General features: G+C 68.8%; 48 protein-coding genes. 25 read left to right on the top strand and 23 right to left on the bottom strand.

All coding sequences use genetic code 11. The features are described 5' to 3' along the window. The coding region (locus tag ASJ79_RS04850) for a glycerate kinase (protein WP_197420072.1) at nt 1-337 on the top strand (337 nt) is incomplete at its 5' end. 77 nt (nt 338-414) lie between these two features. After that, a complete protein-coding gene (locus ASJ79_RS04845) occupies nt 415-792 on the top strand; it encodes an iron-sulfur cluster assembly accessory protein (RefSeq protein ID WP_067953605.1) in 378 nt (125 codons plus the stop codon). A gap of 12 nt (nt 793-804) precedes the next feature. On the opposite strand, the gene ASJ79_RS04840 is transcribed toward ASJ79_RS04845, so the two are convergent. From ASJ79_RS04840 to ASJ79_RS04780, 13 genes are all read right to left on the bottom strand, one after another. Then, the gene (locus tag ASJ79_RS04840) at nt 805-1320 is read right to left on the bottom strand and encodes a hypothetical protein (protein WP_067953604.1); all 516 of its coding nucleotides are present in this window, start codon (nt 1318-1320) and stop codon (nt 805-807) included. Between the two features lie 84 nt (nt 1321-1404). Continuing rightward, on the bottom strand, nt 1405-2280 hold the full coding sequence (locus ASJ79_RS04835) for an ATP-binding cassette domain-containing protein (RefSeq protein WP_067953613.1): 876 nt from the start codon (nt 2278-2280) through the stop codon (nt 1405-1407). Further along, entirely contained in the window at nt 2277-3155 is an 879-nt protein-coding gene (locus ASJ79_RS04830; protein WP_067953603.1) for an alpha-D-ribose 1-methylphosphonate 5-phosphate C-P-lyase PhnJ, read from the bottom strand. Before ASJ79_RS04830 ends, ASJ79_RS04835 begins: the two co-directional genes overlap by 4 nt. Then, nucleotides 3152-4174, bottom strand: a complete 1023-nt coding sequence (locus ASJ79_RS04825) for a carbon-phosphorus lyase complex subunit PhnI (protein WP_067953602.1) — start codon at nt 4172-4174, stop codon at nt 3152-3154. The genes ASJ79_RS04830 and ASJ79_RS04825 overlap by 4 nt, the downstream gene beginning before the upstream one ends. Then, a complete protein-coding gene (locus ASJ79_RS04820; RefSeq protein ID WP_067953601.1) occupies nt 4174-4737 on the bottom strand; it encodes a phosphonate C-P lyase system protein PhnH in 564 nt (187 codons plus the stop codon). The genes ASJ79_RS04825 and ASJ79_RS04820 overlap by 1 nt, the downstream gene beginning before the upstream one ends. Further along, nucleotides 4734-5150 carry a phosphonate C-P lyase system protein PhnG gene (locus ASJ79_RS04815; protein WP_067953600.1) on the bottom strand — a complete coding sequence of 139 codons (417 nt, stop codon included), beginning with the start codon at nt 5148-5150 and terminating at the stop codon, nt 4734-4736. The genes ASJ79_RS04820 and ASJ79_RS04815 overlap by 4 nt, the downstream gene beginning before the upstream one ends. Continuing rightward, nucleotides 5147-5884, bottom strand: a complete 738-nt coding sequence (locus ASJ79_RS04810) for a GntR family transcriptional regulator (RefSeq protein ID WP_067953599.1) — start codon at nt 5882-5884, stop codon at nt 5147-5149. The genes ASJ79_RS04815 and ASJ79_RS04810 overlap by 4 nt, the downstream gene beginning before the upstream one ends. After that, nucleotides 5881-6720, bottom strand: a complete 840-nt coding sequence (gene phnE, locus ASJ79_RS04805) for a phosphonate ABC transporter, permease protein PhnE (RefSeq protein WP_231750724.1) — start codon at nt 6718-6720, stop codon at nt 5881-5883. The genes ASJ79_RS04810 and phnE overlap by 4 nt, the downstream gene beginning before the upstream one ends. Further along, complete coding sequence (gene phnC, locus ASJ79_RS04800) at nt 6717-7520, bottom strand: phosphonate ABC transporter ATP-binding protein (protein WP_067953598.1); 804 nt, start codon at nt 7518-7520, stop codon at nt 6717-6719. The genes phnE and phnC overlap by 4 nt, the downstream gene beginning before the upstream one ends. A 1-nt stretch (nt 7521) precedes the next feature. Further along, complete coding sequence (locus ASJ79_RS04795) at nt 7522-8412, bottom strand: phosphate/phosphite/phosphonate ABC transporter substrate-binding protein (protein WP_067953611.1); 891 nt, start codon at nt 8410-8412, stop codon at nt 7522-7524. 127 nt (nt 8413-8539) lie between these two features. Further along, nucleotides 8540-10246 (bottom strand): metallophosphoesterase, encoded by a 1707-nt coding sequence (locus ASJ79_RS04790; RefSeq protein ID WP_067953597.1) that lies wholly within the window; start codon nt 10244-10246, stop codon nt 8540-8542. Between the two features lie 33 nt (nt 10247-10279). Beyond that, the gene (locus ASJ79_RS04785) at nt 10280-11266 is read right to left on the bottom strand and encodes an SDR family NAD(P)-dependent oxidoreductase (protein ID WP_067953596.1); all 987 of its coding nucleotides are present in this window, start codon (nt 11264-11266) and stop codon (nt 10280-10282) included. A gap of 18 nt (nt 11267-11284) precedes the next feature. Beyond that, a complete protein-coding gene (locus ASJ79_RS04780; RefSeq protein ID WP_067953610.1) occupies nt 11285-12271 on the bottom strand; it encodes an aldo/keto reductase in 987 nt (328 codons plus the stop codon). Nucleotides 12272-12377: 106 nt separating this feature from the next. Here ASJ79_RS04780 and ASJ79_RS04775 point away from each other — a divergent pair, with 106 nt between their 5' ends. Further along, nucleotides 12378-13220 (top strand): helix-turn-helix transcriptional regulator, encoded by an 843-nt coding sequence (locus tag ASJ79_RS04775; protein ID WP_067953595.1) that lies wholly within the window; start codon nt 12378-12380, stop codon nt 13218-13220. Nucleotides 13221-13305: 85 nt separating this feature from the next. After that, nucleotides 13306-14517, top strand: a complete 1212-nt coding sequence (locus ASJ79_RS04770) for an FAD-dependent monooxygenase (protein ID WP_067953594.1) — start codon at nt 13306-13308, stop codon at nt 14515-14517. Nucleotides 14518-14528: 11 nt separating this feature from the next. Here the strand turns inward: ASJ79_RS04770 and ASJ79_RS04765 are convergent, their stop codons facing one another. Then, on the bottom strand, nt 14529-15050 hold the full coding sequence (locus ASJ79_RS04765; RefSeq protein WP_067953593.1) for a gamma carbonic anhydrase family protein: 522 nt from the start codon (nt 15048-15050) through the stop codon (nt 14529-14531). Nucleotides 15051-15094: 44 nt separating this feature from the next. Beyond that, nucleotides 15095-16423: a GAF domain-containing protein gene (locus tag ASJ79_RS04760; protein WP_369803609.1), complete on the bottom strand. Its 1329-nt coding sequence runs from the start codon at nt 16421-16423 to the stop codon at nt 15095-15097. A gap of 142 nt (nt 16424-16565) precedes the next feature. On the opposite strand from ASJ79_RS04760, the gene ASJ79_RS04755 reads away from it, so the two are divergent. From ASJ79_RS04755 to ASJ79_RS04740, 4 genes are all read left to right on the top strand, one after another. Further along, on the top strand, nt 16566-18080 hold the full coding sequence (locus ASJ79_RS04755; protein WP_231750723.1) for an aldehyde dehydrogenase: 1515 nt from the start codon (nt 16566-16568) through the stop codon (nt 18078-18080). Nucleotides 18081-18136: 56 nt separating this feature from the next. Continuing rightward, the gene (locus ASJ79_RS04750; protein WP_067953591.1) at nt 18137-18802 is read left to right on the top strand and encodes a gluconate 2-dehydrogenase subunit 3 family protein; all 666 of its coding nucleotides are present in this window, start codon (nt 18137-18139) and stop codon (nt 18800-18802) included. Further along, complete coding sequence (locus ASJ79_RS04745) at nt 18799-20454, top strand: GMC family oxidoreductase (RefSeq protein ID WP_067953590.1); 1656 nt, start codon at nt 18799-18801, stop codon at nt 20452-20454. Before ASJ79_RS04750 ends, ASJ79_RS04745 begins: the two co-directional genes overlap by 4 nt. A 169-nt stretch (nt 20455-20623) precedes the next feature. Beyond that, entirely contained in the window at nt 20624-21499 is an 876-nt protein-coding gene (locus tag ASJ79_RS04740; protein ID WP_067953589.1) for a 3-hydroxybutyryl-CoA dehydrogenase, read from the top strand. On the opposite strand, the gene ASJ79_RS04735 is transcribed toward ASJ79_RS04740, so the two are convergent. From ASJ79_RS04735 to ASJ79_RS04720, 4 genes are all read right to left on the bottom strand, one after another. Beyond that, nucleotides 21472-21792: an AzlD domain-containing protein gene (locus ASJ79_RS04735; protein WP_067953588.1), complete on the bottom strand. Its 321-nt coding sequence runs from the start codon at nt 21790-21792 to the stop codon at nt 21472-21474. The two genes, ASJ79_RS04740 and ASJ79_RS04735, sit on opposite strands and share 28 nt — an antisense overlap. Next, nucleotides 21789-22520: an AzlC family ABC transporter permease gene (locus tag ASJ79_RS04730; RefSeq protein WP_082753668.1), complete on the bottom strand. Its 732-nt coding sequence runs from the start codon at nt 22518-22520 to the stop codon at nt 21789-21791. The genes ASJ79_RS04735 and ASJ79_RS04730 overlap by 4 nt, the downstream gene beginning before the upstream one ends. A gap of 101 nt (nt 22521-22621) precedes the next feature. Further along, nucleotides 22622-23350 carry a GntR family transcriptional regulator gene (locus ASJ79_RS04725; protein WP_067953586.1) on the bottom strand — a complete coding sequence of 243 codons (729 nt, stop codon included), beginning with the start codon at nt 23348-23350 and terminating at the stop codon, nt 22622-22624. A 79-nt stretch (nt 23351-23429) separates the two neighbouring features. After that, nucleotides 23430-25145: a thiamine pyrophosphate-binding protein gene (locus tag ASJ79_RS04720; protein WP_067953585.1), complete on the bottom strand. Its 1716-nt coding sequence runs from the start codon at nt 25143-25145 to the stop codon at nt 23430-23432. Nucleotides 25146-25269: 124 nt separating this feature from the next. On the opposite strand from ASJ79_RS04720, the gene ASJ79_RS04715 reads away from it, so the two are divergent. The 15 genes from ASJ79_RS04715 (at nt 25270) to ASJ79_RS04645 (ending at nt 39878) form a co-directional block, all read left to right on the top strand. Further along, on the top strand, nt 25270-26910 hold the full coding sequence (locus tag ASJ79_RS04715; protein ID WP_067953584.1) for a methylmalonyl-CoA mutase: 1641 nt from the start codon (nt 25270-25272) through the stop codon (nt 26908-26910). A gap of 33 nt (nt 26911-26943) precedes the next feature. Continuing rightward, nucleotides 26944-27357: a cobalamin B12-binding domain-containing protein gene (locus tag ASJ79_RS04710; RefSeq protein ID WP_067953583.1), complete on the top strand. Its 414-nt coding sequence runs from the start codon at nt 26944-26946 to the stop codon at nt 27355-27357. Next, a complete protein-coding gene (locus ASJ79_RS04705; protein WP_067953582.1) occupies nt 27354-29021 on the top strand; it encodes an AMP-binding protein in 1668 nt (555 codons plus the stop codon). Before ASJ79_RS04710 ends, ASJ79_RS04705 begins: the two co-directional genes overlap by 4 nt. Next, nucleotides 29018-29779 (top strand): SDR family NAD(P)-dependent oxidoreductase, encoded by a 762-nt coding sequence (locus ASJ79_RS04700; protein ID WP_067953581.1) that lies wholly within the window; start codon nt 29018-29020, stop codon nt 29777-29779. The genes ASJ79_RS04705 and ASJ79_RS04700 overlap by 4 nt, the downstream gene beginning before the upstream one ends. A 27-nt stretch (nt 29780-29806) precedes the next feature. Beyond that, nucleotides 29807-30772 carry a methylmalonyl Co-A mutase-associated GTPase MeaB gene (gene meaB / locus ASJ79_RS04695; RefSeq protein ID WP_067953580.1) on the top strand — a complete coding sequence of 322 codons (966 nt, stop codon included), beginning with the start codon at nt 29807-29809 and terminating at the stop codon, nt 30770-30772. 108 nt (nt 30773-30880) lie between these two features. Continuing rightward, nucleotides 30881-31303 carry a cobalamin B12-binding domain-containing protein gene (locus ASJ79_RS04690; RefSeq protein WP_067953579.1) on the top strand — a complete coding sequence of 141 codons (423 nt, stop codon included), beginning with the start codon at nt 30881-30883 and terminating at the stop codon, nt 31301-31303. Continuing rightward, a complete protein-coding gene (locus ASJ79_RS04685; protein WP_197420071.1) occupies nt 31303-32721 on the top strand; it encodes a phenylacetate--CoA ligase family protein in 1419 nt (472 codons plus the stop codon). The genes ASJ79_RS04690 and ASJ79_RS04685 overlap by 1 nt, the downstream gene beginning before the upstream one ends. After that, nucleotides 32718-33710: a methylmalonyl Co-A mutase-associated GTPase MeaB gene (gene meaB / locus ASJ79_RS04680; RefSeq protein WP_067953577.1), complete on the top strand. Its 993-nt coding sequence runs from the start codon at nt 32718-32720 to the stop codon at nt 33708-33710. The genes ASJ79_RS04685 and meaB (ASJ79_RS04680) overlap by 4 nt, the downstream gene beginning before the upstream one ends. Next, nucleotides 33710-35425, top strand: coding sequence for a methylmalonyl-CoA mutase family protein (locus ASJ79_RS04675; protein WP_082753666.1), 1716 nt, complete (start codon nt 33710-33712; stop codon nt 35423-35425). Before meaB (ASJ79_RS04680) ends, ASJ79_RS04675 begins: the two co-directional genes overlap by 1 nt. Before the next feature lie 98 nt (nt 35426-35523). Next, nucleotides 35524-36270, top strand: coding sequence for a FadR/GntR family transcriptional regulator (locus ASJ79_RS04670; protein ID WP_197420070.1), 747 nt, complete (start codon nt 35524-35526; stop codon nt 36268-36270). Between the two features lie 99 nt (nt 36271-36369). Then, nucleotides 36370-37050 carry an energy-coupling factor ABC transporter permease gene (locus ASJ79_RS04665; protein ID WP_067953575.1) on the top strand — a complete coding sequence of 227 codons (681 nt, stop codon included), beginning with the start codon at nt 36370-36372 and terminating at the stop codon, nt 37048-37050. Beyond that, nucleotides 37043-37396, top strand: a complete 354-nt coding sequence (locus ASJ79_RS04660) for an energy-coupling factor ABC transporter substrate-binding protein (protein WP_067953574.1) — start codon at nt 37043-37045, stop codon at nt 37394-37396. Before ASJ79_RS04665 ends, ASJ79_RS04660 begins: the two co-directional genes overlap by 8 nt. Continuing rightward, nucleotides 37393-38136: a cobalt ECF transporter T component CbiQ gene (cbiQ, locus tag ASJ79_RS04655; protein WP_082753664.1), complete on the top strand. Its 744-nt coding sequence runs from the start codon at nt 37393-37395 to the stop codon at nt 38134-38136. Before ASJ79_RS04660 ends, cbiQ begins: the two co-directional genes overlap by 4 nt. A 10-nt stretch (nt 38137-38146) precedes the next feature. Continuing rightward, entirely contained in the window at nt 38147-38989 is an 843-nt protein-coding gene (locus ASJ79_RS04650) for an energy-coupling factor ABC transporter ATP-binding protein (protein ID WP_067953572.1), read from the top strand. Between the two features lie 79 nt (nt 38990-39068). Then, nucleotides 39069-39878: a FadR/GntR family transcriptional regulator gene (locus tag ASJ79_RS04645; RefSeq protein WP_067953571.1), complete on the top strand. Its 810-nt coding sequence runs from the start codon at nt 39069-39071 to the stop codon at nt 39876-39878. Here the strand turns inward: ASJ79_RS04645 and ASJ79_RS04640 are convergent. Continuing rightward, complete coding sequence (locus tag ASJ79_RS04640; RefSeq protein ID WP_156448274.1) at nt 39853-40236, bottom strand: hypothetical protein; 384 nt, start codon at nt 40234-40236, stop codon at nt 39853-39855. The genes ASJ79_RS04645 and ASJ79_RS04640 overlap by 26 nt on opposite strands. Before the next feature lie 56 nt (nt 40237-40292). Then, entirely contained in the window at nt 40293-41324 is a 1032-nt protein-coding gene (gene ilvC, locus ASJ79_RS04635) for a ketol-acid reductoisomerase (RefSeq protein WP_231750722.1), read from the bottom strand. 188 nt (nt 41325-41512) lie between these two features. On the opposite strand from ilvC, the gene ASJ79_RS04630 reads away from it, so the two are divergent. Further along, nucleotides 41513-42907, top strand: coding sequence for an MFS transporter (locus ASJ79_RS04630; protein WP_067953569.1), 1395 nt, complete (start codon nt 41513-41515; stop codon nt 42905-42907). A 103-nt stretch (nt 42908-43010) separates the two neighbouring features. Continuing rightward, entirely contained in the window at nt 43011-44030 is a 1020-nt protein-coding gene (locus ASJ79_RS04625) for an enoyl-CoA hydratase/isomerase family protein (RefSeq protein ID WP_067953568.1), read from the top strand. A 66-nt stretch (nt 44031-44096) separates the two neighbouring features. Here the strand turns inward: ASJ79_RS04625 and ASJ79_RS04620 are convergent, their stop codons facing one another. Both ASJ79_RS04620 and ASJ79_RS04615 read right to left on the bottom strand, forming a co-directional pair. Beyond that, on the bottom strand, nt 44097-44288 hold the full coding sequence (locus ASJ79_RS04620; RefSeq protein WP_067953567.1) for a ferredoxin: 192 nt from the start codon (nt 44286-44288) through the stop codon (nt 44097-44099). Further along, nucleotides 44288-45438 (bottom strand): cytochrome P450 (locus ASJ79_RS04615; protein ID WP_067953566.1); only part of this gene is annotated, 1151 nt, incomplete at its 5' end. The genes ASJ79_RS04620 and ASJ79_RS04615, both read right to left, overlap by 1 nt.

Here is a 45438-nt window from a genome sequence, read left to right as displayed (position 1 = left end):
CCTACCCGCTCGACCTGTGCCTGAGCAGTCCCAACGGCGACCACAACCACGCCGGCCTCGTCGCCACCGCCGCCCGGGTGGTCAACGCGATACCGGCGGTGATCGACGCTGCGCCCGGGCCCACCGGATCCCGGTGCTCGTCCTCGCCGGGCAGGTCACGCTGGACCGGGCGGCGCTCGACGACGCGGGCATCGCGTCGGCCCACTCGGTCGCCGAGTACGCCGGATCCGTCCAGCGTGCGATCGAGGACGCGGCCCACCAGCTCACCGGCCTGGCCGCCGACGTCGCAGGAAGCTGGGGACAGATGGGGAATACCGCCACAACGGGGTACCGTTGAGGCAGTGGGGCCAGACGGCGTATGGCCAACTCGGCCAAACTCGGGCCCCGTCCACGTACATCCACACGGGAGAATCCATGACTGTTCAGGACGAGTCGGCAGTGCAGGCAGGTCAGGCCACCGACGCCCAACACGGCGTGATCCTGACGGATGCCGCGGCCGCCAAGGCGAAGGCTCTGCTCGACCAGGAGGGCCGCGACGACCTGGCGCTGCGGATCGCCGTTCAGCCGGGCGGGTGCGCCGGCCTGCGCTACAACCTGTTCTTCGACGACCGCACCCTCGACGGTGACCTGACCGTCGACTTCAACGGTGTCGAACTCACCGTCGACCGGATGAGCGCCCCGTACGTGCAGGGCGCCACCATCGACTTCGTCGACACGATCGAGAAGCAGGGATTCACCATCGACAACCCGAACGCCACCGGTTCGTGCGCGTGCGGCGACTCGTTCAACTGAGCCGGTAGCGGGTCAGTACTGACCCGCCGTCCGGGGCAGGTAGGAGCACACCAGCACCTCGTCGTCGATGGACAGCAACTGGGCGACGGCCTGTTCGTCGGCCTCCTGCGGCTGCGTGCGTGACGAGCCGTCGGCCGGCACCACCCGCATCGTGAACAGCACCTGCGCCTGCGTCGGCGAGGACAGCACCATCTTGTCGATCGAGGTGACCTCGGCGCTGTCGTACTGCTTGCGGAACGCGTCACTGGACAGCCCGGCCAGCGCCAGATCGGACCGGCGCTCCTTGACCGCGTCGAACAGGCCGCACAGGGTGTGTCGCGCGACCGCTTCGTCGTCGCCGTTGGTCAGCGCATCCAGGTAGTCCTGGATCGCGGCCCTGGCCGTGTCATCGGTGAGCCCACCGGCTGCGGCGGCACCGTCGCGTCCCCCGGTGAACGCGACCGCGGTGATCGCGCCGACCACTGCGATGGCCGCCACCACCGCTACGCCGGCGATGATCCACGGTCGCTTGCGCTTCGGATACTGCACCGGCGGCCGTCAGCTCCGCGCCGTCGAGCACATCGGTCCCGTGGCCGAACCGCTTCGACAGCCCGGTGGTGGCGATGGCGGCGGTCATGTCAGCCTCGAAGACACGAGCAGTTGGGTGTAGGGATGCTGTGGATCCTCGAGTACCTGCTCGGTGATCCCCTGTTCGACGATGCGGCCGTGGTGCAGCACGAGGACCCGTGAGGCCAGGATCCGGACGGCGGCCAGGTCGTGGGACACGACGACGGTCGCCGACCCCAGCGTGTCGGCGACCCGGGCCACGGCACCGAGCAGATCGGCCTGCACCGACGGGTCGAGCCCGGTCGTCGGTTCGTCGAGGAGCAGCAGGTGGGGTGGGTCGACGAGGGCGCGGGCGAGCTGGACCCGTTGCTGCATACCGCCGGAGAAGGTCATCAGCGGGTCGTGGTGCCGTTCCGGTCGCAGGCCGAGCTCGCCGAGCAGTTCGCCGGCCCTGGTGTGAATGTCGGTGAACCGCCGGGCGCCGCCACCGAGTAGCCGCTCGGCGACGTTGGAGGATGCCGCCAGCCGGGGGTAAAGCCCTGCGGCCAAAGCGTTCTGGTGCACCATCACCACGGCGGACCGCTTGAGCTCCGAGGCAGGTCCGGCATGACGGAACAGGTCGCCGTGACCGTCGACCACCATGGAACCGGTGTCCGGCACCAGGTCGAGGTGCAGGCATCGCAGCAGCGTCGTCTTACCCGATCCGGACTCGCCGACCACACCGACGACCTCGTGCGGACCCACCTCGAACGACGCGTCGTGCACGGCGACGACGGTTCCGCAGTCACGGCACCGGTTGGTGCCGGCTTCCTCACCCGTCTGCTCGACGCACCGGCCGCAGCCTGGTCCGAAACGGTGGGACACCCCGCGCACCGACACCACGGGCGGTGGCGGCTGCAGCGCGGGTTCCGCTGCGGCCGTAGTGATCACGTCGGCGGTCATGTCGCGGGCTCCGTGCGCCTGCGGCATGCGTCGACGTCGCTGCAACACCACACCAGTTCCCCTCCGCCACCTTCGGTGGACACCCGGTAGGACGTGGTGCTGCCGCAGTGCAGGCAGGCGCCTCCCGCCTTCTCGGGGTCCAGGGCGATGTCCTCGAAAGCCAGTGGCTGCACGGATGTGTAGGGCGGCAGCGCGGTGAGCCGTGCCCGTCGGCCGGCGCCGAGCAGGATGGGATGGGGCCGACGGTGCAGTCGCAGCACATCGTGGCGCGGGATGGGACTCGGGCTCATCAGACGGGTGCCGTCGACCAGCACGGGATGGTCGGCGCCGGTGCGGGGCCCGCCCAGGCGGGCCTGCGCGTCGTACAGATCCAGCCAGGCCGGTGTGTAGTCACGTTCGGCGTGACACGCCCGCGCGGTGAGGTCGTCGGGCACCACGCGGCGCAGCGGTTCGGGATGCGGAACCTGCAGCACCAGAAGCTGATCGGGCCGCAGCTCGGTCTCCGGGATGCGGTGCCGGCTCTGGATGATGCTGGCCTCGGTGGTGCTGGTGGTCTCCGCACACCGGGCCGAGGTGCTGATCAGCTTGCGCATGCCGACCGCGTTGACCGACATGTCGTCGCCCTGGTCGATCACCTTGACGGTGTCGGAGGGACCGACCACCGACAACGTCACCTGCAGACCGCCGCTGCCCCAGCCGCGGGCGACGGGCATCTCCCTGGAGGCGAACGGCACCTGCCACCCCGGGATGGCGAGCGCCTTGAGGATCGCCCGGCGCACATTGCGTTTGGTGTCCTCGTCCAGGTAAGCGTACGCCTCACGGCGGCCGTGCCGGGCGGCCAGCTCGGCCACCGTAGCGGCCTGATCGGTGGTCATTTTCGCTCCTTGTCGGCGGCTTGCGCGAGGTAGGCGGTGAAGCCGGCGTAGTGCGGCAGTCGCAGGTGCTCGACGAAGCCGGTGGTGGCGGGGCCGTCGGTGGCCGCGATCACGGTCTGCTCGTCGAGTGTCAACGGCTCCGCCAGATCACCATCGGCCAGCATCGCCGCGTCCAGCAGGGCCAGCGCGATGGCGCGCCGTTCGACGGTGCCCAGCGTCGCGCCCCACCCCAGCGCGAGTCCGGGCCGGCCGTCGACGTCGGCGTCGAGCACGACTTCCACCTCGGTGATCGGAACCTGCGCCACCGTTACCGGAATTCCGGTGCGCGGATGGGGAATTCGCACCCAGGCCGCTCCGGCGGTCAGCTCGACCAGCACCGCTTCCTGTCGGCGGCCCAGGATCATCGCCGACAGCGAGACCAGGGCGCCGGTCTCGCCGCGGGCGAGCAGCGCCAGCCGGTTGGGTCTGCTGTGCGGCGGCACCAGCACCGCGCGGGCCGGGTCGTCCCCGGGTCCGTCGTCGCGCGGTGTCACCGTCGGGGTGTTCTCGATGAGGTCCCGTACCCGCATGGTGTCCGCGCGCCGGGGCGCATCGGGGACGTCGCCGGTCCCCGCGGCAGGCCGCGGTTGCGAGGTGGGAACGTCATCCGGCCGGGTTTCCGGGGACCAATCAAGCTGCCGGGCAATGAGATCCGGGGCGAACCCGAGCCATTGGCCGCCCGGGATCTGCGGGTAGGCCGACGACAGTCGCCGGGTCAACACCATGTCCTCCGGTTGCACCGTCAGCGCGTCGAGGTGCGGCTGCGCCGCCGCCCAGACCCGCAGGATGGACACCGCGTGAGCCGGATCTCCGTGCGACTGATCCAGTGCACGGCGCGCCGCCGCGGGTTCCCACAGCCCGGCCTCGGCGCAGACCTGTTCTTCGAGGATGGCGGTGCTGACGGTGTCGCCGCGACCTCTGGATCGCGCGATGGACCGTGCGGCGTCGAGTGCGCCGTTCTCGTGCATGCTCGCGTACATCAGGCCACCGCCTGGATCGTGACGCTGCGCGGTAACCCGATCAGGCACTCCGGCGTGACGATCAGCACGTCGACACCCGTCGGCGGGTTCGCGTTCGCCGCGGTCAGCGCATGCAACGCCAGCGCGTCGATCGGGATGAAAGACTTTGTCGGGCAGGGCAAGCCCGGCCCGGACAGCAGAAGCGGCCGGGCTTCGCCGGCGGTGGCGATCACCAGGGTCGCCCCGGTCTCCGGGGTCAGCCGGGTACCGCGCCGCGCCTGCGTGATCGCGGTGGCGGCCGGACCGTGGACCAGCACCCAGTCGGCGGTGTCCAGGTCGGCCGCGTTGGCGCCGGTCTGCGCGCGGACCGTGTCCGCGACCCGGTGGGCCGCGTCGCCGCCGGAGACACCGAGCCCCAGGCCCCGGTCGAGCAGTGCGAGCAGCACCGCGGCGGCGCGGTCGAGTTCGGCGTGCTCGCACACCGCGGGCGCGCAGGACAACTCGATCGGTGTCCCGGGTGAGCACAGCGCCCACATGCACGCCGAGAAGGCCGTCCTGCTGTCGTGCACGGCATCCCAGGTCATGACTGCTCCATCCGCGTCCTGGTGACCAGGTCGGCGCGTGCCCGGCCCCGTTCGGCCCGGGCCTGCAACGCGTCCCGGCACAGCGCGTCGACCTGCTGCGCGTGCGGGCCGCGACGTTCGCACTCGGCGTCGCAGATCGCCGCTGCCACCGCACCGCGCAGGTCATAGCCGGCACGCATCCCGTCGCCGCGGACACCGGCCAGCTCGACGGTGCACCGGGTGAGCGCCACGTGGCCGAGGACCACGGTGGCGTCGCCGGAGCCGGGAACCGGCACCCGGACCGGCGCGCTCACCGATTCCGGCCCGGTGGTCACCGACACCGCCACATCGGTGGCCAGGATGTCGTCGGCCAGCCGTTCCAGCGCGTGGGCGTCGGCGTCCCCCAGCGCTTCGAAGCGTGCTTCCGGCCTCATGAGAGGTCCACCGTGAACTGCACGTGGTCCCCGCGGAACCGGTGCCGCACGGCGGCGATCGGCGCACCGTCCTGGCCGACGTTCAGGCCCCGCATCTCCAGGATCGCCGAACCGACCCTGATGCGGAGATGTTCGGCTTCAACCGGTTCGGCCAGGCTCGCGGCGAACGTCCGTGACGCGCGTTGCATGCGCACTCCGTGGTTTTCGAGGAGGTAGTCGAACAACGAGGTGTCGCCTGCCCACTGCTGGGCCAGCCGCGGGAAACGGTCGGTCGGGATCGAGGTCGTCGACACCGACCACGGCTCGTCGTCGACGAGCCGGAGCGTGGTGCACACGAAAAGCGGTTCCTGCGTGCGTAATGCGGCACCGGCCTCGTCGCTCTCGGCGATGTCCGTCGAGAGGACCTCGATCGCGACACGGTGACCGGCTTCGAGCATGGTGCGGGTGAAGCTGGCGTCGCGGCCGGCCGACATGTCGTAACGCATCCGCGGTGTGGCCACGAAAGAGCCCTTGCCGCGCACGGTTTCGATGAGGCCCCGTTGGTTGAGCTCGTCCAGCGCCCGCCGTACCGTCAACCGGTTGACGTCGAACTCCTGTGACAGTTCGGCCTCGCTGGGCAGTTTGTCACCGGGTTTGGCCCGGTGTGTCAAGCGCATCTGGAGGACATCGCTGAGCTGGCGGTACAGCGGCTGACCGGAGTACCTGTTGATGGATTCCAGACGGTGACCCGTCATCGGCCGGTCCCTCCCAGGATGCGCCGGCGAATCGCCGCCGACACCCGTTCGAACGCGACGACGACCGCCAGGATGGCCAGGATGATGGTGGCCGCTTCGTCGTAGCGCAGCAGCGTCATAGAGGTGGCGAGCTCGATACCGATACCGCCGGCACCCACCAGGCCCAGCACGACCGACGAGCGCGCCGACGATTCCAGCGCGAACATCGACGTGGTGACGAACGACGGGACACACGCCGGGAGCACACCGCCGGCCAGGATGCCGAATCGTGGCGCACCGAGCGCCTGCAACCCTTCGATGCGGCCGGGGTCGATGTCCTCGATGCTCTCGGCGAAGAACCGCCCGCAGAAGCCCATCACATCGACGGCGATGGCCAGCACCCCGGCTTCGGGCCCGAGCCCGACGGCGATGACGAAGATCAGACCCCAGACCAGGTCGGGGATGGTCCTGCTGACGGTGATCACGGCGCGGCTGAGGGCGTACAGCGAGCGGTGGGGCGAGGTGTTGCGCGCGGCGAGGACCGCCAGCGGCACGCTCAGGATCACGCCGATGATCGTGCCCAGCAGGGCCATCTCGACCGTGACGAGCAACGCTTTGAGGATGGGTCCGACACGGTTGGTGTCCGGTGGCACGGCCTGGGACAGGAAGTCGCCGAGCCGGAACACCCCGGTGGCCAGTGAGTCGGGCCGCACGGCGACGCCCTGGGTCCACCCGTGCGCCAGCAACCCGCCCACGACGAGCACGATGACCAGCGTCATCAGGCTGGGTCGCCGGAACCGGGGTGGCGCCCCGGGGCTGCCGGTGGTCGAGGGCAGCGGGTTCGTCGTCGGGCTCACGAGGCACCGTCGGCGAAGATCGGTGCGAGCTGCGCTGCGTCGCATTCGGCGGCCGGACGGTCAAACTGCACTGTGCCGCCGCTCAATCCGACCACACGGTCGGCGTAGCGCAACGCCAGGTCCATCTGGTGCAGCGCCATGACGACGGTGACCCGGCGCTCGGCGGCGATCGAGGACAGCAGTTCCATCACCGCGGTCGCCGACGCGGGGTCCAGGCTGGCCACCGGCTCGTCGGCGAGGATGATGCCGGGTCGCTGCATGAGCATCCTGGCGATCGCCACCCGCTGCTGCTGCCCGCCGGACAGCGTGTCCACCCGGCGCTCGGCGAGGCCGGCCAGACCCACCCGCTCCAGACTCTCCATCGCTTCCCGGCGTACCGCGGCAGGGCTGGTCAGCGGCCATGCGCAGCGTGTCCCGTGCCGGCCCATCGCGCCGTGGATCACGTTGTGCAGTACCGAGATCCGCGGAATCAGGTGGAAGCGCTGGAAGACGAATCCGATGTCGCGGCGGATGCCGCGCAACGCACGCCTGGAGGCCGAGGTGACGTCGGCCCCGCCCAGGGAAACGGTGCCGCCGGTGGGCTCGGCCAGTCGCACCAGGCACCGCAGCAGCGTCGACTTGCCCGCCCCGTTGGTGCCGATCAGCGCGACCTTCTCACCGTGGGCCACCCGTAGGTTCACCCCGTTGAGGACATGCCTCTCGGCGCGCCGGTAGCGCAGCCGCAGGTCCTCGACGTGGATCGCAGCATCGCTACCGGTGCGGGCCTGCGGCGGGCCGGCGAACCGGGTCGGAACCGCCATGTCAATCACCGAGGAAGTCGGAGAAGTCGTCGACACCGACGGCCTGGTACATCGAACGGACGGTGTCGTAGTCGGGATCGGTCACCTCGACCATCCGGGCGTTGGCGTATTTCGCGTTGTCCTTGCCTTCGAGCATGGCGGTCAGCAACTCGTCGAAGTGGTCCCTGAACGTGGCCTGAATGGTCGTGACCGTCTGCGGGTCGAGGCCTTCCCGGCCGACCAGGAGGTCCGGTGGCAGCACGGGGCCTTCCTCGATCAGCACGTACTGCGACGCGTCGTCCTCGGCCATGAACTCCTCGTAGTCGTGGCATCCGATGCCGACCGCGTCGACGTCACCACGCTTGAGGGATTCGTGCACCGTATCGCCGACGGTGAGCACCTCGACCTCTGTGCTGGGATCGACGCCGGCGTCCTTGATGATCTGCGACGGGCCGAGATGCCCACTGGTCGAGCCGATGTCCGACATCGCGACCTTCTTGCCGCGTAGCTCTTCCACACTCTTGACCCCGGAGTCCGCCCGGGTGTAGATGCAGGAACGGTAGCCGTCACGTTCGATCGCCACGATGGGCTCGGCACCGGTCCGCTCGTGGATCACCACGTACTCGGCGGGGCCGGTGAACACGACGTCGACCCGGTCTGCCTGCAGCGCCGCCGCCGCCGCGGTGCGGTCGTTGACCGCGAAGAACTCGATGCCCAGTCCCGAGCGCTCCTCGAAAGTTGTTTCAAACGCCCCGTATTCGCGCTGCAGCTCTTCGAGTCCCTGGAGGTCGGTGACGGCCAGCCGGATGGTGCCGGAGCTGTCTTCCTCGGAGGGCTGGCTGCTGCACCCGGCGGCGAGCGCGGCCGCGGACAATAACGCGACAGTGCCTGTGACGATCCTGCGTCCGGACATCGGTTGTTCCCATCTGTTGCTCACCGGCATTTGCTGTGTACATGTCTAGACAGCGTCGGCGACGTGCGGGTTAACGGAAGTCGACGCGTGGCGCAACGTCGCGCAGCCATCGAGGTGCGCGGTGCGGTCAGTGGCGACGCAGCGGGAACTCGTCGAATTTGACTGCAGTCGTTGGTGTCTCGTTCATGTCGACATACCAGCTGGTGACGGTGCCCGTGCCGGTGTGCAGAGCCTGGAACACCACCAGGTTGTCGTCGGCGATGTAGGGCAGCGGCCTGCCCCGGTCATCGCGCACGGGCGCGATGGTCGGCACCACCGGGGCCAGTCCGCCGGGGTTGCCCTGCACCGGCGTGTCTTCGGCGCGCCACGGTGCCGGAGGCGCCGGTCTGCTGCGCCCCGAGATGTCCAGGAAGGCGCCGAAACTGTTCCCGGTGTTGGACGCTTCCAGATAGTGCACGCCCGCCGGTGAGGTGAACCGGTTCCACAGGTGGTTGTGCCCGCTGTAGACGAGATCGACGCCTGCGCTCTCCAGCAGCGGCGCCACATCACGCAACAGCATGTTCTCGGCCGCCGGGTAGTCGTACCGGATCCCGACGAGCTCACCGTGGTCGTCGCGCTCCTCCACTCTCCGTGGCGGGGTGAACGCCGGCACCACGTTCTCCCCCAGGCTGTGCGGGCCTTCGTGGAGCATGACCACGGTGTACTTCGCGGCCCGGAACGCCGGGGAGGCCAATTCCCGTCGCAGCCAGTCGTACTGAGGGGAGCCGACGCCGAGTGATTCGAAGATGAACGCGCCGTGGCCTTGCCGTGAAGGTTCGGTGAGGTGGTCACGGCGCTCCTGGAAACGGGTGTTGGCCGTGCGGGTCTCCGGATCGGGATCAGCCCGGTCGGGACGCCACACCCGGGTCGCGAACAGTGCGATCAACCGGATGTCACCGACGGTGGTGGCGTAGTACCGTTTGCCGCCGGGACCGGATCGCGGCGGCGAGAAGATCTCCTCGTAGGTGGTCACCGAGAACGAATGGTCGGCCGGGCCGGCGACCGCCCGCGGCACCGCGTCGTTGAAGGAGTCGTCGAGCGACGTGTGCCCGGCGCGGCGACCCTGTACCTCGTGATTGCCGATCGCCGGGTAGAGCGGGGCGGACTGGATGATCGGGGCACCGCGGTAGCTGTTGCCGTCCGAGGCGACGGCCGCGGCGCATCCCTGCATGACCGGGAAGAACGCGCTGCCGCGCTGGTCGTCGAACCATTCCGAGGCCCGATCCGGCACGTTGACCAGGTCTCCGGGCATGAACACGGCGTCGATGGGGCCGAGCTGTTCGGTGATGGTGCGCGCCGCGAACTCGATGTTGGCCGCGACGTTCGGCAGCAGTTGGTGGTCGGAGGTCAGCATGACGACGGCGGCCTCGCCGGCTCGGAGAGGTCCCCGGATCGGGAACGGTGCCGACACGGCCCGCGCGTCGCCCAGCGTGCTCACCACGCGGTACCGCTCCCGAGCGCCCGGTCGAAGCGGTATCGCGGCATGGTGGCGGTAGACCTCGCGTCCGGCGATGCCCGTCGCCGGCTTCCGGTCGGCGGGCAGCCGCGAGTCCGGATCCTCGGCGACCCGGGTGAGGCGGACCGTCTGGGCGGCGACGACCCGGACCTCCGGCCAGACACCTCGTGAAACCGCCTCGGCGAGCGCGGTTTCGGACATGCCGTCGACGCTGTCGCCGATCAGGACATGGTGCGAGTCACCGGCGAACTCGGTGAACCAGGCCACCTCGGTGAAGTCGGGTTCCGGACGTTGCACGAACGGATCGGTGAGCAGCGCGGGTCGCGGTGCGGTGGCCACCCGGCCACCTTAGCCGCGGTACCGGTGGCGGCGTCATACCGTCAGCAGGCGCTCGCTCAGGTCCCAGAGCCGTGCCGCCGAATCGGGATCGACCGCGTGCGGCGCGACACCGCGCGAGACGATCGGTTCGGTCCCGAACACGACCGCCGGGGTGTCGCCGTTGAGCGGCGCGATGTCGTTGTCCTTCAAGTAGACGCCGCCGATGCCGGACAGCAGTGGACTGGTCGCTGCGAACACGCTGGTGCTGGCGCCCTGTTGCGGTGTCTTGAGCTCGCGGTCGGGATCGAGGACAGCCCTGCCCGCGTCGTCGATGATCCCCATGGCCCGCAGTTCCTCGTCGGTGAGCCACGGCGCGAGGTTGGTGCCGTGCGCGATGCCCGGGTGCACGGCGTACCCGCGGATGCCCTCGTCGGCCCAGCGCCGGTCCAACTCCACGGCGGACAGGACGTTGGCGGTCTTGGACTGGCCGTAGGCGAGCATGCCGTCGTAACCCGTGGTGAAGTGTGGGTCGTCCCAACGGATGTCGGACAGCGCATGGCCACCGGACGACACGTTCACGACGCGGGCGCCGGCGGCCGCGCGCAGGGCGGGCAGCAGGCCCAGCGTCAGTTGGAAGTGCCCCAGATGGTTGGTCGCGAACTGCGATTCGTACCCGCGGGCGTCGCGCATCAGCTCGCCGCCCATGATGCCGGCGTTGTTGATCAGGATGTGCAGCGGACGTCCGGTGTCCAGACAGCGGGTGGCGAAGGCGTCGATCGACGCCGGATCGAGCAGATCGAGTTCGGCGATCTCGACCCGGTCCACACCGGCCAGTGCGGGCGCGGCCCGGTCCGGGTTGCGTGAGCCGACGGTGATGGATGCACCGGCCTTGCTCAGCGCGCGGGTCGTCTCGAGGCCGAGTCCGACGTGGCCGCCGGTGACGACGGCGTTCGTCCCCGACAGGTCGATGCCCCGAAGGACGTCGTCGGCCGTCGAGGCCGCGGTGAAACCGGATCCGAGGGGGTGTTGCTTGTGTGTCATGAGTGTGTCGTCCTTTCTTCAGCGTTCGGAGTCCAGCGCGGCCATCTGCGCGGCCGGATAGCGGTCACCGGCCACCTTGTCGGCCGGGACCGCGGCTTCCATACGGGCCGACTGGTCGTCGGTCAGCGCGACATCGACCGCACCGAGCGCCTCGGTCAACCGGGTGCGGGTACGCGCGCCGATCAACGGCACGATGTCGTCACCGCGGGAGGCCACCCAGGCGATCGCGGCCTGCGCCACCGACACGCCGAGGTCCGCGGCGACACCGCGCAGCGCGTCGACCAGCGCCAGGTTCCGGTCCAGGTTGGCGCCCGAGAAGCGCGGATACATGGACCGGAAGTCGCCCTCTGCGCCAGCGGAATTCGTCCAGTGCCCGCTGATCAGTCCGCGGGACAGCACGCCGTAGGCCGTCACGCCGATCCCGAACTCGCGGCAGGTGCCGAGGATGTCGCGTTCGACGCCGCGGTCGAGCAGTGAGTACTCGATCTGCAGGTCGCTGATCGGCCGGACCGCCGCCGCGCGCCGGATGGTCTCCGATCCCACCTCCGACAGCCCGATGTGCCGCACATGGCCGGCGTCGACGAGTTCACCGATGGCGCCGACGGTGTCCTCGATGGGCACCGTGGGATCGAGGCGCGCTGGCCGGTAGACGTCGAGGTAGTCGGTGCCGAGCCGCTGCAGCGAGTACGCGGCGGCGGTCTTCACCGCGGCCGGGCGGGTGTCGAAGCCCAGCCACGCCCCGTCTGGCCCCATCTGCGCGCCGAACTTCACGCTGAGTTGGTAGGTGTCGCGGGGTCTGGACCGTAGCGCTTCGGCGAGCAGAAGTTCGTTGTGCCCCGTGCCGTAGAAGTCGCCGGTGTCCAGCAGCGTGATGCCCGCATCGAGCGCGGCGTGCACGGTGGCGATGCTCTCGGCGCGGTCGGCTGCGCCGTACGCGCCGGACATGCCCATGCAGCCGAGTCCGAATGCCGATGTGGTCAGAGTTCCGAGTTGTCTGGAGTTCATGTTCACAGGGCCAGTTTTCGGCGCAACGGGAACGGCAACAACGACGTGTTCAACCAGGGATCGGCAGTCCCTGTCTGGATCGCGCCACCTGCGCCACAATGGCCTGATGGATCGTGATGCGCTGGCGGAGTTCCTGCGCCGCCGACGGGAGGCGATCAGCCCGGCCGACGTCGGCCTGGCCGCCGGTGTCCGCCGCCGCACCGCGGGCCTGCGACGCGAAGAGGTGGCACAGCTGACCGGGATGTCGGTCGACTACTACAGCAGGCTGGAGCAGTCGCGCAGCCCGCAGCCGTCGCCCCAGATGCTGCGGGCGCTGGCCCGGGCGCTGCGCCTCACCGACGACCAGAGGGATCACCTCTACCGACTCGCCGGCCACGCCGTCCCGGACCGCGGCGGGCTGTCGATACACGTGCGTCCCGCCCTGCTCTACGTCCTCGACCGGATGGGTGACGCCGCCGCGTTCGTGGCGACCGACACCGGGATCCTGCTCGCACAGAACGAGATGGCCAGGCTGCTGATGGGTGACCTCGTCACCGACGAGACGGGGCTGCGGGCCAGCCTCACGTGGCGGTGGTTCACCGATCCGGTGACGCGCCAACGGGTTCCGGCCGCCGAACACGACGAGCACAGCCGAGTGATGGTGGCGGACCTGCGTGCGGCGTGGGCGCGCAGACGCGCCGATGCGGACATGCGTGAACTGGTCGACAGCCTGCTGGCGCACAGCACCGAGTTCGCCGAGCTGTGGGCGCGGCACGAGGTGGCCATCCGCCGTATGCAGCGCAAGACTTTCCAGACGGTGGTAGGGCCCATCACCTTGGATTGCGAAGTGCTGGCGACGACGGACGGTCAGCAGCTGGTGGTGCTCACCCCGCCCGCCGGAACGTCAGCGCAGGAGGATCTACGCCTGCTCGCCGTGGTGGGCGACCACACCGTCGGCCGGCCTCACTGACCGGGCAGAAACGAAGCTGAAACACCGCTGCCAGGCCCGTAACCTGTCGTGTGAAAGCTGATTCGACACGACGGGACTGAACAGAGTGCAACTACGCAACCAGACCGTTCTCATTTCCGGCGGTGGTATCGCGGGGCCTGCTCTGGCGTACTGGTTACACCGCTATGGGTTCACACCGATCATCGTGGAGCGTGCGCCGTCGATCCGCACCGGCGGACAGCGCATCGAGATGTCCGGGGTGGGCGTCGAGGCACTGCATCGCATGAGCCTGCTCGACCGTGCCCGCGCCGTAGGCGGGCCACCACCGAATCCGACCTTCTACCTCGGCCGCCGGAACCGTCCGGTGTCGATGGTGACGGGCGGCTCCACCACCGACCCGCAGCGGGCCGGTTTCGCCGTCAAACGTGGCGCGCTGTGTGAACTGCTCTACGAGCACGTCCGTGACGACGTCGAGTACGTCTTCGACGAATCCGTCACCGGCATCACGGCAACCGGCGACGGCGTCGAGGTCACGTTCGAGAACAGTCCGCCCCGCCACGTCGATCTCGTCATCGGCGCCGACGGTCTGCACTCCAACGTGCGGTCGCTCGTCATGGGCAGCAGAGACGACCACAGCCACTACCTCGGGACCAACCTGGTCATCTTCACCGTCGACAATTTCCTCGGCCTCCGGGACACCATGACGTGGCATGTGTGGCCGAAAAGGGGTTGTGCGATCACGACCTTCCCCGGCAACGCCGAGCTCGAGGGGTTGTTCCTGATCCGGAGCACGGAGCCGCTCCCCGTGCGCGGCATGACCCGCGACGACCGGGTGGCGTTGGTGGAAGAGGTCTTTGCCGGTGACGGGTGGCACGTGCCGCAACTGCTGCGGGCCATGCGGGACGCCCGGGACTTCCACATCGCGCCGTCGATGCAGATCCGCATGGACGCGTGGACCTCGGGCCGGGTGGCGCTGGTCGGCGACGCCGGCTACTGCCCCGATCCGATGACCGGGCAGGGCACGGGCCTGGCGTTGATCGGGGCGTACACCCTCGCCGGGGAACTCAACGCCGCGAAAGGCGACCACACCATCGCCTTTCCCGCCTACGAGACGGCCACCCGCCGCTTCGTCCGGAACAGCCAGAGTGTGGGGAAATACAGCACGGCGTTCGCCGCTCCCAGCGGCGGCAAGGTCCGCGTCTGGCTGCAGGAGCAGGGGACCCGGGCCTTCTTCTCGCTGCTCGGTGTCGGCGAGCGACTCGGCGTGCCGTTGCCCGCATGGGAGACCGACAAGAAGCTCGCGCTCGCGGCGTACTGATCGGGGACGCCTCAGTCCGCGGCGCGATGGACACCGAGCAGGTATTCGTAGGCCGGTGCGTTGATGCCCGCCACCTGGATCTCCTCGGTGCTCAGTTCCCGGCGAACCTTGGCCGGCACGCCGGCCACCAGCGAGCGCGGCGGAACTGAAAACCCCTGCGGCAGAACAGCACCGGGTGCCACCAGCGAGCCGGCGCCGATCGTCGCGCCGTTGCCGACGATCGCCCCCATCCCGATCAGGCAGTCATCTCCGACGGTGCACCCGTGCAGCACCGCGTTGTGGCCGACGGTCACCCGCGCGCCGATCGTGACCGGGAAGCCGGGGTCGGCGTGGATCGTGGCACCGTCCTGCACGTTCGACCCCGGACCGACGTCGATGGGGTCGAACTCCGCGCGCAGCGTCGCCGAGTACCAGATGCTGACCTTCTGCGCCAGCCGCACATTGCCGACCACTGAGGCGTTGGGCGCCACCCAGCTCTCCGGGTGCACACGAGGGGTGTGGCCGTGGACGGCAAGAATCAGCGGCTCAGCCATGGGGTCACACTAATGTTGCGTCTGGTGATCCGACCACACGGCCCTCAATCGAGTGGAGGGCGTCCACGGACCTCGCACGCTCGATGTGGTGCCGGCCGGCTGACGCGGAGCGCCTGCACCGCCGGCGCGACCGAGGGCGCCAGGAGTTCTGAGCGCTCGTCCGGGTAGCGGACCTCGACGACGGTGGAGTCGGCGAACCGATACGGCCTGCCGCTGATGAGTCCCGCGAATTGCTTTCGCAGACGGCTCATCTCGACCCGGACCGCCCCGACACGGCTGGGATCACCGTAGAGGTCGACGGCCAGTTCGGGCGCCGACCGGCCGTCGGGCCTCGACGCGAGGATCAGCAGAATCTCGGCGTGCCGCAGCGAGATGTCATGTCGCCAGTTGCCGTACTGGCCGGTCATGGTCAGCACGCGTGCGGCACTGTCGTGCAGATCGAGCGTCACCCGCGAGACGGTCTGCTCCGTATCGTCGCCGACGACACGGACCAACCAGCCGCCCGGCAGCGTTTCGACGTCGCAGGTACCCAGCGACGGCACCCACACGTGCCCGGGTTCCAGGTCGGACGGAAGCAGTATCCGGTTGCGCACCGGCATCGAGTCGACGGCCGCCACCCAGCCGTCGGCATCGACGGCCAACGCGGGAGACCCGATCCGGGCCAGGATCGGCGCGGCGATGGTCCGCAGCCGGTTGAGCTGGTCGTCGCGCTGCTCGCGCAGGCGGGACTCGGCCAGCCGGGCGACGGCGTCGATGAGGGCGACGGTGGTGGGATGCACGGTGGCCGCCGGGCCGGTCACGTCGACCACCCCGAGGACCCGGCCGGTGCGCGGATCACGGATCGGGGCACCGGCGCAGGTCCATGGATGCTGGTTGCGGTTGTAGTGCTCGGCGCAGAAGACCTGTACCGCGCGCTGCGAGATCAACGCGGTGCCAAGGGCGTTGGTGCCCACGGTCTTCTCCGCCCAGTCCGCGCCTTCGACGAACCCGAGCTTGTCGGCGTTGGCCAGCACCTTCGGCGCGCCCGACCGCCAGAGCACCCGGCCCCGCGCGTCGGCGAGGGCCACGATGTTGTCACCCGTCGACACCAGGGAGTCCAGGCCGCGCGTCATGTCCTCGACCACCGACGTCAGCCCGGAGTCCCTCCGCAGGGCCTCCACCGTGTCGGTCTCCGCCACCGGCGGCGTGCGGCGATCCGGCCGCAGGCCCTTGGTGATCATCCGCTGCCACGATTCCCAGATGACCCGTCGTGGACGGGCCGGCGCGCGGGCACCGGCCATGGTGGCCTCGTAGACCGCGGCCATCAGCCGCGCATAGCTGCGCGGATCCTGCCCGGGCGCGATGGCCGGTTCGGGGTGAGCGGGACTACGCATCATTGCTGGTTGTGCTCTCCGTCATAGCCGTGTGCCTCGGTACAGGGTAGCGAATCGATTCGTCCGTCAATTCCTGTCCAGCGCGGATGTAACGCGTTGTAACCGTTGCAGGCGCCGGTCCCGGAGATGTGTGCTGACTCACATGACCCAGACGCTCTCCGCCGACACCGAGAACCGCACGACGACCCCGGCCCTGATGTACATCGACGGCGAATGGTGTCCGGCACGTGGCGGCGCCACGTTCCCGACCATCGAACCGAGCACCGGACGGACCATCACCGAGGTGCCCCGTGGTGACGCCGCGGATGTCGACGCCGCGGTCCGGGCGGCCGCCGACGCGGCCGTGGAGTGGCAGTTCACCGACGCGATCGCCCGGGCCGCCCTGCTGCGGCGGCTCGCCGAACTGGTGACCGAGAACGCCGAGGAGCTGGCACGCATCGAGGCGATGGACTCCGGCCACTACCTCGCCAAGGCCCGCGAACTGGTGGGTGCGATGCCGATGTGGCTGGAGTACTGGGCGGGCGCGGCCGACAAGATCGGGGGACGCACGATCACGGTCCCGGGCAACAAGCTCAGCTTCACACTGCTCGAACCGCTCGGCGTCACGGCGCACATCATCCCGTGGAACTATCCGCTGCTGATCCTCGTGCGTTCGATCGCACCGGCGCTGGCGTTGGGCAACACGTGTGTGATCAAGCCCGCCGAGGACACGTCGCTGTCGGCACTGAAATTCGCCGAGCTGGTGCACGCCGCCGGGTTCCCCAAGGGCGTCTTCAACGTGGTCACCGGCTACGGCGCCGAGGCGGGGGCGGAACTGGCGGCTCACCCCGAGGTGCGGGGCATCACCTTCACCGGCTCCACCGAGACGGGACGCGAGATCGCCCGCCTCGGTGGCCGGCACATCGCGCAGGTGAACCTGGAGCTCGGCGGGAAAAGCCCGCTGGTCGTGTTTCCCGACGCCCCGCTCGAGGACGCCGTCGAGGTCGCGGTCCAGGGCTTCTGCTCACGCGCCGGCCAGGTCTGCGTCGCCGGCAGCCGGCTGTTCCTTCACGAGGACATCGCTGACCGGTTCCTGGAGATGCTCGTCGCCCGGCTACGCACGGCCACCGTCGGCGACCCCTTCGACGAGGAAACCCAGATGGGACCCCTGGCGTCGAAGAAGCACTACGACAGGGTCCGGGAGTACATCGAAGTCGGCAAGCAGGAGGCGACGCTGTTCTTCGGTGGTGGCGAGCCCGCACACACCCCGAGCGGCGGTTTCTTCGTGGAGCCGACGGTCTTCGTCGACGTCCCGAAGGACTCGCGGATCGCCCGCGAGGAGATCTTCGGTCCCGTCACCGCGGTCATGCGCTGGTCGTCCGTCGACGACCTGGTCGAGACGATCAACGACTCCGAATACGGTCTGTTCGCCGTGCTGTGGTGCCGGGACATCACCGATGCGCTCAACACCGCCAAGCGCCTGCAGGTGGGCTCGGTGATGATCAACGACTGGTTCGGCGAGCTGCCCATGACCCCGCACGGTGGCCACAAACAGAGCGGGATCGGCCGGGAAGAGGGGCTGGAGGCCGTCCACGGCTACACCCAGGTCAAGCACATCGGGGTCAACCTCGACAGGTCACCGGCCAAGACGACCGACTGGTCAGCCGCCCCGCTGTGACGTGTCCTGCCGATCTTCCGTCTGCTCAACCCAACACACGAAAGAAGGAGAAAGCGATGAGCCAGGAAGAGCCCTTGGTGGGCGCCCCGCTCGGGGCGCCGGCGCTGGGCGAGGACCGTCCCGACCAACCGCACTTCGAACTGGGCCGCCCGCGGCTGGGTGGTCTGGCCACCCCGGTCCGGTTCGACGAGACCGAGACCTCCGTCATCAAAGCCCTCGCCGACACGCTGATCCCGCCCGGCGACGGATTCCCGGCCCCCAGTGAAGTCGGCATCGTCGACTTCTTCGGCCGCTACACGACGCCGACCGGGTTCCGCGCCAAGCACTTTCCGTACCTGGAGGAGGACGAGCTCAAGGCTTCACTGGCCCACCTCGGCGCGGAGTTCGCGCACGCCGACGCCGACAGCCGCGTCGAGGAGGTCAAGCGGCTGGAGAAGGAGTCGGAGGAGTTCTTCGGCAAGATCCGCAGTCTCGTCTACTACGGCTACTACTCGGCGAATGCCGTCACCGCCGCCATCCAGCGCGAGATCCCGGCCGGGCGCGACTATCACGGCCCGCCCCTGCCCTACGGCTACCTGCACTGCATCGAGGACTGGGACGACGAGGCGCTGGCCACGGCCGGCCAGGGCTCCGGATACGTCCGCACCGAGGACGTCGTGCGGGTCGACCTCAGCAAGTTGACGTGGCTGCAGTCGCAGCAGAACAAGGAGAACGCGAAATGACTTCCACGATCGACGAGACCGACGTCCTGGTGATCGGCTCCGGACCTGGCGGGGCCGGCGTCACCCTCAAGCTCGTCCAGGCCGGTTACAAGGTCACCTGCCTCGAGCAGGGCCCGTGGGTCACCCCACCGGAACACCCGCACTATCACCGGGAATGGGAGATCGAGAAGCAGCGCGGCTGGGCCTACGACCCGAATGTCCGCGGACTTCCCGAGGACTATCCGGTCACCGGATTCACGACGCCGTACCTGATGAACAACGTGGGCGGCAGCACGATGCACTACGCGGGACACTGGCCGCGGTACAAGCCGGTCGACTTCCGCAAGGGCACCGAGCACGGGCTCGAAGGGACCATCGACTGGCCGATCAGCTACGAGGAACTCGCGCCGTACTACGACGAGAACGACGCCATCTACGGGATCTCCGGCATGGTCGGCGACCCGTCCTATCCGGACCGCACCGGCGTCGACCGCGATCCTCCGGTCCTGCCCGGGAAACTCGGGCGCAACTTCGCCAAGGCGCTGGGCGGGCTCGGATGGCACTGGTGGCCGTCCGACAACGCGATCATCACGCGCCCGCGTGAGGGACGCGAGGCGGACATCGCGGCGGGCAACGAGCTGTCCGGCAGCCCCACCGGGTCACTGAGCACCCCGACCCACACCCACTGGCCGATCGCGATCCCGCTGGGCGCCGACCTGCGCACCCATGCCCGGGTGGAACAGATCCACGCGAAGAACGGCAAAGCGACCGGGGCCACCTACATCGACACCAGAACCGGTGCGCGCCATCAGGTCTCGGCGAAGATCGTCGTCGTCGCGGCCAGCGGTATCGGGACTCCCCGGCTGCTGCTGATGAGCGCGCAGAAGGGTCATCCGGACGGGTTGGCGAACAGCAACGGGCTGGTCGGAAAGTACCTGATGCACCACATCTTCGCGTTCTGCGATGCGTGGTTCGACACCCCGATGGAGGGCTACAAGGGCGCTTTCGGGGCACCCCTGTACTCGCATGAGTTCTACCACACCGACACCAACCGCGGATTCGTCAACGGATTCGGGATGCAGGTGGCCCGCAGCTTCGGTGCGGCGTTCTCGGCGATGGGCAGCCACACCGGCTACGTCGCCCCGTGGGGCGACGGCCACCGCAAGCACTTCAACGACCACTTCGGCAACCACCTGATGGTCTTCATGTTCGGTGAGGACCTGCCGGTCGAGACCAACTGTGTGACACTCGATCCCGACGCCAAGGACACGAGTGGCCTGCCCGCCGCCCGGGTGAACTGGGAACCGCACCCGAACGACATCGCCCTGGCCAACTTCGGCATCGACCGCATCTTCGACGCGGCACGGGCACTCGGCGCCGTCGAGACCAACGACACCGGGGTGCTCCACCCGCCGCCGGGGTGGCACCTGATGGGCACGTGCCGGATGGGCAACAACCCCCAGGACTCGGTGACCAACAAGTGGCACCAGACCTGGGATGTGCCAAACCTTTTCGTGGTGGACGGCAGCTCCCTCACCACGGGCGGCGCGGTCAATCCGACCTCGACGATCGGGGCGCTGTCGGTGCGCGCGGGTGAGTACATCTCCCGACGTTTCGCCGACATCGTCGAGCAGCGCACCACACCGAGCAACGCGGACGCACCCGCCATCTGACCTCGTTCTCCGGGCCGTCCACCCCCTGCTCCGGCGGGAGGTGGGCGGCCCGAAGTGTGTCCCCGTGCGTCCCTCGCGGTGGTTGTTGCACAGCCCACTGGTCGTCACTATGGTAGAACCACGCTGTGGTTGACCGACCTCGGCGCCGTCAACGCACCTGGAGGAAGCCATGTCGACCAGCACCACGGAGAAGGTCGGCGTCGTCGGGTGCGGCTTGATGGGAGCCGGAATCGCCGAAACCTGCGCCCGCAGCGGCTTTTCCGTCACGGTCGTGGAAACCACCACGGCAGCGGCCGACGCCGGCCGGCGCCGGCTCGAAACGTCGCTGACCAAGGCTGAAGCACGGGGCAAGGTCGCCTCCGCGGCGGAGATCCTGGACAGGATTCAGATCGTCGAGGACGTCGACGCCCTCGCCGACCGCAGTCTCGTGATCGAAGCCATCATGGAGGACGAGGGCGCCAAGACCGCGCTGTTCCGGCGACTCGACGCTGTGGTCGCCGACCCGGAGGCGATCCTGGCGTCCAACACGTCGTCCATCCCGATCATCAAACTCGGCGTCGTCACCGAGCGGCCGCAGAACGTGATGGGCATCCACTTCTTCAATCCCGTTCCGGTGCTGTCGCTGGTGGAGTTGGTGCCGAGTTACCTCACCGCCCAGACCACCACCGAACGAGCGCGAACCTTCGCCCAGGCACTGGGCAAGCACCCGATCGACTGCAAGGACCGCGCCGGCTTCGTCGTCAACGCGCTGCTGATTCCGTTCCTGCTGGCGGCGATCCGGATGGTCGAGCAGGGCGTGGCGACGCCCGAGGACATCGACGAGGGTCTGGTGCGGGGATGCGCGCATCCGCAGGGCCCGCTGGCGCTCAGTGACCTGATCGGTCTCGACACCGTACGGGCGATCGCCGATTCCCTGTACGAGGAGTTCAAGGAACCGCAGTACGCGTGCCCGCCGATGCTGGCGCGGATGGTCGATGCCGGCCTGCTCGGCAGGAAGAGCGGCCGCGGCTTCTTCGACTACAGCACGAGGTCCAGGCAGCCGTAGGCCACCAGGCCGCACACGATGCTCAGCGCCAGGTTCTTCCACCGGAACGACACCAGCAGCGCGATCGCACCCGCCAGCGTGGCCGGCGAGACAAGCTGAAACTGACCGTCTTCCAGGAAGATCGACGGCGCCACCAGCGCCGCGAACGCGGCGGCCGGCACCATCTGCAGCACCAGGCTCAGGCGGGGCGGGAGGTTCCTCGGCAGGATCGGCACCAGGATGAAGACCGCGCGCAGGATGAACCCGCCGATCGCGATGGCCGCGATGAGCATCCAGATCGTCGCCGTACTCATGATTCCGCCTTCTTCCCGGCCGCGCGCCAACCGAACGCCACACCCGTCGCGATACCGGCGAACGTGCCCAGCATCATGCCCAGGTTCGCCGGCAGGTCGGCCCCGGCGACGGCCACCACCGCAGCCACGATCGCGGCGAAAACCCTTGGCCGGTCGCTGAGTTGGGGCGCGAGCAGGGCCAGAAACGAGATCGGGACGGCGAACGCGACGACGCCGGTGTTCGGCAGCGATCCCAGGAACGACCCGATGAACGAACAGACCTGCCAGGTGCACCAGAACACCAGGCACGCCCCGAAATAGAACGCGACCTTGTCACGGCGGGCCCAGTCCGCCGTACGCGTGAGGGTGAGCGGAACCGCGTGGTCGACCAGCAGGTACGAGCCGGCCACCCGCTGCTTGACACTGGACTCGGAGAACATCGGCGCCAGCGTCGCGGAATAGACGATGAAGCGCACGTTGATGATGAGCGCGGTGGCGATCACCACCCCGGCCCCGGCGCCGTTGCCGATCAGGTCCAGCGCCGCCACCTGCGCTGCGCCGGCGTAGGCGAACAGCGAGAACGCGGCCGTCTCCAGCACGGTGAAGCCGTTGTGTGTCCCGGCCAGGCCGGCCACCGCGGCGAAGGGCGCGATCCCGATGAGTATCGGGAGCATCGCCACCGCGCCGGAACGCAGCGCACGCCGGCTGGAACCTCCGGTTGAGGCTGCGTCTTCTTCCGCCTCTGTCATGGCGGTCTCCTCTCCCGAGTGCGAGCCAACGAGATGGCATGCGGCACTCTGTGGTTCGGCCAGAACCGATCAGCCCGCGAAACGCAAGGCGTGCTCGCGTCCTATTCGTCGCGGATGGATTTCGAGAACTTGGTCGCGGAATCCCTGATGTGCTTCCTCGCCCGCTGCTCGGCCAGATCGGCATCCCCGGCGGCGATCGCCTCGGCGATGAGCCGGTGTTCCCGCCATGCCAGGTCGAACATCTCCGGCACCGTGCGCAGCATGCCCACCATGGCCCGCTCGACCACCGACCACATCGGCACCATCGCACGGCTGAAATACGGGTTGTCGGTCGCGTCGAGAATCGCCCAGTGGAACGCCCGGTCCAGTTCCAGGAGCCTCTCGGTGTCGTTGGCGCCGCCCAGGCCTTCGTGCCGGTCGAGCACCGCGGACAACTCCGCGAGCCCGTGCTCCGGCCGAGCTTGCGCGACTTCGCGCACCGCCTGGGCCTCCAGCGCCTCGCGGACCTTGTATGCGCTCTCGACGTCGCTGCGCGACAGCGCCTTGACCGCCACGCCGCCGGTCGGCAACGGCTCCAGCAGTCCTTCCACCACCAGGTCGGCCGCGGCCACCCGCACCGGCATCCGGCTCACCCCCAACTGCTGGGCCACCATGACCTGGTTCAGCCGTACGCCCGCCGGCAGCTCCTCGAGCACGATGGCCCGGCGCAGCCGATCGCGGACCGATCTGGCCAACGCGTTCGAGTCACGGGGCGGCAGCGCGCTCAAGGCAGCGAAGCTCGAGGCCTTCTGTGGCAGAAGGCCCGCGTCGACTTCGGGGTTGAGGCTCACGTCTGGTCTCCTCGGGGCGGCCGCTGTGCAGACACTGTATTCGTGGATCCTGGAACCAGCGCCGACGGGGGTTGCTGCCTTATCGGGTGGCATACCGCTTGAACTCCGCGGCGTTCCAGGGACCCACGGCCTGCCGGGGTGGCACCTCGGCCAGTCCGCTGAGGTAGTCCGGGGACTTGGCCTGGCGCGAGACGAGGACGTCGACGACGGCGGGCGCGTTGTCCATCGCCCGTTTCAGCGCGTCGGCGAGTTCGCCGGCATCCTCGACCCGCTCACCGTGCGCGCCGAGACTGCGCGCCAGCTGGTCGTAGCGGCAGCCGGGAAGATCGACGCCGACGAGGTTGCCGTCGAAACGGTCCACCTGGTCGTGGCGCTCGATGTTCCACGCCTCGTTGTTCACCACGACGAACACCGCACGGGCGCCCCGCCGCACCGCGGTGTCGATCTCCATCGCGGTGAAACCGAAGCTGCCGTCCCCGATGACCGCGACGACGGGTTCGTCTTTCCGGTGCAGCGCGGCCGCGATCGCGAAGGGCACCCCGACGCCGAGGCAGCCCAGCGCCCCGCAGTCGAGGTAGTCGACCGGCTTGAGGCCGACCCGGGCGAACGACAGGATGTCACCGCCGTCCGCGATCGCCACCGATCCGTCGGTCAGCAGGTCGTTCACCGCACCGACGACGAAGTTCGGCGACATCCGTCCGTCGTCGTCGAGGTCCGGGGCCTGCAGTTTGGTGGCGAGCTTGCGTGCCCGCTCGGCGTTCGACTCGCGCATGCCGGCAAGCCAGTCGAGGTCCGGCGCGTCGGGGGTCGCGCCGCCCTTGGTCAGCGCGGTGAGCACCGCACCCGTGCTGCCCTGCACCTCGACGTCGCCGCGGCGGGTCTCCCCCAGCTCCTCGAAGGCGGTGCCGATGCGCAGGAACCGCGCGTCCGGCGAGAACACCGCGGGCGAGCCGTAACCGAGCTGGAAGTCCAGACGCCGGCCCAGCGTGATCACCAGGTCCGCTTCGCTCATCGCGCGGCCGCGCACGGCGGGTACGAATCCCGGTACGTCGTCCCGGATCGCGCCGCGGCTCTCGCCCGAATCCAGGTACAGCGCCTGCGCCGCGTCCAGGAAGGCCCGCACCTCGTCGGCCGAGGTACGCACCGACCGCCCGCCGATGACGACGATGCGCGACGAGTCGCGGATGAGACGGGCGGCCTGCTCCACCGCGGACGGACTCGGCGCCAGCTCCGCGGCACGGCGCGGCTCCATCGCCACGGCGGGGATGTCGGCGTCGTGGACCGTCTCGGTCAACAGGTCCGTCGGGAAATCGATGTAGGCGGGTCCGGTCGCGCCGGTCACGGCGCCGAGCGCGGCCGCGATGGTCTTGTCCAGTCGCGAGATCACGTGGTGACGCTCGGACACCTGCTCGACGAGGCGGGTGATCGGGCTGACGATCTCGGCCTGGGCGATGTCCTGCATCGCGCCCATACCGGTCTGCGGCCGCGGGGCACGGCCGGAGATCACCAGCACCGGGCTGCGCGCGACGAACGCGTTCGAGATCGCCGTGACGGCGTTGGTCAGGCCCGGCCCCGCGGTCACCAGCGCCACGCTGAGTTCACCGGAGAGGTCGGCGGTCGCGTGTGCCATGTACACCGCGGCGGCTTCGTGGCGCACGTCGACGACCTCGATGCCGGCGAGCGCGACGGCGTCCCATAACGGCTGGATATGCCCGCCGCACAATCCGAAGATTCGGCGGACGCCCTGGCTGACCAGGCGATCGGCGATGAGCTGGGCAACGGTCATCTCGGCCATGTGAGCACCAATCGTGGTAGTTGCGATGTTCTGACGAGCTAGTTGCAAATCCTGGATCCAGAGTCCATAGTAGCACCTATCACAGTGTGGTCGAACCACAGAGATACATCACAAAGGGGCGAGAATGACCGTGTCAGACACCCGACCGAGCACCACCGAGCAGGCCGCCGCGGCTCCTGAGCAGGCTGATTACCAGACCCTGTCGGGCATTCCGGTGGACGCCGTCTACGACGCGTCCCGCCTCGAGTCGTGGGATCCGGCCACCAAACTGGGTGGGCCGGGCGAGTACCCGTATACGCGCGGGCCCCACCCGACGATGTACCGGACCCGCCAGTGGACGCGCCGCCAGGTGGTCGGCCTGGGCACCGCCCCGGAGACCAACGAACGCAACAAGTACGTGATCGAGCAGGGACAGACCGGCCTGTCCAACGACTACGACGTGCCCACGCTGATCGGCCTGGACTCCGACGACCCGCGGGCGGTCGGCGAGGTCGGCCGCACCGGCGTCGCGATCGACACGCTGCCCGACATGTACGACCTGTTCGACGGCATCGACCTGGAGAACATCAGCGTCTCGATGACGATCAACCACCCGGCGTTCGTGCTCGTCGCGCAGTACGTCGCGGCGGCCCAGATGCGCGGCTTCGACCTGCGCAAGCTCGGCGGCACCGTGCAGAACGATCCGCTGAAGGACTTCTACGCGCAGAAGACCTACATCTTCCCGCCGGCGCCGTCGGTCCGGTTGGCGTGCGACCTGATCGAGTACTGCGCCCAGCACATGCCCCGGTGGAACGGAATCAGCCTCAACGGCTACAACATTCGCGAGGCCGGCACCACCGCCGACCAGGAGCTGGCGTTCACGTTCGCCCATGCGATCGCCTACATCGAAGACCTGCTGGGCCGCGGGCTGCCGATCGACAGCTTCATCGGCCGCTTCTCGTTCATCTTCAACGTGCACAACGACTTCCTGGAGGAGATCGCCAAGCTGCGCGCCGCGCGCCGGGTGTGGGCGCAACTGATCCACGACCGGTTCGGCGCCGACCCGAAGAACGCCAAGCTGCGCACCCACGTCCAGACCGGCGGAAGCACCATGACCTACCAGCAGCCGGAGGTGAACCTGATCCGAGGTGCGCTGCAGGCGATGGCCGGCGCGCTGGGAGGCGTTCAGTCCATGGCGGTTTCGTGCTTCGACGAGGCGTACTCGATCCCGTCGGAGTTCGCGCAGCGGATGTCGCTGCGCACCCAGCAGGTGGTCGCCTACGAGAGCGGCATCACCAATGTCGTCGACCCGCTGGCCGGCTCGTACTACATCGAGAGCCTCACCGACGAGATCGAGCGGCGCACGTGGGACTGGATGGGCCAGGTCGACGCGCAGGGCGGCGCCATCCGCGGTGTCGAGAGCGGCTGGCTGGAGAAGACGGTGTCCGACACCGCCCACACCCAGCAGCTGCAGATCATGAACGGGACCCGCACCATCGTCGGGGTCAACGACTTCAAGGGCACCCAGGGTGAGCGCCCGATCGAGACGTTCCGCGTCGACGAGCAGTCCGAGAAGGAGCAGATCCGCCGGCTCGAGAAGGTGCGTGCCGAACGGGACGCCTCCGAGGTCGAGCGCACGCTCGACGAACTGCAGAAGGTCGTCGGGGAAGGCGGCAACGTCATGGAGGCCGTCATCGCGGCCAGCAAGGCGCACGCCTCCCAGGGCGAGATCGTCAAACGAGTGATCGCCGAGGTCGGCGAGTACGTCGCCCCTCCCATCTACTGACCCATTTCACACCGACTCTCTGGAAGGCAACTCATGATCCGCGTTCTACTGGCCAAACCCGGTATCGACGGCCACGATGTGGGCGTCAAGATCGTCGCACGCGCCCTGCGCGATGCCGGCATGGAAGTCATCTACACCGGCCTGCGCACCACCATCCCCGACGTCGCCCGGGCCGCGGTCCAGGAGGACGTCGACGTGGTCGGGGTCTCCAACCTGTCGGCGCAGCACGTCCGCCTGATGAAAGAGCTCAAGGAGCGGCTCGACGCGGCCGGCGCCCGGGACATCCTGATGATCGCCGGCGGCAGCCTGCTGCCCGAGGACATCGAGGAACTCGGCCGGATGGGCATCGACGGATGCTTCCCGCCCGGTACCGACACCGCCGACATCGTGTCGTTCATCGAGGAGCGCGTCGCGGGCAGCCGCGGCGCCCAGCGGGTCGAGGCATGACTGTCGCATCAGCACGCCGCTTCACCCCCGCCGACCGCAAGGGCTTCACCCTGACCACCTTCCTGAGAAGGGCGGCGGCCGAACACCCGGACAAGTGCAGCGTGCGCACCCTGGCCGGGGACAGCCTCACCTACGGCGAGTTGCTGGCGCTCACCGAGCGCAGGGCCGCCGGTCTCGCCGCGCTCGGGGTGGCCAAAGGCGACCGGGTGCTGCTGGTGATGGACAACTCCATCGACATGATCGTGTGCTGGTTCGCCGTCAATCTGCTTGGCGCCGTGGAGGTTCCGGTCAACACGGCCAACCGCGGCCCGAGCCTGGTGCACGTCGCCAACAACTCCGGGGCGGCGGTGGCGATCATCGACGCGCAGTACGGGGCGGCGCTCGGCGACGTGGCCGGCGAACTGACGGAGCTGCGCACCGTCGTCGTCCGTGGCGGGGCACCCGCGCTGCCGTGGACGACGATCCCGCTGCCCGGCCTCGACGCCTCCCCCGGCAAGGTTCCCGACGTCGAGGTGTCGTATCAGGATCCCGCGTCCATCATCTACACCTCCGGAACGACCGGCCCCGCCAAGGGAGTGGTCGTCCCGCACGCGCACATGCACACGTTCGCGGCGCACGTCGTCGAACAACTGCGCATCGTCGAAGACGACGTGTACTACGTCTGTCTGCCGATGTTCCACGCCAATGCGCAGTTCATGCAGGTGCTTCCGTGTCTGATGACCGGTGCCGAGGTGGTGCTGGCCGACGCCTTCAGCGCAAGTCGCTGGCTCGACGACCTGCGTGCGTGCGGCGCGACGGTGACCAGCCTGCTCGGCGTCATGGCGCAGTACGTGTTCAACCGGCCGGCCGGACCGCACGACGCCGACCACCGGGTCCGGCGGATGATCACGATCCCGATGCCCACCGTCATCGCCGAGGCCTTCGAGCACCGCTTCAACACCACGTGCGTGGAGGCCTACGGCATGACCGAGACCTGCCTGCCCATCTACCGGCCGATCGACGAGCCGCTGCGGCCGGGAAGCTGCGGCAAGGCGCTCGACGAGTGGTTCGAGGTCGCCGTCGTCGACCCGGCCACCGACGAACCCGTGCCGGACGGGGAGGTCGGCGAGATCGTGGTCCGGCCCCGCTACCCGTTCACCACCTTCCTGCACTACAACGGGATGTTCGAGAGAACCGTCGAGGCGTGGCGCAACCTGTGGTTCCACACCGGCGACGCCGCCCGGCGCGACGCCGAGGGCTACTACTACTTCCTCGACCGCCTCAACGACCGCATCCGCCGCAAGGGCGAGAACGTCACCGCCTACGACGTGGAGGTCGCCCTCACCGAACTGCCCGAGATCGCCGACGCCGCGGTGATCGCGAAACCCGCGCGGGAGGGTGAGGACGACATCAAGGCGTACCTCGTGGTCGCCGACGGCGCCGCGGCGCCCGATCCGGTCGCGGTGCTCACCCACTGTGTCACCCGGCTGCCCTACTTCGCCGTCCCGCGGTATCTCGAGTTCATCGGTGAACTACCGAAGACCCCGACGGGCAAGGTGCTCAAGCGCACGCTGCGCGCCGCGACGCAGTCCGCCGCAGGCACCGAATGGGACCGCGAGCAGGCGGGCTGGACTGTCAAGCGCGGTGTCGACCACCTCGTCCGAGTGGCAGGTCAGCCGCGATGATGCTGCGCGATGCGTCCGCGATCGTGACCGGCGCGGCCTCCGGGCTCGGACGGGCCACCGCGCAGCGGTTGCTCGCCTCCGGCGTGTCGGTCGTGCTGGTCGACCTTCCGGACCGGGGCGGCGAGGACGTCGCCGCCGAACTGGGTGGTGCGGCGTCCTTCGTCGCCGCCGACGTCGCCGACGACGACCAGGTGGCCGCGGCCGTGTCCCGCGCCGCCGCCGTCGGTGACCTACGGGTGGTGGTCAACTGTGCGGGCATCGTCTCGCCAGGAAAAGTGCTGGGCCGCAAGGGAGTTCTACCGTCGAGCGCCTTCGGCACGGTGCTGAGGGTCAACCTCCTCGGCACGTTCAACGTGGTACGGCTGGCCGCGGAGCGGATGGCGCAGACCGAACCGGTCGACGGGGAACGCGGGGTGATCGTCAACACCGCTTCGGTCGCCGCGTTCGACGGGCAGATCGGGCAGGCGGCCTACGCGGCGTCGAAAGGCGGTGTGGCGGCCATGACTCTGCCGCTGGCCCGCGAACTGGCCGACCACCTGATCAGAGTGGTGAGCATCGCGCCGGGGACGTTCGAGACACCGATGATGGCGTCGCTGCCGGACGAGACCCGGCGCGGGCTGGCCGCGAACGTCCCCCATCCCAAGCGTTTCGGCCGTCCCGGGGAGTTCGCCGCCCTGGTCCATCACATCGTCGAAAACCCGATGCTCAACGGCGAAGTCATCCGTCTCGACGGCGCGATCCGCATGCCGGCCCGGTGAGGCTGTGACGGTGAAGGAGTTGACGACATGACCAGCGAGTCGACAGCAGCGCCCCGCGGGGCGATCGGGCTGTCCTCCGAACGCGAGGTCGCCCGCATGATCAGCAAGGTCGAGCGTGGCGAGATCGCAGACGTGGCAGGCGATCTGGCCCTGGGCGGCACAGCGGGTGCGCACGTCATCGGCATCACCGGAAGTCCGGGGTCCGGCAAGAGCACGCTCGTCGATGTGCTGGCGCGCCAGATGCGGGCCGACGGGCGCACCGTCGCGATCCTGGCGATCGACCCGTCGAGCCATCTCACCGGCGGAGCGGTGCTGGGCGACCGGGTGCGGATGTCGTCGCACAGCCAGGACCCGGGCATCTTCATCCGCAGCATGGGCACGCGCGGGTCGACGACCGGTCTGGCGCGCGCCGCGCGCGACGCGGTCAAGGTGCTCGACGCGGCCGGCTATGACGTCGTCATCGTGGAGACCGTCGGCGTCGGACAGGTCGAACTCGACGTGCTGACCGTCGCGGACACGGTGGCGGTGGTGCTGGTGCCCGGTCTCGGCGACACCATGCAGATGAACAAGGCCGGGATCATGGAGATCGGCGACCTGTTCGTCGTCAACATGGCCGACCGCGCGGAGACACCGGCGTTCGTGCGCGACCTCAAACAGGCGCTCGCCGTCGGCGCCCGGCACCACCACACCGACATGCCGCCGGTGTGCTGCACGGTCGCCTTGTCGGGCGAGGGCGTCGACGCACTGTGGACGACGCTGCGCGAGTTCGACGAGCGCGACCAGGCCTCGGGCCGCAGACTGGCCCGGCGGCAGGAACAGCAGAGCCGCGAACTGACCCGGCACATCGAGAACCACGTGACGACGATGCTGCACGAGACGATGAACGGCTCGGCGCGGCTCGACGAACTCCGCCGACGGGTGCAGGCCGGTGAGATGACCCCGCGCGCGGCGGCCGCCGACTGGCTCGCCGACGTGAAGTTGCACTTCGGCTAGCTCAAAGCCTGTGGTGCCAACCCCAGGCACCATTAGTTGTTGCGCATGTCACGCACCCTGATCTATGGTCGAACCACAGATTGGTCGTCCCACAGAACAGGTGAGTACATGAATCAACCGTCGACACTGCCCATCCGCGTGATGCTTGCCAAGATCGGTCTCGACGGACATGACCGAGGTGTCAAGGTCGTCGCGCGCACGCTTCGCGACGCGGGCATGGAGGTGATCTACACCGGACTTCATCGCAGCCCGGCGCAGGTCATCGAGGCTGCCACCCAGGAAGACGTCGACGTGCTCGGCGTCAGCCTGCTGTCCGGTGCGCACATGCCGATCTTCACCAAGATCTTCGAGATCCTCGACCAGATGGAGGAGCGTCCGCGCTTCACCATCGTCGCCGGCGGCGTGATGCCCGACGAGGACGAGATCGAACTGCAGAAGATGGGTGTGAAGGCCGTCCTCGGCCAGGACACCACGCCGGAGAAGATCGTCGAGACCATCAAGGCCGCCGCCCCCGTGGAGGCGAATTCCTGATGCCGGGGATGGAGTCGTGGAGCTGGCCTCCGGCGTACGACGCCGAATACCGGCCTCCCAACGAGCAGACGCACTGGTTCCCGGTGCGCGAGACCATGGATCCCGAGCAGCGCGACGAGGCGATCCTCGGGCGCATCCGGGAACTGATGGCCTACGCCTGGGAACGCGCGCCGTTCTACCGCCGCAAGTGGTCCGAGGCGGGTCTGGAACCCGGTGACATCACCTCGCTCGAGATCTTCGAGCAGGTCCCGGTGGTGAAGAAGGAAGAGCTGCGCGAGGATCAGGCGGCGAACCAGCCGTACGGCAGCTACCTGTGCATCGATCCCGTCGAGGTCACCCACATCAAGGGCACCTCGGGCACCACCGGACGCCCCACCGCCTTCGGCATCAATCAGCGTGACTGGGTCGCCGTCGCCAACGCCCACGCGCGGGTGATGTGGGGGATGGGGATCCGCCCGTCCGACGTCGTGCTCATCGGTTCCCCGCTGACCCAGTACTGGGGTTCATGGGGCGCCTACAGCGGCGCGGAAAGGCTTGGCGCCGCGGTCTTCCCGTTCGGTGCCGGCTTCTCGGGCCAGAGCCTGCGCACACTTCAGTGGATGCGTCAGATGTCGGCGACGGTGTTCTACGGCACGCCGTCCTACGCGCTGCGCCTCGCCGAGGTGGCCCACGAGAACGGCATCGATCCCCGCGGGATCGGCCTGCGCAAGATGTTCTTCTCGGGTGAGCCCGGCGCGAGCGTGCCGTCGATCCGCCAGCGCATCATCGACGCGTTCGACGTCGAGGTCTACGACTCGGGCAGCATGGGCGAGGTCGCGCCGTGGATGCACCTCGGGGCGAGCAGCAACGAACCCGGGGTATTCGCTTGGCAGGACCTGGTTTACACCGAGGTGTGCGACCCCGCGACGATGCGGCGGGTGCCCTACGGCAGTGAGGGCACCCCCGTCTACACGACGCTGGAGCGGACGTCGCAGCCGATGATCCGCCTGCTGTCCAACGACCTCACCAGCTGGGAGGCGCCGGACGCGTCGCGCGGGCGCACCTACCCGTTCCTGCCCAAGGGCATCTACGGCCGGATCGACGACATGTTCCAGATCCGCGGTGAGAACGTGCATCCCAGTGCGATCGACGAGATCGTGATGAGCGCCGAAGGGTACGGCGGCGAACACCGCATCATCATCACGCGGGAGACCGCGATGGACGAGTTGCTGGTGCAGTGCGAGTTCGACGCGCAGAAAACCTCTGTGTCGCAGGATGTCTGGATCAAGAAGGTCGGCGACGACCTGCGCAACGTCCTCGGTGTCGGCGCCAAGGTCGTGACGGTTGCGCCCGCCACGTTCGAGCGCACCGACTTCAAGGCGCGCCGCGTGGTCGACGACCGCAACCTGTTCGAATCGCTCGACCGGGGACCGTCATGACCGGAACCGCCACCCAGAGTTCGGCCGTCGCGCTCGCGGACCGCATCCGCGCGGGCTCGCAGGTGTCGCTGGCACGGGCCCTGACCCTGGTCGAGAGCCGGTCGGACGCGGCGTCGGAGCTGCTGGCCGAGATCTGGAAGGACACCGGACGCGCCCACGTCGTGGGCATCACCGGCCCGGCGGGCAGCGGGAAGAGCACGCTGGTCACCGCGATGGCGCAGGAGTACGTCGCCCGCGGCTCCCGCGTGGCGATCCTCGCCGTCGATCCCTCCAGCGCCTATTCGGGCGGCGCGATCCTCGGCGACCGCATCCGCATGACCGAGCTCGCAGGCCGCAAGGACGTCTACATCCGGTCGATGGCCTCCCGCGGAGCCACCGGCGGACTGTCCCGCGCGGTTCTCGACGGCATCGTCGTGCTCGACGCGGCCGGGTACGACGTCATCATCCTGGAGACGGTCGGTGTCGGGCAGGCGGAGGTCGACGTGATCAGCGTGGCCCACACGGTGGTCGTCGTCAGCGTTCCCGGTCTCGGCGACGACATCCAGGCCATCAAGGCCGGCCTGATCGAGATCGCCGACATCCACGTGGTCAACAAGGCCGACCGCCCGGGTGCCGACCTCACCGTCAAGCAGCTGCGCGAATCGCTGCGGCTGGCCCACCGGGAGGCGCAGCAGTGGAACGTGCCGATCCAGAAGACCACCGCCGCGACCGGTGAGGGCGTCGGCGAACTGCTGGACCAGGCCGCCGAACACCGGACCTGGATGACCGGCCACGGCGGCCTCGAACAGGTCGAGCGCCGCAACGCCGCCACCCGGATCCGCTGGGCGGCGGAAGCTCTCGTCGCCGAGAAGCTCCGGTCGGGCATGCGCGACTTCGACGCGGCCGTGGACGCGCTGATCGCCCGTGACGAAGAACCGCGGCAAGCCGCCGCCCGGCTGCTGACAGCCATGGCCGTAGACCCAACTGACATCAACGGAAGAGGAAAGTGATGACCGACCCCCAGTCGACCCCCGAAGAGCTCCGGCTGGCCGGCGACGCGCTGCGCAAGCGGGCCCAGGCCGATCTCGAGGAATGGGAGAACAACGAGCTCGCCGATTTCATCAAGCGTGCACCGGAGTCCAGGGACAGCTACGTCACCGGCGCCGGACTGCCCGTCAAGCGGGTCTACGGACCCCAGGATCTGCCCGAGAGCTACGCCGACATCGGCTGGCCGGGCCAGTACCCGTACACCCGTGGGCCCTACCCGACGATGTACCGCGGCCGGAAGTGGACGATGCGGCAGATCGCCGGTTTCGGCCAGGCCGAGGAGACCAACAAGCGCTTCCAGTACCTGATCGCCCAGGGCCAGACCGGTCTGTCGGTGGACTTCGACATGCCGACGCTGATGGGCCTGGACAGTGACGACGAGATGAGCCTCGGCGAGGTCGGCCGCGAGGGCGTGGCCATCGACGTCCTGCCGGACATGGCGGCGCTGTTCGACGGCATCGACCTGGAGAACATCTCGGTGTCGATGACCATCAACCCGTCGGCGTGGATCCTGATGGCGATGTACATCGCCGTCGCCGAGGACCGCGGGATGGACCTCAACAAGCTGTCGGGCACCATTCAGAACGACATCCTCAAAGAGTATGTCGCGCAGAAGGAGTGGATCTTCCCGGTGCGCCCCAGCATGCGCATCGTGCGGGACTGCATCGCCTACGGCGCCGAGCACATGGCGCGCTACAACCCGGTCAACATCAGCGGCTACCACATCAGTGAGGCCGGCGGGAACGCGCTGCAGGAGGTCGCGTTCACGATGGCGATCACCAAGGCCTACGTCGAGGACGTCGTCAAGGCCGGTATCGACGTCGACACCTTCGCGTCGCGTCTGTCGTTCTTCTTCGTGTCGCAGGCCGACATGTTCGAAGAGGTGGCGAAGTTCCGGGCGGTGCGGCGCTACTACGCGAAGATGATGAAGGAGCACTTCGGCGCCAAGAAGGCCAACTCGATGCGGCTGCGCTTCCACGCTCAGACCGCGGCGGCGACGCTGACCAAACCGCAGCCGATGGTGAACATCGTTCGCACCGCGCTGCAGGCGCTGTCGGCGGTGCTGGGTGGCGCCCAGTCGATCCACACCAACGGACTCGACGAGGCCTACACGATCCCGAGCGAGATGGCGATGAAGCTGGCGCTGCGTACCCAGCAGATCATCGCCGACGAGACCAACGTCCCGAACGTGATCGACCCGCTCGGCGGTTCGTACTACGTGGAGGCCCTGACCGACGAGATCGAAAAGGGCATCCAGGAGTACATGGACAAGGTCGAGGCGATGGGCGGCGTCGTGCCGGCCATCGAGCAGGGCTTCTTCCAGAAGGAGATCTCCGACAGCGCCTACGACTACGCCCAGCGCAAGGCCAGCGGCGACCGTCCGGTGATCGGTGTCAACAAGTACGTCGACGCCCAGGAGGACCAGAAGATCGAGGTCCACCAGCTCGATCCGGAGTCCGAGGCCCGCCAGATCCGCCGGCTCAAGCAGGTCCGGGCGGACCGGGACCAGGATCGTGCCAAGAAGGCGCTGGACAACCTCCTGGCCGTGGCACGCGACGAGAACGCCAACCTGATGCCGGCGACCATCGAGGCGGTGCGCGCGCACCTGTCGATGGGCGAGATCACCGGTGCGCTGCGCGGGGTGTTCGGCAGCTACCAAGAGACGCCGGTGTTCTGAGGCCCGCCGATGGTACCGACCGCTCGTCCGGGCAAACCACGATGTGGTCGGTACCATCGGATCCTCAGGGATCTTCACGTGAAGAAAAAGGTGCAGGTGTGATCGAGGAACCTCAGTCGCAGTGGAAGCCTCTACCCCGCTTGCGCACCCATGAACAGGTCATGGCCGAGATCGAGAACCGTCTCATCGCGGGCACGTTGAAGGCCGGCGACCGGCTGCCCCCCGAGCGGCAGTTCGCCGAGGCGCTCGGCGTGAGCCGCGGCGCCGTCCGTGAGGCGCTGCGGATCCTGGAAGCCATCGGGGTGGTGGAGGCGGGCACCGGCTCCGGGCCCACGTCGGGCTCGATGATCGTCAAGGACAGCATCGCCGGCATGGCGATGGTCATGCGGATCCATCTGCAACTGGCGTCGTTCACGCTGGAGGATCTCGTGGAGGTCCGCCTGCAGATGGAGGGTCTGGCCGCGCGTAAGGCCGCGCAGAGCGCCACCAGCGAGGACATCGACGAGCTGCGGACGCTGGTCGAACAGATGCGCGGCGTGCACACCACCGCCACGTTCAACGATCTGGACACCGCGTTCCACGTCCGCATCGCCCGTGCTTCGGACAACGGGCTGGCGGCGGTGCTCATGGCGGCGTTGCGCGAGGCCCTCCGGCAGGCCATGGTCACCGCGTTCGAGGCGCTCGAAGATCCGGTCAGCACCATGGAGAGGGTGGCCGACGAACACGCGGCCATCGTCGACGCGATCGCGTCCGGAGACGCGGATCTCGCTGTCGAGCGGGTCACCACCCACATCCGCGACTTCTACCGCGCCGTCGGCCTCAGCGAGATGAAGTGGGCCGGCTGACCGCCGGCCCGGTCTGATAACGAGATATCGGGGAACGAATACGGCGGAGAGGTCCCGATACCTCGTCGCCGGCGGTCGCCGATCAAGGAGTATGTCGTCATGCACATCGCCGAGGGATTCCTGCCTCCGCTGCATGCCGCGGCGTGGAGTGTGGCCGCCGCGCCGTTCGTCATCCACGGAACGCGGGCGGTCGTCCGGGAGATCCGCGACCGGCCCGAATCGCGGCTGCTGTTGGCCGCCGCCGGCGCGTTCACGTTCGTGCTGTCGGCCATCAAGCTGCCGTCACTGACGGGCAGTTCCAGCCATCCCACCGGCACCGGCCTCGGAGCGGTGTTGTTCCGGCCGCCGGTGATGGCCTTCCTGGGCACCGTGGTGCTGCTCTTCCAGGCCCTGCTGCTCGGCCACGGCGGCATCACCACCCTCGGCGCGAACGTCTTCTCCATGGCGGTGGTCGGACCGTGGGTGGGATACGCGTTCTGGCGGCTGACCCGGCGCGCCGGGATCCTCCCGGCGATCTTCATGGCGATGATGACCGCAGACCTGGCCACGTACCTGATGACGTCTCTGCAGTTGGCCGTCGCGTTCCCCGACCTGCAGAGCGGTGTGCTCGGATCGATCGCCAAGTTCCTGTCGGTCTTCGCGGTCACCCAGATCCCGCTGGCGGTCATCGAGGGACTGATCGGCGTCGTGGTGATGCGTGTGCTGATCAGCGTGGCCAAGCCCGAGCTCACCAACCTCGGGGTGCTCGGCGCCAAGAAGAAGGAGCCGGCCGATGTCTGATCCGAGGCCGTCGCGCAGGGGTCTGCTGATCAATGTGGGTCTGCTCGCGGCCGCGGGCCTCATCTTCGTGGTGTGCCTGCTGGTCGGTGGGGCGTCCGGCAGCGCTTCCGAGGAGTCGTTCGTCGGCACCGACACCGCGGCCGTCACCTCGATCGAGGACAGCCACCCCGACTACGAACCCTGGTTCCAGCAGATCTTCGCGCCGCCGTCCGCCGAGGTCGAGTCGGGGCTGTTCGCCCTGCAGGCCGCCCTGGGCGCGGGGGTCCTGGGCTACGCACTGGGCACGCTGCGACGCCGTCGGGCCGCGCCGGCCGCGACCCCCGGAGCCGGTGACGATTCCCGTTGACCGCTGCACCGCTGGACACCGTCGCCTGGAACAGTCGATGGCGGACCCGGTCGGTGCTGGAGAAGGTCACGCTGTGCGGGGGCCTGCTCGCCTGCGCGGTGCTGCTGCCGCCGTGGCCGTCGGCGCCACTGGTACTCCTGGCCACCGTCGTCGCGGCGCGACTGGCGGGCCTGCCGAACCTGCACCTGCTCCGGATGCTGCGCATCCCGCTCGTCTTCATCCTCGTCGCCGGCGTCTCCACCGCGGTGAGCGTGGATCCGTCCGGTCCCACGGTCACCACGTCGGCCGAGGCGGTCCTGAGGGCGTGCGACGCGGTGATCCGGGCGGTCGCGGCCACCGCGGTGATGATGCTGCTGGCGTCCACCACCCCGATGAGCGATCTCACCGACGCCATGCGCCGGATCGGTCTGCCGTCGGCGTGCGTGGATGTCGTGACCGTCATGTACCGGATGATCTTCCTGCTGCTGGAATCGCTGACGGTGATCCGGAAATCGCAGACCGCTCGGCTGGGCTATTCCAGCGTGCGCCGCTCGGTGCGCTCCGCCGGCCTGATGACCGCGGCGGTGCTGATCCGGGCGTGGCGCCGGGGCCAGGCACTCGAGCGCGGCCTGGCCGGCCGCAACCTCGGCATGCCGCTGGCCCGGCCCGACCGCCGCGCGGTGTCGATACGGTTCGTGGCGGGCGCGGCGCTGGTCAACGCCGGGGTCGTGGCGCTGTCCCTGCTGGTGGCGCTGACATGAGGAGCCGGCGGTGAGCCACCGACACCTGGCCGCGTCCGGCCTGCGATACGGCTACGAGCGGGGCGTGGAGGTGCTGCGCGGTGCCGACCTCGACGTACCGCCCGGTTCACGGGTGGCGTTGCTGGGCGCCAACGGTTCCGGCAAGAGCACGCTGCTGCAGTGTCTGGCCGGGACCCTGCGCCCGGACGCCGGCGAGATCAGCCTCGACACCCAACCGATCGACCGGTCGAGACGCGGGCTGCGGGCGCACCGCCAGGCGGTGCAACTGGTGTTCCAGGACCCGGACGACCAGCTGTTCTCCGCCGACGTCGCCGAGGACGTCGCGTACGGCCCGATCAATCTCGGCCTGTCGGCGACCGAGGTCAGGGAGCGGGTCGACCGCGCGCTCGAACTGCTGCACATCACCGAGCTGCGTGACCGGCCCACCCATCAGTTGTCGTTCGGGCAACGCAAACGGGTCGCCATCGCGGGCGCCGTCGCGATGCGGCCGTGTGTGCTCCTGCTCGACGAGCCGACCGCGGGGATCGATCCGGCCGGCATCGACGCGCTGTTCGCCACGCTGGCCGAACTCGAGCGCGCCGGCACCACCGTCGCGCTGTCGACCCACGACACCGCCCTGGCGCTGGAGTGGGCCGACTCGGTCGCGGTGATGACCGGCGGGGTGACCCATCAGGGCCGGCCGTCGATCATGTTCTCCGACAGCGAGCTCCTGCACGAGGCGCGGTTGAAGGCGCCGTGGCTGACGACGCTGACGCGCGATCTGGTGCTCGACGGGATCCTGCCGCCGGGCTTCGAGCCGACGACGCCCGAGCAACTTCGCGCCGCCCTCACGGCCAACCGCGTCATGCCCTAGACTCGTCTGCAGCGAGCCCGATGAAGCCGGTGGGATTCCGGCACAGTCGCGCTACTGTGACATCCCCGTCCCGGCGGGGGTGAAGTCAGACCTGAAGGCCCGCAATCAGATTCCACGGATCAGGGACGCCGAATCCCTGCGGGAGGTCATCATGGCGAGCGCCGACACCGAACATGCGATGCACTGGAAACCCCTGGCGCGCATCCGCACCCACGAGCAGGTCGTGGCAGAGATCGAGAACCGGCTGCTGACCGGGCAACTCCGTGCCGGCGACCGTCTCCCGCCGGAGCGTCAGTTCGCCGAGGCCTTGGGCGTCAGTCGCGGAGCGGTTCGCGAGGCGCTCCGGATCCTGGACGCGGTCGGCGTCGTCGACACGGGCATCGGTTCCGGTCCCTCGGCCGGCTCGATGATCGTCAAGGACAGCGCCGGCGGGATGGCGATGGTGCTGCGCCTGCATCTGCAGGTGTCCTCGTTCAGCCGCGACGATCTGCTCGAGTGCCGTCAGATGATCGGGCAGCTGGCGGCCCGCCGAGCGGCCGAATCGGCCGGCGCCGAGGACATCGCCGCGCTGCGGTCGCTGGCCGAGCGGATGCACGGCGTCCGGACCGGTGCCGACCTCGACGACCTCGAGACCGATTTCCACGCGCGGCTGGCCGCGATATCGGACAACGCACTGGCCGCGATCCTGTCGAATGCGCTGCGGGACGCCGAGAAGGCCCACTGCGCAGGGCCGACGGACCACCTCGTCCCGCCCGTGGAGGACTACGCCCGGCTCGTCGACGCGATCGCCGCCGGGGACGGTGACGCAGCGGCGACGTTGCTGAGCGGAATCCTCCTGCGGGACCGCCGGCGGCCGGTGGGTCTCAGCGCGCTGAGGCCGGCCGGCTGAGCGACCAGCCGGTGATGTCGAGGACCGCACGCAGGAACTGTTCGAACGTGCCGAAATGGAGATGCCCCATGCCGGGCCGGGTCCGGTAGACCTCACCGATCCACGGACGGTTCGCCGCGACGATGAACTTGCGGGTGTGCGACTGCGTGTCGCGGCGCGGTCTCGGCCGCCGTGCCCGGTGCACCGGCGCCGCATCGGCCGCGTCGGACTGCGCGCGCAGCGGCCAGTCGGTGACGGCCAGCAGTGCGGCACAGAAGGATTCGACCGACGTGAAGGCGACGCGGTCCCGGCCGGGACGGGTGGTGTAGAGCTCACCGGTCCACGGCGCCTCGGCGGCGACGATCAGCTTCCACGTCACCGGCGGAGGTTTCGCCGGCACCTCCAAGGCCGCCTCGCGATGGTCGATAACAGTCATCAGACGCGCGCGGCGGTGCCCGTGTAGTCGACGTCGCGCTGCTGGATCCAGCTCATCAGCTGGCGCAGGTCCCGGCCCGTGCTCTCGATCGGGTGCTGCTCGCCGCGTTCGCGAAACGACCGGAACTCGGCGGCCCCGCTGTCCTGGTCGTCGATGAACCGCTTGGCGAAGGTTCCGTCGACGATGTCGGCCAGCACCGCCTTCATGTTCTCCTTCACGTCAGGGGTGATCACTCGCGGCCCCGACACGTAGTCGCCGAACTCCGCGGTGTCCGAGCAGGACCAGCGCTGCTTGGCGATGCCGCCCTCGTACATCAGGTCCACGATCAGCTTCAACTCGTGCAGGCACTCGAAGTAGGCGACCTCCGGCTGGTAGCCGGCCTCGATGAGGGTTTCGAATCCGTACATCACCAACTGGGACGCGCCGCCGCACAGCACGGACTGTTCACCGAACAGGTCGGTCTCGGTCTCCTCGGCGAAGGTGGTCTTGATGCCGCCCGCGCGCAGCCCGCCGAGCGCCTTGGCGTAGGACAGTGCCAGCGGCCAGGCGGTGCCCGAGGGATCCTGCTCCACGGCCACCAGCACCGGCACGCCGCGGCCGTTCTCATATTCGCGGCGGACGAGGTGGCCCGGACCCTTCGGCGCGACCATGAAGACGTCCACGTCCTCGGGCGGCGAGATGTAGCCGAACCGGATGTTGAAGCCGTGACTGAAGACCAGCGCGTTTCCGGCGCTCAACGCGGGCGCGATCTCCTCGGCGTACAGCGTGCGCTGATGCTGGTCGGGCACCAGGACGACGATGACGTCGGCCTCTGCGGCGGCTTCTGCGGGTGAGACGACGCGCAGGCCCTGTTCCTCGGCCTTGGCGCGGCTGGACGAGTCGGGCTGCAGGCCGATCCGGACGTCGACGCCGCTGTCGCGCAGCGACAGCGCCTGCGCGTGCCCCTGGCTGCCGTAGCCGATCACGGCCACCCGCTTACCCTGGATCAGCGCCAGATCGGCGTCGTCGTCGTAGAACATCTCGGCTGCCACGGCACATCTCCCACTGCTCGAACTCGCCGCCACTGTGGACGACCAAATATGTGGTCGGACCATACTCGTACGGTTTTGGCACGTCAAGAATCCGCTTGTGCCGGGCACAACTTGCTTGGATCGCTTGTGGTGCAGACCACAGACGTGGTAGGACCATATAGAGATCCACCCAGCCATTGGAGACCTACATGCATCCACAGAGCCCGACTCTGACACCCCAGCAGGAAGGGGCCGCGCAGCGACGCAGCCTCCGGAAGGTCGGCGCCGCGAGCCTCATCGGGACGACCATCGAGTACTACGACTTCTTCGTCTACGGCACGGCCGCGGCGCTGGTGTTCCCCGCCGTCTTCTTCCCGGACAGCAGCCCGGCGATGGGCACGATCGCGTCGTTCGCGACCTTCGGCGTCGCCTTCTTCGCCCGACCGGTCGGCTCGATCGTGTTCGGTCACTTCGGCGACAAGATCGGCCGCAAGCGGACGCTGGTCTGGACGCTGCTGATGATGGGCCTGTCGACCGTCCTGATCGGGTTCTTCCCCGGCTACAACACCGGCGTGTTCGGCTTCCTCGAGAACGGCATCGGCATCTGGGCGCCGATCCTGTTGGTGACCATGCGATTCCTGCAGGGCCTGGCCATGGGTGGGGAATGGGCCGGCGCGACGCTGCTGACCGCGGAGTACGCACCGAAACACCAACGCGGACGAATGGCGATCTATCCGCAGCTGGGGCCGGCGTGTGCCTTCTTCCTCGCCAGCGGCACGTTCTTCATCGTGTCCATCACCATCGGGGCGACCAGCGAGACGTTCCTGGAGTACGGCTGGCGCTTCCCCTTCATCGCCTCGATGCTGCTCGTGATCGTCGGTCTGTGGATCCGGCTGTCGATCGCCGAGACGCCGGTGTTCCAGAAGCACCTCGACAGCCACAGCCAGTCCACCGCGCCGGCCAAGCTTCCGTTCGCCGAGGCGTTCAAGAAGCAGTGGAAGCAGATCCTGATCTCCGGTCTGGCGATGTCGACCGTGTTCTCGATGTTCTACACCGGCAGCACGTTCCTGACCAGCTACGGCATGTCGGAGCTGGAGTTCACCCGCACGATGATCCTCGGCTTCGGCATGATCGGTGCGGTCGTACTCGGCGTCGTGACCGCCGCCGCCGCGCTCATCTCCGACCGGGTGGGACGCAAGCGGGTCATCGCCGTGGCCTACGCCGGGGCGGCGATCTGGTCGCTGCTGTTGTTCCCGCTGCTGGACACCGGCTCGCCCTTCGCCTTCCTGATCGGTGTGACCGTCACGTTGTCGGTGTACGGCATCGCCAACGGACCCGCCGGCGCGCTGCTGCCGGAGATGTTCCAGTCCCGGTTCCGTTACACCGGCGCCGGCCTGAGCTACAACCTCGGCGGCATCATCGGCGGCGCGATTCCCCCGATCCTGGCGGCTCAGATCGTGGCCACCTACTCGAGTATCTGGGTGGGCGTGCTGCTGGCCGGGTTGTCGGCCGTGAGCCTGCTGTGCGTGCTCGCCCTGCCGGAGACCAAGAACAACGACCTCGAAGAGGACGACAGGGCTGTCGAGCGGAGCGTCACCTCCTGACACCGACCGACCCCGCGGCACCGCCAGTGAGCCTGCGCTCACTGGCGGTGCCCGTCTGTGCACCACGGTGTGGTGCTGACTCTTATCGACCGGAAGGACAGGAATGACCGCGGACGTAGCCGCAAAGCCCTCGCTGACCGTCGTGGGCCGGCTGGCCACCATCACGCTGCGCAAGCCGGCGGCGATCAACGCCGTCGGCCCGGAGGAGATCGACGCGATCACCGTGCTGCTCGAAGCGGCGGTGGCCGACCCGGCCGTCGCGACGATCATGATCCGCGGGGAGGGCGACCGCGGTTTCTGCGCCGGCGGCGACATCAAACGCGTCCGCAGCATGATCGTCTCCGGTGACCTCGACGCGCTCGGCACGTTCTGGGCCGCCGAGTACCGCCTCGATCACCTGCTCGCCACCTGCCCCAAGCCCCTCGTGTCGATCGCCCACGGGCTGACGTTGGGTGCCGGTGTGGGCCTGGCATCGCACGCATCGCACCGCGTGGTCACCGATTCGACCCGGATCGGCATGCCCGAGGTACTCATCGGGCTCTCGCCTGATGTGGGCGGCCTGTGGTTGTACTCCCGCGCGCCCGGGCACACCGGGGTGTTCGCGGCTCTCACCGCGGCGCATCTGAATGCCGGTGACGCGCTCTACATGGGACTGGCCGACCACTACGTCCCGGACGACCGGATCGCGCAGCTCACCGAGCGGCTCCAGCACGTTCCGGCCGACGAGGCGCTCCGCGACTTCGACGGGCGACCGCCCTCGCAGGTCGCCGACCAGCGGGCGACCATCGACGGCGTGTTCGGCAGGCCGTCGGTCGCCGAGATCGCCGCCGCAGCCGGCGACGCCGCGATGACCGGTTCCTCACCGACCGCGCTCTGCGTGACGTTCGAGGCGCTGCGCCGGGCCGCCGGCATGGCGGCCCTCGCGGAGTGCCTCGACCAGGACCTCCGGGTGAGCCAGCACTGTGCGCGTCATCCCGATCTGACGGAGGGGATCCGCGCGCGCGTCGTGGACAAGGACCGCAACCCGCGGTGGAGCCCGCCGGCGCTGGCCGAAGTCAAGGACAGCGACATCGCGGGCTTCTTCACGCCCGTCGGCACGCCACTGCGGTTGCGCGACTGGTAGCGCCCAGCCACGCAACCGAGCCGGCGCGGTTCGATCGGGATCCGGCCTGTCGCAGAGGAACTTCCGTCATTTGCTGATCACGATGGCCCGCACCGGGCACATCTGCTCTGCTTCGTACACCGCCTGCCTACGATCGTCGGTGACGTCGGCGTGCCGCACCAGAGTCGGTGGGGCGGTGGAGGCGTCGAACGTCGCCGGGTCGATCTCCGCGCAGAACCCGACGCCCTCGCACAGCGTGGCGTCCACCTCCACCTTCATCACAGGTTCCTCAGGACGACGGGCACCGAGTCGTACACCGGGTAGTGCGTCGTCTGGTCCCGGACCGGCTCGCCGACCAACTCCACGCCCGCGTCGTACAACCGCCGCGCCAGAGCCGTCACGCTGCCGTCCGTCTCCGCCTTGACGTTGCCCGTCGCCATGGGGCGGCCGATGCACGCATGGCTGCCGCCGCTGAACGCCAAGCCCCACTCCGGTTTCGAGTGCTGACCCCGTCGCGGATTGAATCTCTCCGCGTCCGCACCGAACAATTCAGGGTCGGTGTTGGCGGGCAGGAACAGCAGCGCCACCCGCTCACCGGCACTGATCTTGCGGCCGCTGCTCAGCTCGACATCCTGTATCGCGCGCCGGATGCGCGCCGGCTGCGCGACGGTGCGCCGCAGGGATTCGTACGTCGCATGCCGCAGATACGCCGGGTCCTCGAAGATCGCGATCCGGTCCTCGGGATGGCCTTTCAACCACTCGTCCATGCGCAGGATCAGCAGCACCGTCGAGGCTGCTGTCGTCTGCGTGGCCGCCACCATGAACACCGCCGACTCGCGCAGCGGTAGGTCCTCGTCCCAGCTGTCGTCCCAGTTGGAGTACATCACCGAGATGAGATCGTTGGGCATCTCCTCGCCGGCCTCGATCATCGCCTTGCGGCGCACCATGCTCGGGACGAAGAACTCCTCCTTGTAGCGGGCCAGTGCGTCCATCGCCGCGGCCGTCACTTCGGCCGGGGTGTCGCCGATCGCCCAGTCCGCGCCGACGCCGTGCGCCATGGCCTTGATGTACTTGATGAAGCGCAGCGCGTCCTCGGGCTGTTCGAGACCGTCGATTCCCGTTGCGGCACCGGCTATCCGGTACAGACACAACTGCGCCAGCTGGACCAGATCGGTCCGGACGACACCGTCGGCGTCGCGCTGCGTGCGTGCGGTCTCCTCGAACGTGTGGTTGATGGCGGGATGCAGGATCTCGTGCCGATAGCCCGAGATCGCATCCTCGGTCATCAGCTTGCCCAGCAGGCGGCGGCGCTCGAGGTGTTCACGGCCGTCGAGCAGCAGGACCGTGCCGTGCATCAGATCGTTGCCACTCGCGGAGTAGCCACCCTGGACGAACGACTTGCGGTCCCGCAGAACCTCGAAGATCTCGT

Source organism: Mycobacterium sp. NAZ190054 (genome assembly GCF_001545925.1).
In the GTDB taxonomy this organism is placed as follows: Bacteria; Actinomycetota; Actinomycetes; order Mycobacteriales; family Mycobacteriaceae; genus Mycobacterium.
This window is presented reverse-complemented; position numbering and strand designations above follow the sequence as displayed.

What these genes read in the sequence shown, in the direction of transcription:
- ASJ79_RS04845 (WP_067953605.1), top strand. Translation starts at nt 415, where the DNA reads ATGACTGTTCAGGACGAGTCGGCAGTGCAGGCAGGTCAGGCCACCGAC.
- ASJ79_RS04835 (WP_067953613.1), bottom strand. Translation starts at nt 2,280, where the DNA reads ATGACCGCCGACGTGATCACTACGGCCGCAGCGGAACCCGCGCTGCAG.
- ASJ79_RS04830 (WP_067953603.1), bottom strand. Translation starts at nt 3,155, where the DNA reads ATGACCACCGATCAGGCCGCTACGGTGGCCGAGCTGGCCGCCCGGCAC.
- ASJ79_RS04825 (WP_067953602.1), bottom strand. Translation starts at nt 4,174, where the DNA reads ATGTACGCGAGCATGCACGAGAACGGCGCACTCGACGCCGCACGGTCC.
- ASJ79_RS04820 (WP_067953601.1), bottom strand. Translation starts at nt 4,737, where the DNA reads ATGACCTGGGATGCCGTGCACGACAGCAGGACGGCCTTCTCGGCGTGC.
- ASJ79_RS04815 (WP_067953600.1), bottom strand. Translation starts at nt 5,150, where the DNA reads ATGAGGCCGGAAGCACGCTTCGAAGCGCTGGGGGACGCCGACGCCCAC.
- ASJ79_RS04810 (WP_067953599.1), bottom strand. Translation starts at nt 5,884, where the DNA reads ATGACGGGTCACCGTCTGGAATCCATCAACAGGTACTCCGGTCAGCCG.
- phnC (WP_067953598.1), bottom strand. Translation starts at nt 7,520, where the DNA reads ATGGCGGTTCCGACCCGGTTCGCCGGCCCGCCGCAGGCCCGCACCGGT.
- ASJ79_RS04795 (WP_067953611.1), bottom strand. Translation starts at nt 8,412, where the DNA reads ATGTCCGGACGCAGGATCGTCACAGGCACTGTCGCGTTATTGTCCGCG.
- ASJ79_RS04785 (WP_067953596.1), bottom strand. Translation starts at nt 11,266, where the DNA reads ATGACACACAAGCAACACCCCCTCGGATCCGGTTTCACCGCGGCCTCG.
- ASJ79_RS04780 (WP_067953610.1), bottom strand. Translation starts at nt 12,271, where the DNA reads ATGAACTCCAGACAACTCGGAACTCTGACCACATCGGCATTCGGACTC.
- ASJ79_RS04775 (WP_067953595.1), top strand. Translation starts at nt 12,378, where the DNA reads ATGGATCGTGATGCGCTGGCGGAGTTCCTGCGCCGCCGACGGGAGGCG.
- ASJ79_RS04765 (WP_067953593.1), bottom strand. Translation starts at nt 15,050, where the DNA reads ATGGCTGAGCCGCTGATTCTTGCCGTCCACGGCCACACCCCTCGTGTG.
- ASJ79_RS04760 (WP_369803609.1), bottom strand. Translation starts at nt 16,423, where the DNA reads ATGCGTAGTCCCGCTCACCCCGAACCGGCCATCGCGCCCGGGCAGGAT.
- ASJ79_RS04755 (WP_231750723.1), top strand. Translation starts at nt 16,566, where the DNA reads ATGACCCAGACGCTCTCCGCCGACACCGAGAACCGCACGACGACCCCG.
- ASJ79_RS04750 (WP_067953591.1), top strand. Translation starts at nt 18,137, where the DNA reads ATGAGCCAGGAAGAGCCCTTGGTGGGCGCCCCGCTCGGGGCGCCGGCG.
- ASJ79_RS04745 (WP_067953590.1), top strand. Translation starts at nt 18,799, where the DNA reads ATGACTTCCACGATCGACGAGACCGACGTCCTGGTGATCGGCTCCGGA.
- ASJ79_RS04740 (WP_067953589.1), top strand. Translation starts at nt 20,624, where the DNA reads ATGTCGACCAGCACCACGGAGAAGGTCGGCGTCGTCGGGTGCGGCTTG.
- ASJ79_RS04735 (WP_067953588.1), bottom strand. Translation starts at nt 21,792, where the DNA reads ATGAGTACGGCGACGATCTGGATGCTCATCGCGGCCATCGCGATCGGC.
- ASJ79_RS04730 (WP_082753668.1), bottom strand. Translation starts at nt 22,520, where the DNA reads ATGACAGAGGCGGAAGAAGACGCAGCCTCAACCGGAGGTTCCAGCCGG.
- ASJ79_RS04720 (WP_067953585.1), bottom strand. Translation starts at nt 25,145, where the DNA reads ATGGCCGAGATGACCGTTGCCCAGCTCATCGCCGATCGCCTGGTCAGC.
- ASJ79_RS04715 (WP_067953584.1), top strand. Translation starts at nt 25,270, where the DNA reads ATGACCGTGTCAGACACCCGACCGAGCACCACCGAGCAGGCCGCCGCG.
- ASJ79_RS04710 (WP_067953583.1), top strand. Translation starts at nt 26,944, where the DNA reads ATGATCCGCGTTCTACTGGCCAAACCCGGTATCGACGGCCACGATGTG.
- ASJ79_RS04705 (WP_067953582.1), top strand. Translation starts at nt 27,354, where the DNA reads ATGACTGTCGCATCAGCACGCCGCTTCACCCCCGCCGACCGCAAGGGC.
- ASJ79_RS04700 (WP_067953581.1), top strand. Translation starts at nt 29,018, where the DNA reads ATGATGCTGCGCGATGCGTCCGCGATCGTGACCGGCGCGGCCTCCGGG.
- meaB (WP_067953580.1), top strand. Translation starts at nt 29,807, where the DNA reads ATGACCAGCGAGTCGACAGCAGCGCCCCGCGGGGCGATCGGGCTGTCC.
- ASJ79_RS04690 (WP_067953579.1), top strand. Translation starts at nt 30,881, where the DNA reads ATGAATCAACCGTCGACACTGCCCATCCGCGTGATGCTTGCCAAGATC.
- ASJ79_RS04685 (WP_197420071.1), top strand. Translation starts at nt 31,303, where the DNA reads ATGCCGGGGATGGAGTCGTGGAGCTGGCCTCCGGCGTACGACGCCGAA.
- meaB (WP_067953577.1), top strand. Translation starts at nt 32,718, where the DNA reads ATGACCGGAACCGCCACCCAGAGTTCGGCCGTCGCGCTCGCGGACCGC.
- ASJ79_RS04675 (WP_082753666.1), top strand. Translation starts at nt 33,710, where the DNA reads ATGACCGACCCCCAGTCGACCCCCGAAGAGCTCCGGCTGGCCGGCGAC.
- ASJ79_RS04665 (WP_067953575.1), top strand. Translation starts at nt 36,370, where the DNA reads ATGCACATCGCCGAGGGATTCCTGCCTCCGCTGCATGCCGCGGCGTGG.
- ASJ79_RS04660 (WP_067953574.1), top strand. Translation starts at nt 37,043, where the DNA reads ATGTCTGATCCGAGGCCGTCGCGCAGGGGTCTGCTGATCAATGTGGGT.
- ASJ79_RS04630 (WP_067953569.1), top strand. Translation starts at nt 41,513, where the DNA reads ATGCATCCACAGAGCCCGACTCTGACACCCCAGCAGGAAGGGGCCGCG.
- ASJ79_RS04625 (WP_067953568.1), top strand. Translation starts at nt 43,011, where the DNA reads ATGACCGCGGACGTAGCCGCAAAGCCCTCGCTGACCGTCGTGGGCCGG.
- ASJ79_RS04620 (WP_067953567.1), bottom strand. Translation starts at nt 44,288, where the DNA reads ATGAAGGTGGAGGTGGACGCCACGCTGTGCGAGGGCGTCGGGTTCTGC.